Raw genomic sequence first — 57,671 nt, 5'->3', positions numbered from 1 at the left:
CATCGCCCATGCTCGATTCCATCGTCCCGCTGGTCTATTCCGATAAACGTATTCGCAAACCGGCGGTACGCCGCTCCTGGCTGGAAAAACGAGAAAATAGCGATCGTACGCTGCGTGGTAAAGAACCGTTCGTCGAAGTGGACTGGGATCTCGCGCTGGATCTGGTGGCGGAAGAAAACCGCTGGGTACGCGATCGTTACGGCGCTGACGGTCTGTTTGCCGGGTCATATGGCTGGTCGTCCGCCGGGCGCTTTCATCATGCCCGTTCTCAGGTACGACGCTTCTATTTCTCCGGCGGTGGCGCGGTAGACCAGACCGGCAACTACAGCTGGGGAGCGGCACAATTCTTCCTGCCGTATGTGATAGGTACTTTCCACCCGCTCACCGGCAAAGTGACCGAGTGGCGTAGCGTGGCGGATCACTGCGAACTGTTTATTGCCTTCGGCGGGCTGGCGCTGAAAAACGCCCAGGTCGCTTCCGGCGGTGCCGGGCACCACACACTAAAACCGGCGCTGGAGAAACTGGTGGCGCGCGGCATTCCAGTTATCAATATCAGCCCCATGCGAGATGACTGCCCGGCGTTCGTCAACGCGGAGTGGATTCCTATTCGCCCGAATACCGACGTGGCATTGATGCTGGCGCTGGGCTACGAGATACAGCGACGGGAAGCGCAAGACCGTGATTTTCTGGCGCGTCATTGCGTCGGTTACGCACAACTGCGCGACTACCTCAACGGTCACAGCGACGGTATTGCCAAAACACCGGCATGGGCCAGTGCCATCACCGGCATCCCGGCCGAGCGTATCGAAAAACTGGCGCAACAGTTGATCGGTGTACGCAGTTTTATGACCTGTTCTTACTCGGTGCAACGCGCCCACCGTGGCGAACAACCTTACTGGATGATGATCGCACTGTCGGCGATGCTCGGGCAGGTAGGGTTACCGGGTGGCGGTTTCTCGTTTGGTCACGGCTCGATGAACAGCGTCGGTAACGAGCGCATGACATCCCCCGCACCCGCGTCGCCCTCCGTCCCCAATCCCGGCCAGTCGATTCCGGTCGCACGTATCGCCGACATGCTGCTGAATCCCGGCAAGCCCTATACGTTTTGCGGCGAGCAACGTAGTTATCCTGATATCCATCTTATCCACTGGGCCGGTGGTAACCCATTCCACCATCACCAGCAGCTTAACCGGTTGGTTGAAGGCTGGCAGCGTCCGGATACCGTTATCGTGCAGGATATCGTCTGGACTGCCGCTGCGCAGATGGCCGACATTGTACTGCCTGTCACCACCTCACTGGAAAGAAACGACATAGGCGGCTCCTCACGGGATCGTTTCGTGTTCGCCATGCATCAGGCGATTGCGCCACAGCATCAGGCGCGTCATGACTACGACATTTTCAGCGAACTGGCCGAGCGCTTAGGCTATGGCGATGCGTTCACCCAGGGTGGCCGTACCGAGCGGCAATGGCTGGAAACGATGTACCTCAACTGCCGTGAGCGTCAGGGCAGTGTCGGCGAAAGCTGGCCTGACTTCGACGGTTTCTGGCAACAGGGCTACGTGGATATCCCGATGGACGAGCAACCGTTCGTGTTTTTCGAAGAATTCCGCCACGACCCGGTGAAACACCCGCTCAACACGCCCAGCGGCAAAATCGAGCTATTCAGCAGTACCATCGCCGACTACAGCTACCCGGATTTCGCCCCGCATCCGCAGTGGCAGCCGCCGGTAGAATGGCTCGGCGCAGACGCCACACAACGCTGGCCGTTGCATTTTATCTCTATCCAGCCAGCCGATCGGCTGCACAGCCAGTTAGGCAGCACGCCGCAGGTTAGCGCGAACAAAACCGCCGGGCATGAAACCCTGTACATGCACCCGCAGGATGCAGCCGCTCGCGGTATTCGCCACGGAGAACGGGTGGAAGTACGCAACGAGCGAGGACGCATCTACGCTGGGGTGGACGTCACCGATGGCGTCACACCGGGTGTGGTGATCATGTCGACCGGTGCCTGGTTTGAGCCCGGTTTCGGTCAGGCGCAATGGCACGAGGTGGAACAGTCTGGCAATGCCAACGTGCTGACCCGCGATATGGGGTCATCGCCGCTCACACAAGGTCCGAACGCCATGAGTTGCCTGGTGGATGTCATCGCACTCTGAGTGCCATTTCATGTGCGGGCGATAAAAAAACGCCCCCGGTTATCGGGGGCGCTTCCTCTCTATAAATTCTGGCGCTCAATGCTTATCGTGCGCTTTTTCAGCACCGTGATGAGCATGGCGTGACAACCAGTCCAGATACCCCATCACAAAAGCAGACAACACAAAGGTCAGGTGAATAATCACATACCACATCAGCTTGTTGTCCGGCACGTTTTTGGCATCCATAAACACCCGCAGCAGGTGAATAGATGAAATCGCCACAATTGATGCCGCCACTTTGTTTTTCAGCGAGCTGGAGTCCATTTTCCCCAGCCAGTTTAGTTTTTCTTTGTGCTCGTCGATATCCAGCGCCGACACAAAGTTTTCATAGCCGGAAAACATCACCATCACCAGCAGCCCACCTACCAGCGTCATGTCCACCAACGATAACAGCGTCAGAATCAAATCGGATTCCGCAATCGAGAAAATGTTCGGCAGAACCAGCCAGATCTCTTCAAAGAACTTGATGGCCAGCGCCAGTAATCCCAGCGACAACCCCAGATAAACCGGAGCCAGCAGCCACCGTGCAGCGTACATCGTATTTTCAAGAAAACGTTCCATAGCGCCTATCAGGTACAGGTTTGAGAGAAGGGCATGATAGCGAAAAACCGTACCAGAGTGGTATTAAATTACTCCACAATATAACGCATTGATTTTATAAAATTTTCACCCCATTTCACCCCATTTCACTGCATTATATCGCCAATAGCTGACACCAGCGCACGTCGTAGCATAATCAACAACTATGATCCTGATCGTTCCAATCTTCACACGGTTGCCACTGTTGCGTCACACATGGCTATCCGGCAAAGGAGTATCGTCCGCCACTGTGCCAGTCTGTGGGTTTCGGTATCGCTTTCCCTACAACGCACCTCTCATCACAAGATAAATGGACGATGCATCATGATGAAACCTCTACAGACATGGCGTACCTCGTTGTTGACGTTGGCATTTGTACTGCCACTGACGGCGACAGGCGCCGTACAGCTAACGCTGGACGGCATGAACAGCACGTTGGATAACGGGTTGCTGAAAGTTCGCTTTGGCGCAGACGGCAGCGCAAAAGAAGTATGGAAAGGCGGTACCAACCTAATTTCCCACCTCTCCGGCGCGGCGCGCGACCCGGATAAAAATCGCAGCTTTTATCTCGATTACTACTCCGGCGGCGTCAACGAATTCGTACCGGAGCGGTTAAACGTCATCAAACAGACGCCGGACATGGTGCATCTGGCCTATATCGATGACCAGAACGGCAAGCTGCGGCTGGAATATCACCTGATCATGACTAGCGACGTCAGCGGACTTTACAGCTACGTGGTCGTCGCCAACACTGGCGCTGCGCCAGTTACAGTCAGCGAACTGCGCAACGTTTATCGCTTTGACGCCACCCGGCTGGATACCTTGTTCAATAGCATCAGGCGCGGCACGCCGTTGTTGTACGACGAACTGGAGCAGTTACCCAAAGTGCAGGATGAAACCTGGCAGTTGCCTGACGGCAACATCTACTCCAAATACGACTTTGCCGGTTATCAGCGCGAAAGCCGCTACTGGGGGGTGATGGGTAACGGTTACGGCGCATGGATGGTGCCCGCCAGCGGTGAATACTTCTCGGGCGATGCCTTAAAACAGGAACTGCTGGTGCATCAGGATGCGATTCTCCTGAACTACCTGACCGGCTCGCACTTCGGCACGCCGGATATGGTGGCGCAGCCGGGCTTTGAAAAACTCTATGGCCCGTGGCTGCTGTACATCAATCAGGGCAACGACCGGGAACTGGTAGCGGATGTGAGCCGCCGGGCTGAACATGAGCGCGCCAGTTGGCCTTACCGCTGGCTGGATGATTCGCGCTATCCTCGCGTACGCGCTACAGTCAGCGGCCGCCTGCACACCGATGCGCCGCACGCTATGGTGGTACTGAACAACAGTAAAGAAGATTTCGACGTCCAGACCACCGGTTACCTGTACACCACGCGAACCCATCGGGATGGCCGCTTTAGCTTGGACAACGTACCGCCGGGTGAGTACCGGTTGTCGGCTTACGCTGACGGCGGCACACAAATCGGTCTGTTGGCGCAGAAAACCATCCAGGTCGACGGTAAAAAAACCCGGCTCGGCCAGATTGAGGCCCAACGCCCCGCCCCGCTGGTATGGGCCATTGGCCAGGCTGACCGACGGGCCGACGAGTTCCGTTTCGGCGATAAGCTACGTCAATATCACTGGCAAACCGAAGTCCCGGCCAACCTGACTTTCGAAATTGGTAAAAGCCGCGAACGCAAGGACTGGTACTACGCCCAGACTCAACCGGGTAGCTGGCATGTCCAGTTTACTACCCGCACGCCTGAACAGCCCTACACCCTGAATATTGCTCTCGCTGCCGCCAGCAACAGCGGTATGACGACACCTGCCAGCTCGCCACAGTTGGTGGTGAAGCTAAACGATCAGTTGCTTACAACGCTGAAGTACGACAACGACAAGGCGATTTATCGGGGAGCCATGCAAAGTGGCCGTTACCATGAAGCGCATATCCCATTGCCAGCCGGCATACTGCAACCAGGTAGCAACCGGATTACGCTGGAGCTGCAGGGCGGGATGGTGATGTACGATGCCATCACGCTGACGAAAACGCTACCACGCACGCAACCCTGACACGGTTGCCACAGACATCCCTCACTTTATGCCTGATGCCTGTTCCGAATGGATGCCAGTCGGGCATAAAGTGGACGTCGTTTGAGCCACCGCTTATTCTGTCGGTTTTCCAGTAAATACCAGAGTACCAGCCTATGCAGAAAATAACCCTTATCACTGGCGGCTCACGGGGTATCGGCCGGGCAACAGCATTACATCTGGCACGACAAGGGCACTGGATAGCCATCAGTTATCTGCATCAACAGCAACAAGCGCAAGATGTGGTTGAAGACATTACCGCTCTGGGTGGCAAGGCCATCGCACTTCAGGCGGATGTCGCCGACGAACAGCAGATAGTATCGCTATTTGCCAGGATTGATAGCGAACTGGGGCCACTCTCAGGACTGGTCAATAACGCCGGTATCCTGCGCCCTCAGGCACGGATCGAAGAGCTGGATGCAGCACGCCTCAACACGATGTTTGCAGCGAATATTACCGGGTGTTTTTTGTGCGCGCGCGAAGCGGTTAAACGCATGGCTCATCGCCACGGTGGTCAGGGCGGCGCGATTGTTAACGTGTCATCCGCCGCTTCTCGTCTGGGGTCGCCGTATGAGTATGTAGACTATGCTGCTTCCAAAGGCGCTATCGATTCTATGACCAAAGGCCTGTCGCTGGAGGTCGCGGCAGAAGGCATTCGGGTCAACGCCGTACGCCCTGGATTTATTTATACCGACATTCACGCGGACGGCGGCGAACCAGGACGGGTCGATCGTATCCGCCAGGCGATTCCGATGCAACGAGGCGGCCAGCCGGAAGAAGTGGCGAGCGCGATTGCCTGGTTACTGTCGGATGAAGCCAGCTACGTCACCGGAAGTTTTATCGATCTGGCAGGTGGTAAATAAATAGACTCAGCAGGCAGGCCTGACAAAACAAAAACGCTGCACAGTTGTGCAGCGTTCTGAAAGGCGAGAAACGATATATCTCCTGTCACTCCACCGTGGTAAAGCATCCGTCTCGGTTCCCTGGTGTCGGATGCATGACTGTTTGCGTCAGAGACGCCATCAACAATCAATTAGCATATCAGCTATATGTAATTCTTATATTTGGTTATCTGCATGACACAGATTAATTAATTTATCTAAACGTTATAGCAATAAAAACAGACAAGTCAACACATTAATAGACACTTTATGATCTTTAATGTCTATTTTTAATGGCCGCATTACAACAACCACCAATCTATTGAATAAATCCATGCTCTTTCATGCGTTTTCTTCAGTCTGCATCAGGCGTGACAGTCCTGACTAACTGATATTTTTCTGCCTGACAGGGATAGGTGAAACTAACGCGTTATCGTAAGATGAACCTGTCTGAGAACTGACCTGAGAAGGGATGACCATGAAAACAACGAATGCTCAGCGCAAAACTAATATCATTAAAAATATTGAATATCTGATGCGTACCCGAGGTGAAACCAAGGCCTCGTTTTCTAATCGCACCGGGGTAACGCGTACCACTATCTACAAAATTCTTGAAGGTAGGGTCAACAAGGTTCAGCAATCCACCATCAATCGCATTTCCGATTTCTTCGGCGTGTCCTGTGAAGAAATCGAAGATTACGATCTGGAAAAGGTGGAACAGCTGAACAATACCGTTTCATTTGACGGTAACAAAAACCCAGCGGCGATCCCTGTCATCCCGCAGTCACAACTGCTATCGGTTCGACAAAACAAGATTGGTCAGTTAGCGGTCCAGTATCCCTTGACCTGGTTCTTCGGAGAAGAAGCCAACATGGTGGCGGTACAGGTGGAGTCACCGATTGGCGATGCGTTCCACCCCGGCGCTTTGTTGCTTCTGCGCCGACCGCCCGCGCTGATGCCAAATACGCCGATACTCTACCACGCTCCTGATGTGGGATTTTTCGTCGACATCCCCGACCCGGCAACTGTGGCAGATAAAAGACGCCCGGAGGACACCATCCTGCTGGGATATATCATAGAGGAAAGGATATAAATGGATGCAAACAAGAAATTCAAGCTGCTGGGGTTCAACCACAGTGGTGAGTTATCCGCCAATATCATGGTACTGTCGACCGGTAAGATGATCCATATGGATCTCAAGGAACTGGTCGACAGCGAAATTTCCGATGACCTGAGCCGACACGAACTCAATGCATTGTACAAAAAACTCTATGCCGGCAAAGACATTACTACCGCCTACGATCTCAGCGACAGAAATGAACGCTCCTGGTATGCCTATCTTCTGATCACGGTCATGTTGAGCGTTATCTACATTTTTTTCCAATGTTGCCGGTTCCAAACCCATTTTTATTCCTTCGCTGAACATGGTGGTTCCAACCGCAATATTTATCTACCCGTTCACCTTCATACTGGTAGATATTCTCAATGAGTTCTATGGGTTACGTCTCGCACGGCGCACCATTTATGTCGCGTTTTTCTCCAACGTATTCTTCGCCATCAGCCTGTGGTGCACCACCCTCATTCCCAGCTTACCCGAATGGGAATTAGGAAAAACGTACAATGGTATTACCGAAAGCATCATGTCAGTGTTGCTGGCCTCATCACTGGCTTACCTGATTTCCGAAAACATCAACGCCTGGGTGCTGCACAAAATCAAGATAATGACCAAGTCGCGTTATCTGTTTGTCCGCGTGATCACCAGTACCGTTACCGCCTCCGCCGTCGACAGTGTGATTTTCTGCACCATCGCGTTTTATAATGTGCTGAGTTTTGACGTGATCCGCACGATGATTCTGTCGCAATTTCTGGTTAAAGTAGTCTATGCGGTGTTGGGCGTCGGCCCGATTTACGGTACCCGCAGGCTGTTCAGAAAATACATTCATGCCGTACCAGCAAGGAACTGAGCGATATGCATATTACAGAAAACGATAGCATTACCCATTTGGGGGTGCGCTCCAGCTACCCGGACAAATACGACCCGACACTGCTCGAAGCGCTGCCGCGCGCCCGTGGCCGTGATCTGGTAGGCCTGACCGGTTCATCCCTGCCGTTTGACGGCTACGATCTGTGGACAGCCTTTGAGCTGTCGTGGCTCAATCGCAAGGGAAAACCACTGGTGGGTATCGCTGAATTCATTATCCCAGCCAGTTCGGAAAACCTGATCGAATCCAAATCGTTCAAACTGTACCTCAACAGCTTTAACCAGACTCGTTTTCAGGATATCGGCGAAGTACACGCCACCCTGATCAAAGACCTGTCCGCTGCCGCCAATGGCGATGTTAAGGTCACGCTGTACCCGGGGTTGACCGGTTATTCATCACAGATCGATACCCTGCCCGGCATCAACATCGACGAGCTGGACATTGAAGTGAACGATTACGGCTTTAATCCTGATTATTTGCAGCACGCTGTACGTGACAACGCGCCGCACGTCACCGAAACCCTGTGCTCCAATCTGCTGAAATCTAACTGTCTGGTCACGTATCAGCCGGACTGGGGCAGCGTCGTCATCAAATACGAAGGCCGACAAATCGACCGGGAAGCACTGCTGCGTTATCTGATTTCGTTCCGCCAGCACAATGAATTCCACGAACAGTGTGTCGAGCGCATTTTTAATGACCTCAAACGTTACTGCCAACCGGAAAAACTGACCGTGTTCGCCCGTTATACCCGTCGTGGCGGCCTGGACATCAACCCGTTCCGTAGCGACTTTGAAACTGAAGCCACTACCGGTCGTCTGGTTCGTCAGTAATACCGTGCGCCTCTCCACCTTCGGGGAGGCGCTGCCCGCCTTCTTCCCGTTGTGGTAAATACTGTTTCAGCCAGGCGATAAACGCTGAAATGCGTGCCGGTACATGCCGCCGCTGCTGATAAACCGCGTAGATATCCGCTTCCGGCATGATGTAATCCGGTAATAACGCCACCAGCCTCCCGTTACCAAGCCAGGAGCGCACGTCCCACAACGAACGCAAAATAATGCCGTGTCCGTCCAGGGCGTAGCGCATGATCACCTCACCATCGTTGGCAGAAAGATTGCCGAAAGCCCGATGGGTAAACTCGTGTCCATCACGATAAAAACGCCATAAGCCGTAATCGCTCTCGTACTGACGCAGCACCAGACAATTGTGCTCAGCAAGGTCTGCCACGGTTTTCGGTGTACCACAACGCGCCAGATACGCGGGTGAAGCACACAGTACCCGTGGATTTGCCATCAACCGATGTGCGACCAGTCGGGAGTCTGGCGGCGCCCCGAAGCGAATATCAATGTCGACACCGGCATCCAGCATATTGAGCGGTTGGCTGGTGAGCTGCAACTGCACTTCCAGTTCCGGGTGCAAGCGGGCAAATTCGGAAATCAGCGGCGCGATGTGACGTCGCCCAAAACCGAACGAGGCATTCACGGTCAATCGCCCACGCAGCGTAAGCTGATTACGACGAACCTGACTTTCCAGCTCCTCGATTTCATGCAGAATCGGCAAAGCGCCTTCGGCGTATAGCTGGCCTTCCGGCGTCAAATCCAACCGGCGGGTGGTACGTCTGATCAATTGCACGCCCAGACGCTGCTCCAGTTGCGTCAGGCGTTTGCTGACAGCAGGCAGCGACAGCCCACTTTCACGGGCCACTGCCGTCAAACTGCCAAGCGCGGCAATACGGCTAAAGAACAGCAAATCGTCGATTGAGCGCATTATTCTTCTCTTTTATTCAACAATGTCTTTACCGGAAGCGAAATTGTTTACGTCAGGCAAAGTAAATACACTTTCTGTTATCCGAGTGCAATCGTTCAAAAAAACATTCAGGAGTTGCCATGTCTCAACCGCATTACCGTATTGCCGTCATCCCCGGCGACGGCATCGGCAAGGAAGTGATGCCGGAAGGGGTACGCGTTCTTACCCGTACTGCCGAGCTGTTTAATATCCGGCTAGAGTGGGAATGGTTTGATTTTGCCAGCGCTGATTACTACCTCCAGCACGGCAAAATGCTGCCGGATAACTGGTTTACGCTGCTCAAAGGCTTCGATGCCATCTACTTTGGTGCGGTAGGCTGGCCGGATGTGGTACCGGACCATGTATCGCTGTGGCAGTCGCTATTATTATTCCGCCGTGAGTTCGATCAGTACGTCAACCTGCGGCCCTGCCGCCTGATGCCGGGGGTGAAAGCGCCGCTGGCTGGTCGCGAGCCTGGTGATATCGACTTTTATATCGTGCGTGAAAATACCGAAGGCGAGTATTCCAGCGTCGGTGGCACCATGTTCGCTGGAACCGAGCGTGAGGTGGTGATTCAGGAAACGGTGATGACCCGCGTTGGTGTCGATCGCATCCTCAAATTTGCCTATGACCTGGCGATGAAGCGCCCGAAAAAGCACCTGACCTCCGCCACCAAATCTAACGGTATCGCCATCACCATGCCGTACTGGGACAGCCGCGTCGCCGAAATGGGCACCCGCTATCCCGAGGTGAAGGTCGACAAATACCACATTGATATCCTCACCGCCAACTTCGTGCTACACCCGGATTGGTTTGACGTAGTGGTCGCCAGTAATCTGTTTGGCGATATATTGTCCGACCTTGGCCCTGCCTGTACCGGCACCATCGGCATTGCGCCTTCGGCCAATATCAACCCGGAACGCACCTTCCCCAGCCTGTTTGAGCCAGTACATGGCTCAGCGCCGGATATCGCCGGTAAAGGTATCGCCAACCCCATCGGCCAAATCTGGTGCGGGGCGATGATGCTGGAGCATCTGGGACATGACGACGCCGGGGCTGCGGTGCTCAGCGCCATTGAGCGTGTGCTGGAACAAGGCCCGGGCAACGCACCGTTAACGAAAGACCTCGGCGGTAACGGTAATACCGCAGCACTGGGTGAGGCGATTGCGCAGGCTGTGCGCCGCTAACCGCATCAGCATGCAGTAACAACCCGCTCGAAAAACAAGAAGGCCGCTATCATAGCGGCCTTCTTATTAGTATCTTGGTCTGCTTAGGCAATTAATGCATGGCACCCGGCGGGATGTCTTTGTAAGCATTGACATAAGCGATCAGCAGTCTTCTCAGAAATTTACGCACGTTCATCACCTTGGTTAACGACTTATTTGTGAACTTTCTGGTAAAAGATTGTACGTTTTGTTGAATTCAGACGCAATACTTTTGTGATGGCTATCACAAAAAAATCAGACTCACGTTTTAGTTTCCCCACTTAACCCGGTCATGCCGCCTGCTCATTCTCTCCCTATGGCAGCGCTTTTTTGCAACCAAAAACACCTCACTATCCGGGTTTGGATTATTCTTTGATCTATAAAATTATTTCCCGGCTAAGACAAAAGCAGCCATACTAACGGGGCTGCGTAATTCAGCGCGGCACTGGCGCGCTTGCCCCGGCCTTTTACTGACGATGTAAACCTGCCCTATGGAAACCTGGAAACTCAACCTCTTCGCCGCCTGGCTGGGATGCTTTTTTACCGGCATGGCAATGAGCCAGATACTGCCGTTTCTGCCGCTCTATATCGAACACCTTGGGGTCAGTGACCACACTGCCTTGAATCTGTGGTCCGGTCTGGTGTTCAGTTCCTCGTTTTTGGTTTCTGCCATCGTCGCGCCGCTATGGGGCAGTCTGGCTGATCGCAAAGGCCGTAAGCTGATGCTGCTGCGTGCTGCGCTCGGCATGTCTATCGTCATGGCGCTGCAAGGCATGGCGACCAACGTCTGGCACCTGTTTATTCTGCGCACCCTGATGGGGCTGACTTCCGGCTACATTCCTAACGCCATGGCGCTGATTGCCTCGCAAGTACCGCGCAACCGCAGCGGTTGGGCGCTAGGCACGCTGTCGACCGGGCAAGTCGCCGGGGTGTTGATTGGGCCGTTGCTTGGCGGCTTTATGGCCGATACCATCGGTTTGCGCATGGTGTTTTTCATCACCTCCGCCCTGCTGTTTATCTGCTTTCTGATTACGTTGTTCGCGGTTCGCGAAAGCGCGATTACCGTCAGTAAAAAGGCGCAGCTCAGCGGCCGGGCGGTATTTGCCTCGCTGCCTTATCCGCTGTTGATTATCAGTCTGTGCGTCACCACCATGATGATTCAGATGGCGAATGGCTCTATCAGCCCTATTCTGACGCTGTTTATCCGCGACTTGTCCCCTAACATTGATAACATTGCCTTTATCAGCGGGATTATCGCCGCCGTACCGGGTGTGTCGGCGCTGCTGTCCGCTCCCCGCCTCGGCAAACTGGGGGATCGCATCGGTTCTCAGCGGGTGTTGATCGTCGCGCTATTCCTGTGCGCACTGCTGTTTTTCCTGATGTCGGCGGTGCAAAGCTCTGTCCAGCTTGGGATTTTACGTTTTGCGTTAGGGTTCGCCGACGGTGCGCTGATGCCCGCCGTGCAGGCGCTGCTGGTCAAATACAGCAGCCAGCAGGTCACCGGACGCATTTTCGGTTATAACCAGTCCTGTATGTATTTGGGCAACGTGGTCGGCCCGCTGCTGGGTTCCACAGTCTCCGCTACGTTGGGCTACCGTTGGGTCTTTCTGGTGACTGCACTGCTGGTGCTGATTAACGGTGTCCAACTGATGGTGAGTTTCGCCCGCCTGCCGAAAAAAGTCTGACCTCGTCAGGGGAGCCGTGTCGTCGGCTTCCCTTCACCGCGGCCGGATCTCCGATTGTTCATCCTGCTTTCATGTTTTTGTCATCCTTGTCGCCAAAGATAGCGCCTGTGCAAACGTATGCACTCCTGACAAAAGGCGCTCACTATGTTTGGCAAGAATATGTTTGGCAAAAATATGTCTGGCAACACCACTCACTCACACAGTAAGACTTCCCTTTCCCGTCTGTTGCTCGCCGTGGGTCTGGCATGCAGCATGACATCGCAGGCCGCTGATCTGGTCATCGCCGGACGCGATGACGTTTACGGCAAAGCACTCGACAGTACGCTGGCTCGTTTCCAGCAGCAGCACCCTGGCAAGCAGATTGAACTGCTGAAACTGCCCTACGCCAACCTGTATGAAAAACTGGTGATCTCCCTGCGGGAAAACGCCTCGGCCTACGACCTGATGCTGATGGACGACAGCTGGAGCCCGGAGTTCGCCGGTAATGGCTGGCTACAACCACTGCCGGAAAGCCTGCAAAGCAGCGATTTTATTCCGGCGGTACTGAATGTCTCACGCGTGCCGGAAAACAGCGGCCCGGCGTACAGCCTGCCGGTGGTCGGTAACGTGGCAATGTTTGCTTATCGCCAGGATCTGTTCGATAAACACCAGCTCAAAGCCCCCGCCAGTTGGGACGAAGTATTAAGCGATGCCAAAACCCTGCAACAGCAGGAACCGGGGGTTTCCGGCGTGGTGTTCCGTGGCATGAAGGGCAACCCGATTGTGTCCGGCTTTATGCCAATGCTGTGGGCCTACGGCGGCAACGTCATCACCAACGGCAAAGCCTCGCTAGACTCGCCGCAAGCACTTCAGGCACTCAATACCCTCAAGGCGCTGAAAGCCTTCGCGCCGACCGGGGTTGAGGTGTACAACGCCGCCGATGTCCGTCAGGCGATGGAGCAAGGTAAAGCGGCGATGGCGATCGAAGTCTGGCCTGCCTGGGCGGCAACACTGGACGACGCTGACAAATCTAAAGTGGTCGGCAAAATGACGTTGCAACCGGCACCGGGGCAAAACGTCGGCCCATCACCGATGCTGGGTATCTGGCAGATGGCTATTGCCAAAAATAGCCAGCACAGCGAACTGGCGCAGCAATTCCTGAGCTACCTCACCAGCGCGGAAAACCAGAAAGCGCTGGCGCTGGAGCTGGGACTGCCGCCGACTCGCCGCAGCGTCTATCAGGATGCACAAGTGGTGCAGAAATACCGCTGGTATCCGGCACAGTTAGCAGCACTGGAAGCGGGCAAGGCGCGTCCGCGTATCCGCAACTGGCAGGAAGTGGAAAGCATCCTCGGCGACTACCTGCAACTGGCGCTGATGGATCAAATGCCAGCGAAGGTCGCGTTAGAACAGGCTAATCAAAAGATCGCACAGGTCCTGAAGTAATACGGACTGAAGTAACACGCATCAACATGACTGTTTTCGGGCGGGCCACGGTCCGCCCACGCAAGGACACCCCATGCATTTTGACTCCCGCTGGCAACGCTGGCTGCTGCTCCTGCCCGCCGCCACGTTACTGCTACTGCTGACGCTCTACCCCATCGGCCAGATGCTGCTTTACTCCTTCAGCAAGGTCGATTATGCCGCCGCCAGCCGCAGTTGGGTCGGGTTGGACAACTATCGCCAATTGTTCGCCGACTGGTTTTTTACCACCAGCCTGAAAAACACCCTGCTGTTTTCAGTCGGCAGTTCACTGTTGCAAGTGCTGCTGGGGCTGGTATTAGCGTTATTACTGTACCGCCATTTCCCCGGTCGCCAGTGGGTGTTGAGCCTGCTGATTTACCCCATGATGATCTCCACGCTGGTGTGTTCAGCCATCTGGCGCGTGTGGTTTCATTACGATTTTGGCCTGCTGAATAATTGCCTGACCGCGCTGGGGCTGATGCCGCAACCGTGGCTATCCAGCCCGCATCTGGCGCTGTGGTCGCTGATGTTGGTGGATATCTGGCAGTGGACGCCGATGGCCTGTCTTATCATTCTCGCCGGGTTACAGGTAATCCCCAAAGACATACTGGAAGCGGCGCAAAGCGACGGCGCCAATGGCTGGAAACGGCTGTGGTACGTCACGCTGCCACTTATCCGCCAACCTCTCATGCTGGCGCTGCTGCTGCGCTCCATCGACACCTTCAAGCTGTTCGACAAAGTGTACGCCCTGACCGGCGGCGGCCCCGGTTATGCGACCGAAACCCTGTCGCTGTACATCTATCAGCAAGGCTTTAAGTTTTTTAATCTGGGGCTCGCCAGCGCCGGGGCAGTCATTATGCTGCTGTTCGCCGCCGCCATGAGCCTGGTCTACGCCTGGCAGTTACTGCGTGGAGGGAAAAGCGCATGAGACTCCCCTTCTGGCTGACGGCACTACGTGCCCTGGCGCTGGCTATCGCGTTGCTGTTTTTCACCTTACCGATCCTGTGGATGGTGGCAGCGGCGTTTAAGTCCACCGCGGAATTCTCTAGCCTTTCCAGTCCGTTCTGGCCGCAACAGTGGACACTCACTCACCTCAAGAGCCTGCTGGATAATGGCGTTGGCGCACGGCTGCTTAATACCCTCTGGGTCGCGGCGGGTGCCACCGCGTTATCGCTGATAACCGGTTTTATGGCTGCCTATACGCTGGCACGCCACCGCTTCCCGGCACGACTGGATAGCCTGTTCCTGCTGTTGGTGCTGTTGATCAAGATGATGCCGCCGATGGTGGTGGCCATCCCGCTGTATTCGTTGCTCAAATCGCTGCACCTGCTCAACAGTCTGGCCGGGCTGATGCTGGCGTATCAGGTCTACACCCTGCCGTTTTGTATCTGGATGCTGCTCAGCTTTATCCGCGATGTGCCGCTGTCGCTGGAAGAAGCCGCCGCGATGGACGGTGCCGGGCTGTGGCGACGGCTGCGTTACATCGTGCTGCCGGTGTGTGCTCCCGGTCTGGTCGCCACGGCGATCTTCACCCTGATCATGGCCTGGAACGAATTCCTGTTTGCCCTGCTGTATCTGCAAACCCCACAGCAATTCACGCTGCCGCTGTTTATCGCCAACTTCATGACTGAAAACCAGATCTATTGGGGAGAACTGATGAGCATCGGGTTGCTGTCTTCGCTGCCGGTGTTGCTGGTGGCGGGCTTTGTTCAACGTTATTTGCTGCGCGGCTTCGCCGTCAGCCAGAAATAGGATTCGCGGATGAGTGAATTACGATTACATCAGGTCACCAAGCACTACGGTCGCCAGACGGTGCTGCACGGCATCGATTTGCATATCCGTCAGGGAGAATTGGTGGTGTTCGTCGGCCCATCCGGCTGTGGCAAATCAACCCTATTGCGGACCATCGCCGGGCTGGAAGAACAAGACAGCGGCCAGATTCTGCTGGGTGACGACGATATCTCGCGCCAGCCGCCAGGCCTGCGGGAAATGGCGATGGTGTTTCAATCTTATGCGCTTTACCCGCACATGACCGTGGCGGAAAACATGGGGTTCGCGCTCAAGATGGCCGGTGAACGACGCCCTGTGATTGCCGAGAAAGTGGCACAGGTCGCAGAGATGCTACAACTCACACCGCTACTGGAGCGTAAACCCGGTGCGCTTTCCGGCGGGCAACGCCAACGGGTAGCGATTGGTCGCGCCATCGTGCGTAAACCGCGCCTGTTTTTGTTCGACGAACCACTGTCTAATCTGGATGCGAAACTGCGCACCCATACCCGGGTGCAGTTAAAAGCCCTGCACCAGCAGTTAGCTGCCACCATGATTTACGTCACCCACGACCAGGTCGAGGCGATGACGCTGGCTGATCGCATCGTGGTATTGCACGAAGGACGTATCGCGCAAATCGGCACACCGGAAGAGCTGTATCACCAGCCCGCCACGACCTTTGTCGCCGGGTTTATCGGCACGCCGGAAATGAACTTTTTTCAGTTATCGTCCGGTCAAACATTATCGCCGTGGCTGCAACGACTGGCGCGCGACGAACGCGCGGTGACCCTCGGCGTTCGCCCGGACGCCTTTGAGATAACCAGCAGTATTCCAACCTTTCAGGTGGATCTGGTGGAAAACCTGGGGGCGCAATATCACCTGCACGGCCATATCATCCATGAACCTGGCATCAAACTGGTGGTGGAAAGCCGTAGCGCGGCGCGTATCGGTCAGGAGCTGGCGTTGCAGGTGGTAGCGGAACGCTGCCACTGGTTTGATATCGATGGACAGCGTTTACCCTCACCCGCGCATACCGGGAAACAGGAGACTGTGCATGGAGCTTGATATTCTTGGCAGCGGTGAAGCCTACGACAGCCAACGGGTTAACGCCGCAATACGGGTCAGCGAAAACGGGTTTCAATTGCTGGTGGATTGCGGTCCGACAGTTCCGCAGGCACTGTGGCAACGCCAGACCGCACCGGACGACCTCAACGCCATCTATATTACCCACGCCCATCCCGACCATGTCCTCGGCCTGACGACCTGGCTTAACTGGTGCGAATCTTGCGGGCGTACCGCACCGTTGACGATCATCGCACCACGTCAGCAACTCCCGCAGTTACAGCGTCTGGCGGATTTCGCCTTTTGGCCGGCCGGTCGACCGCTGTTTACCCTTCACTGGCAGGATAGTGAAAGCCTGAGCGAACTGGGGCCATGGCATTGCCAGACGGCACCGACCCGCCACTCGGTACCTAACCGGGCGTTGTATCTGAGCGCTAAGCAGGGGTCATTGTTCTACAGCGGTGACGGTCAGTTGACGCCCGCCGCGGCCACACTGCTGGCGCAAGCGGACCTGGCGCTGGTGGAGTGTTTTTCACCGCAGGCAACCGGCAACGCCTGGCACGGCAACTGGCCGCAGGTACAGACGCTGGCGCGTAAACCAGGTGCACAACTGGGGTTGTACCATGTGCAACAGTCGCAAAAAGCGGCACTGCAACAAGCTATCGCCGCCTCATCCGCTATTTTTCTCCCCGAACAGGGCGACCGGGCGCACTGTCATGACGGCCACTGGCACATCATCAGAGGGTCTGGACATGAATAAGAAGCGCATTACCTCGATTGATGTTGCCCGTAGCGCCGGCGTTTCCCCCTCGGCGGTGTCGCGCACTTATTCTGCGCCGGGAAAAGTCAGCCAGGCAACCCGCTCACGGGTACTGGCGGCCGCCGATGCACTCGGCTATCGCCCCAACGCACTGGCGCGCGCGCTGGTCAATTCCGGGCGGCAAGGCTCCGGCATCGTGGCGGTGGTGATGGGGGAATTCGATAACCCGTTCCAGCCCTGGTTGTTTAATCTGCTAACGCAGGCGCTGCAACAACATGGGCTGGTGCCGATGCTGGTCAGCGTCACCGAACACTGTGACATCCGCGCCCGACTGCAACAGGCGTTGTCGTGGCAGGTGGAAGCGGCGATTATTTCTGCCGGTAGCTTATCGCAAGAAACCACCGAACGCTGTCTGGAACTGTCACTGCCGATGGTGCTGATGGGACGTGAAGATAAGCGTGAAACCGTCACCGCCGTGCTGTCTGATAACCGGCTGGCCGGTGAACTGGCGGCTGATCACCTGATGTCACAGGGGCTGACCCGGTTAGCCTACATCGCCGGTCGTCATGATGGACAAGCCTCGCTGGAACGACTGGCGGGCTTTCGTCAGCGCCTGATCAGCCGTGGCTTGCCGGAGCCGATCGTCGCCGATAACCCGGATTACGCCTACCACAGTGGCTACCGCGCTATGTGCCAGTTACAGCAACAATACCCCTCGGTGGAAGGCGTATTCTGCGCCTGCGATGCGCTGGCTTTTGGCGCGCTGGACGCCCTGCGGCTCAACGGCGACGCGAACTGTAAAGTGATCGGTTGCGACGACACCCCGCAGGCCGCCTGGGAAGGCTACCGGTTGACCACGGTGCGTCAGCCGGTTGAGTTGCTGGTAGAGCACGTGATACGTCATCTGCAACAGGTGTTACGCGGTGAGGCACAACACGGTGACACCGTTCGTATTGCACCCACACTGGTCGTGCGCTAAACCCGCTCGGGCGCTCATCGCGCCTGATAACGGATAAGCCAGCCGTTACCCACGTAGCGTCGGGTGATGGCGCTCCATGAAATCCAGAAAACGGCGCACCATCGGAATGCCCGCGCTACGCTTGAGATAGCTGACAGCAAACGTACGGATGATCGGCGTAGCGACCGGGCGAATAGCGATATCGTACCCCTTCAGGCTCCCCGCCACCGAGGTGCACAGAAAGACTACGCCGCCGTGGTGCATCACCAGATCCATAATGATGTCGAGATTGCTGCACTCACGAAAGCAGGTCTCCTCCAGCCCGGCACGATTGAACGCCGCCGACACCGCCGCATGCTCGCCGGTACCTTTTTGCGGCACAATCGGCCGCTCCTGCGCCAGTTGCTCCAGCGTCAGGCTGTCTTGCCCTGCCAGCGGGTGATCGGCGGCCATCACCGCCACCAGATTGTCATCCAGAAAGATGGTGTGATTAAACAGTGGGTCCTGCAAATAATCATCGAATGGCGTGGAGAGCGACACATGAATCTCGGCATTTCTGACCTTTTCCAGCAAGTCGCTGCTGACGCCATCAATAAACGATAACTCGATATTCGGGTGCTGCTTCTGAAATGACGTAAAGACATCGTAGTATTTCAGCCGGTTGAAGATAGGAATCACCCCGACCATCAGGGCACCATCCTGACTTTCTTCGTACGATTGCACAAATTGTTCTACGTCGTAATACTCGCGAATCAGTGGTTTGATTTTTTCATCAAACGCTTCGCCGAATGGCGTTAACGCAAACTGGCGGGTGGTGCGATTAATCAGTTTTCGTTCTAACTCCTGTTCCAGTCGGGATATTTCCTGAGAAAGAAAGGCCTGAGAGATATTGAGAGATTTGGCGGCACGGGTAAAACTCCCTTTGCGGACCAACTCATGGTAATAAAGTGCTCGCTTGATACTTATCATGATTATTTTTATTTATAACCTTATCGAATATTAATTATATGAATTTGTTAAAATACTAATGTGAGATTAAGCACAATTGTATTAATCATCACCATGTTAGCCTGCACCCTGACTGTACCTTATGCTCATCCGTCTGCTTGCATATTGATTCAAAAACAATGATCAGAAAATAATTTTTTTAAGGAATAATTCATGCGTACCCCACCCCTCAAAATGATACTGTTATCTTCCATTATCATTACCGCAGCCGCTCAGGTTCCCCATACGATGGCAGCAGACAACACACATGAACTGACGCTGACCCCGCGTCAGCCGTCGGTTAAACTGATTTCCGACGTGGTTTACGCGCAGGTGCCGATGCGCGGCTATGCTAACGTCGCGTTAAAGATGGATATTCTCCAGCCGGAAGCCAAATCACCGCAGCCCGCCGTGTTGTTCATCACCGGCGGCGGCTTCATCAACGCCAATAAAGACAACTATATCCAGCAACGGCTGAAAATGGCGGAAGCGGGTTACGTGGTCGCCAGCATGGAGTACCGCGTGGCACCCACCGTACTGTTCCCCGCCCCGCTGGAGGACGTGAAATCCGCCATTCGCTATCTGCGCGCCAATGCGAGCAAATTCGGCATTGATACGAATCATGTGGCCGTGTTCGGTGCCTCAGCCGGTGGCTATCTGGCGGCATTCGCCGGTACCAGCAACGGCGACAAGCAATTTGACCGTGGTGAACACCTGGACCAAAGCAGTCAGGTACAAGCGGTGATCGATTTCTATGGCCTGTCAGACCTGACCCGCGTCGGTGAAGGCTTCCCGGATGCAGTGGTACAGAAACACGCGTCGGCGTCCTCAACCGAAGCTATCTGGGTCAACGGCACTTCGGTGTTCAATGAAGGCGGCCCGATTACCCGCTTCCCGGAAAAAACCGCCGCCGCCAACCCGATCAACTATATCAGCAAGAACACACCGCCTTTTTTAATCATGCACGGTAGCGCCGATACGGTAGTTTCCCCTCATCAGACCGACATGCTGCACAAGGCGCTGATAGCCCATGGCATCAACAGCACCTATTACGTGGTGAAAGGCGCGGAGCATGGCGGCATTTACTGGGTACAGCCAGAAATCATGCAGAAAGTGCTTCAGTTTCTGGACCGTCAGTTGAAGCCATCATCGGTTGGCAGTCATTAACCGGTAGATAGTCATTAATCAGTCGATAACCATTAATCAGTTGTTCGCCATTGCGCTGAAACGCCTCCTTCGAGGCGTTTTTTATTTTTCGCTTTTTATGTATCGACACAAATAACGTCCCGCGCTATCAAATCATTGCGCCACATCATTTTTATTCATTTTAACTAAAGAGATATTTTCCGCATAAATCAAAAAAGACACATTGATAACAAAAACAAACAACAAAAATAACATTAACAATAAAACTCACGACAATAATAGCAGTTTTCTCGCCAGTTATCGTATTTTGCAATTATTTTTATCCGGATATACAAAAAATTAAATGTGAAGCGTGACACATATCCCGCCAGGTGCACATGCTCCAATTATTCCCATCAAGATGTCTGACTTTTTAACACTCATTATTTTTAAAACATCTTCTTATTTCTAATAAACGAGCATTGTTGTTATTCACTGCGTGTATTCATGCCCAGTGAAAAGAAAATAAAAACGATTTATTGCCGCGCAGAGCGTGATAGCTGCAAACCGATATTTGCTTTCTGAAAGGTTATTTTATGGAAAATTATACCCGACGCCGTTTTATTGCCATTATGGGCAGCGCGCTGGCCGTTTCCGGCAGTGGCCTGCCAGTGGCCGCACAGGAAACGGCATTACCGACCACTGGGGTGCGACCGGTAAAATACGGCATTTTGCACAACGAGCTGCGCTGCATCGGCTGCAAAGCCTGCATGACCGCCTGCCGTAAAACTAATCAGGTACCGGAGGGCGTCACCCGGCTGAATATCATACAAACCGTCGATATCCCCGCCACCGATACCACTAAACCCATTAAACAGTTCTTCCGTCAGTCCTGCCAGCACTGCGATAACCCGCCTTGTGTGTCTGTCTGCCCAACCGGGGCCTCATTCAAAGATGCGCTGACCGGCATTGTCGATGTCAACGACAAACGCTGCGTCGGTTGTCGCTACTGCATCGCCGCCTGCCCATACCACGTGCGCTTTATCAACCCGGTAACCAACACCGCAGATAAGTGCAATTTCTGTCGGGAAACCAATCTGGCGGCAGGCAAAAAACCGGCCTGCGTCGAAATTTGCCCGACCAAAGCGCTGGTGTTTGGTGATCTCAACGATCCGGACAGCGATATTTCGAAAATGATCAAAAGCAACCCTATCTACCGCAGCAAAGTCTACCTGGGTACCGGCCCTAACCTTTACCGCATACCGGGTAAATACGGAGAAAGCGATCATGCATAACGCCTTTCACTTTCCTTCGCTGGTATGGGACTGGCCCATCGCCGTTTACCTGCTGCTGGTAGGAATTTCCTCGGGAATGATGGTGCTGACGTTACTGTTTCGCCGCTATCTGCCCGCAGAAAATCAACACACTAATCCGTTGATAGCCGCCACGGCGATCATCGCGCCGCTGTCGGTCATCGTCGGATTGGTGATCCTGATTTTCCACCTCGCCCGCCCCATTACCTTCTGGTATTTGATGGTGTTCTATAATCCCCATTCCATCATGTCGCTGGGGGTGATGCTGTTTCAGGTGTACATGCTGGTGATGTTCCTGTGGATTGCCAGCCTGTACCGCCAACCGCTGCTGGCCTGGAGTGAACGCCGGTTGCCGGGCGCGTTACACGCGGTGCTCAACCGGGTTATCGCCTGGGTGACTCGCTACCTGCGTCCGGTAGAAAATGTCTTGCTGGTGCTGGCGTTGTTGCTCGGTTGCTATACCGGCTTTCTGCTCTCGGCGTTGAAATCCTTTCCACTGCTGAACAATCCAGTACTGCCGGTGCTGTTTCTGGTGTCCGGCGTCACCTCCGGCGTCGCGGTACTGATGATGGTCGGTGCCTCGGCGAGCAGCCAGCAATACTGCCCGCACACCCTGCATCTGCTGCACAAACTGGAAAAGCCGATCGCGCTGGTTGAACTGTTTTTGCTCTTTGCCTTTTTTACTGGCCTGTTATTAGGCGGTGGGCAGAAATTGGTCGCGGCACAGGTAGCGTTGAGCGGATTCTGGGGCGGCGTGTTCTGGATCGGTATTATCGTCATCGGCATGCTGGTGCCGCTGGCGGCAGGCAGTGTACCGGCGATGCAACGCCGTATCGCGTTCCTGCCGCGCCTTACCGCCAGCCTGACGCTGCTGGGTGTCTTCCTGCTGCGGCTGTTCGTGCTGTACGCCGGTCAGATGACGGTAGCCTGACTATGACGGGCCCACGCGCACTCTTCTGGCTGGCTTCGGCGGCGTTCTTCATGCAATCGCTGGACACCACCATGCTGTACGTCGCCGTACCAGCGATAGCCCGTGCGCTGCACCAGCCCGTCTTGCGTATGGAACCGATCGTCATGGCTTACGTCATCACCGTCGTGGCCTTTACCCCGATTAACAGTTGGCTGAGCCAGCATCTGGGAGAGCGGCGTACGTGTCTCGCCGCCCTGACCATCTTCACCGGCGGCGCACTGCTGTGCTTTCATGCTGATTCCGCGCTCCAACTGGGTTTGGGGCGGTTTATTCAGGGAACCGGCGGCGCGCTACTGTTGCCGGTGATCCGCACACAAGTGCTGCGATACACCCCCGCCGATACCCGGTTGTCCTTCCTTAACCGTATGACGCTGCTCGGCATGTTCGGCACCCTGACGGGCCCGCTGTTGGGTAGCCTGCTGACCGACGGGTTATCCTGGCGGGCTATTTTTATCGCGCCAGTCCCCCTGGCGCTGCTGTGCCTGTGGCTGGCGTGGCGCATTCTGCCGACGGATACGAGCACCCGCGTCAGCACCTGCCGGGTGTCGATGCGTCACCTGCTGCCACTGGTCGGCATTCTGTTAACGGTAACCTTGTTATTGGCCGCGGCACCGCGGCACCTGCTGTCGCTGCCAGTCATCGTGCTGTTGGGTCTGGCCTGTACCCTTTGCACGTTATTTTACCTGCGCAGTGACCTGCCGGGGCGCGAAGCGCTGCTGCCGGTGTCCCTGTTCAGCATCCGTTCTTTTTATGTCGGGGTATGGGGTGGTGTGCTCACCCGCTTACTGCTGGCCTCGCTGCCGGTAGTGATATCACTGGTGGTTCAGACCTCGCTCGGGCTGCCGCCCGCGACCGCCGGTCTCATCATGTTGCTGTTTTCCCTCGGCGCGCTGCTGGCCAAGCTGGTGTTCGAACCGCTGATTCGCTGGCTGGGTTACCGCAATGTGCTGATGTACGGCACGCTGCTGGCCTCAGCCCTCGTGCTGCTGCTCGGCCTCGCCATTCAGCACCGCTTACTGCCGGTGATTGGCGTCTGCGCTGTCGCTATCGGCCTGATGACCGCGTTGTTGCACTCAGCGGAAAGCACGCTGGCCTGCTGCCACCTGTGCAGCGACACCTACAACAGCGGCAATAACATCATGATCCTCAGTCAGTTGATTGCCGTCATGCTCAGCATGGCGCTGACCTTCCCGGCGTTGCGGCTGTTTTCCCAATGGGAACCACTACTGAACATCAACCATTTCAGCCTGCTGTTGCTACTGCTCGGCACCGGATTACCGCTGAGTTGCCTGTTGTTTCGCCATCTCAGCCACGAAGAAGGGAAAACGCTGCTGACCCCTTAGCCCGGCGCGGGTTCCCGTTTATTGATGATATTAACCATACAGAGTGAATGTTCGTTATGAAAAAAAGTTCCATCACATTATTGGGTTGCCTGTTGCTGATAGCTGGCGTGGCCGTCGCTGAAGACCAATTCAAAGCCGGTACCTACTCAGCGACCGGACAAGGTATCGGTGGTGACGTCACCGTCACTCTGGATATCGATGCCAAAGGCGTCGTGCAAAAAGCCACTATCGATGCCCCAGACGAAACCCCGGAAGTCGGCGGCGAAGCGGCCAAAGAGCTGGCCAAAACCATGACCGAGAAAAAGACCATCAATGTCGATGGGGTTTCCGGCGCCACCATGACCAGTGGCGCGGTGCATGACGCCTCGCAGGCGGCTTACGCCAAAGCCAAGGCGAACTGAATACCGGACGATGCGCCAGTCTTTGGCGCGTTATTCCACGCGTAAAATAAAAGGAAAATAATATGGTTCAATACCGAAAAAAACTCCTTGCGGCTTTGTGCCTCTCGGTGCTGGGAATCACCTCTGCTCAGGCATCAGGACAACCCGAGCCCGCGGCAGAACCGGCGAAAAGCGCTGAACCGGCCAAAACGGTCGACATCCCGAAAAGCGCGGATGTGGTGGTGATTGGTGCGGGTGCCGCCGGTACTGCCGCTACCATGGCGGCCGCCGAGAAAGGCGCTAGCGTCGTCTTACTGGAAAAACAGCCCGCCGTCGGCGGCACAGGCAATTTCGCGGAAGGTATCTTCGCGGCCAACAGTTCGATGCAAAAACGCCAAGGGATCGTCGTCACGCCGGATATGGCCTTTAAAACCATCATGGAATACAGCCACTGGATGGCCAACCCGTATGTGGTGCGTACCTTCGTCAATCGTTCCGCCGACACCATCGAGTGGGTGAAATCCAAAGGCATCAAGTTTGAATACATCGGCCCCGGCGGGCCGGGCGGGATGCTGACCTGGCACGTTATCGATGGCCCCGGCCACGGTCGCTACCTGATCAAAACCTTCCATGAGCAGTTTAAGAACATGAAGGTCACCACACTGGTGAAAACCGCCGGTAAAGACCTGGTGATGAAGGACGGCAAAATTACCGGCGTGATCGCGGAAGGCAGCGACGGTAAACCGTTCCAGATCGACACCAAAGCGGTGATCGTCGCCACCGGTGGTTACGCCAACAACAAAGAGATGCTGCAAAAATACGTCGCTATGCCCGACACCATCATGGTCGGTAACATCGGTAAAGACGGCGACGGCATCAAAATGGCGTGGAAAGCCGGTGCCAAAGAAGAAGGCATGGGCGTAGTGCAGTCTTACCGCCCCGGTCTGCCGGAGTATGCCCCTAACTCCCAGATGCTGGCCGCCGCTCGCCAGCCGTACCTGTGGGTAGACAAAACCGGACGCCGCTTCACCGATGAGTCCATCGTTATCATTTGGCCGCACGCCGGTAACGCGCTGGCGAAAGCAGGTGGCGTTATGTACTCCGTCTTCGACGAGGAAACCCGCAAGCACGTGGTCAACGACGGTATTGATGTGCCGATCGGTGAATGGGTTATCGCCAATACCAAACTGGTGAAATTCGACGACGAGTTTGCCAAAGAGCTCCAGAAAAACCGCGGTTTTGTCTTCAAAAGCAACAGTATCGACGACCTGGCCAAACAAATGGCCATCGACCCGGCCGTGCTGAAACGCACCATTGAAGACAACAATCGCTATGCTACCCAGAAACGCGACGAGATCTTCAACAAGAACATGGATTATCTGCGCCCGGTGAAAACCGGCCCGTTCTATGCGGTGAAGATGATGCCAGCAGCACTCGGTACGCTCGGCGGTGTGAAAATTAACGAGAAAATGGAAGCAGTCAGCCCCAACGGCAGCGCGGTACCGGGCCTGTACGTGACCGGCAACGATGCCGCCGGTATGTACGGCGACACCTATGACTTGCTGTTGGGCGGCGGGACGTTCGGTTTTGCCCTCAACTCAGGCCGTATAGCGGGTGAAAACGCGCTGGAGTACATGCACTTCTCTGCGAAGTAATCATACAACGTCATGATGAGTGTCCCCCACACCGTGGGGGACACTCATACGCAGCGAAACGTCAGATTCAGGCGTACCTCATCGGACATTCCCATCGGCAACGGCCCGCGTTTTAGCGGCAAAATAGCGTGGTAACACAATCGGGACGGCCCCCCCCACACCACCACATCACCGTGCGTCAACGTCAGCCGCTGGCAAGGGTCGCTGCGTTTCATGCCACCGAACAAGAACACCGCGCTCAACCCTAACGACACGGACACAATCGGCTGGCGTAAATCCAGCTCGTCTTTGTCCTGATGTAACGACAGTTTGGCACCAACGGCGTAGCGGTTAATCAGGCAGGCATCGGGCGCAAAGTCGTGATATCCCGCCTCGCGTGCCGCGGCCTGAGACAACTGCAAGAAACAAGCGGGCATAGCAGGCCAGGGCTGACCGCTGAGCGGGTCCTGCGCGCTGTAGCGATAGCCGTGCTCGTCGCTCACCCAACCCAGTGTCCCGCAATTACTCATCGCCACCGACATGGTATACCCGCCCGGCGTCACCAGGTGCCGAAACGGCGCTCGTTGCGTCACGGTCTTGAGAGCTGCCAGCAACGCATCGGCCTGCGGCCAGGCAAAACCGCGCAACACCACCGCACCGGGTGCCAACGTTTCATTCCGGCGCTCCGGCGGCTCATCGGCAAACAGTTCAAAATTCATGCGCAAACCTGTTCAAATAACCAGTATAATTGAGTATATCTCTCTTAGCGGAACATTGCCTGCTGGAATACATCGCCAACCATAAGGAGCCACCCTATGACGCCATCACCCCTCCCGTTCGACGAAACTCAGGCTCTTGCCCATTTGTCCGCCATTGATGTGCACTGGGCGCGCTTGATAGACGGCGTCGGTCATATCCGCTTTGAAAGCCGACCGGCACGGGAACCTTACGAGGCGCTGATCCGGGCGGTCTCCAGCCAGCAACTCAGTAACCGTGCCGCCGCCGCGATCATCGGCAAGCTACAGCAACGTTTTGACGTGGGAGAGAGCGGTTTTCCATCTGCTGAACAACTGGTGGCGTGCGAACCCGAGGTGTTACGCCAGTGCGGTTTTTCCGCCCGTAAAATCGACACGGTGAAAGGCATTGCGCAGGGCGTAATGAGTGGATTGGTACCCGCCAGAACGGCAGCCGAACATCTGGATGACGATACGCTGATCGAGCGCCTTTGCACTTTGAAAGGCATCGGCCGCTGGACGGTAGAAATGCTATTGATCTCCACACTGGAGCGGATGGATATCATGCCGGTGGACGATCTCGGCATCAAACAGGGGTTTCGTTACCTGTATCGCCTGCCACAAGACCCCACGCGCAAAGCGATGCTGGAGATGAGCGAGCCTTGTCGCCCCTATCGCACGCTGGCAGCCTGGTATCTGTGGCGCATTCCTCACATGCCGGATTACGCCGAATACCGGGCGTCACTGCGTCAGTCGACCGACGGATGAAAACGGACCCGAAGCAAGGAGAAAGCAAACGCTCACTCTTCTGCCTCGGGTGCCGACTAGCGTCCCTGTACCGCTGGGGTTAGCAGACGCTCACGCAACAGGTCGTACAGCCAGTTGTAGGCCATGGTGTACGGCAGGAAAAACAGGAAGAAGCCGATTTCCACCATCAGTGCCTGCCACAACGTAATATTCAGCATCCAGGCGGCCAGCGGCAAACCAAACAGGATAAAACCACCTTCAAAGCCCAACGCATGTCCTGCACGCACCCATACGCCACGTCTCACGCGGCTGACCGGCCACAGGCGATCAAACACGCTGTTGTACACCACGTTCCAGACCATTGCCACGCTGGATAGCATGATAGATAGCACCCCGACCTGCAGGATGGATCGCTCCAGTACCCATGCCCCTATCGGCGCGCAAATCAATAACGCCATCACTTCAAAACCCACGGCATGCACTATCCGTTCACGCCAGGATTTTGACGGATGATGTCCTGTTTGCTGAGTGTTCTGTTGCATATATTCCTCCTACTGATCGCGCAGTAGCGCTGATGGATTGCTATTTTCATCGAAATAACCAATAGTGATAAATTAGAATCCATCTAAAAAATCGATAGAGGCAGCGATGCGTTATTCTCCTGAATCACTGCTGGCGTTCATCGCCACGGTGAATACCGGCTCGTTTTCCGCCGCAGCACGTCACCTGCAAAAAAGCCAGTCCACCGTCAGTACGGCGGTGGCGAATCTGGAAGCCGACCTGGGATTGCAGCTGTTCGACAGACGTGGTCATCAGCCAGTGCTGACGGATGAAGGACGCAAGGTGCTCAGTCATGTGAAAGCGATTCTGTCCGCCAGCGAAGCGCTGGATGAACTGTCAATCCGGCTGGCAGATAAAGTCGAGCCACGGCTCACCTTCGTGTTATCGGACACCTGGCAGTGCCGTTACTATCACCCGATACTGCAACGCTTCGCCGTGCGGTTTCCCGACGTGGAATTCGAATGCCTGATTGCGGAAGACGAAGACGTGGTGGAACTGCTGCAATCTCAACGCGCCCATGTTGGCGTATTACAAGCGCAGGCACATTACCCGATCGACATTGCGGTATCCCGGTTGCAGGTGAAAACCGAAATGGCGGTCTATGTCGCCCGCACGCATCCGCTGGCGCAGCAGACTCAGGTAACACAGGAACAACTCGCCACGGTACGCCAGTTATGTCTGCATACTTACAGCCAGCGGGAACGCCCACAAACGGAAAGCGCCAGCTGGTCAACGCCGTCGTACCTGATGCTGTTAGAAATGGCGCAACAAGGATTTGGCTGGAGCACCCTGCCGCGCTGGCTGGTAAACGAATACGCGCAGAATCAGTTGGTGGAGCTACCACTGCCGGGCTGGCCGCGGCAAATTGAAGTGGATATCGCCTGGTCCCGCCCCTCGCCCCCCGGCCCGGCGGGACTGTGGCTCATCGATACCTTGCTCGAACAACGCGAATAATAAAATCAACATATCGGCAAGGTGATGTGTACCCTTATTTATTCAATGGGTATTTATCACCCCGACACATTGCACTTAATTAATTTAAATAAATGACTTAATATGGCGCCCGTCATGTCACGATTATCAATATCAACATCCTGTTTCTGTCTGCGATATATTTTCGACGAAAACATGACGAAGATAAAAATAATGTGACTTGTCAGCGTGGTACTCCCCGCCATAAAGCCATAGTATGTGAGGTGGTATCCCTCAATAGGCGCACAACTGGCGCAAGTTAAGGAATATCAACCACGTTTATTGCTTTTGTCGTCGTGCCAAAGACGACGGACACAACAATAAGACCGGCACAAAAGCCTTAGGCGGAAATAAGACCCGATAAATCACTCAATTATGCGGCTGCAAGTGAGAAGAAAATGTCGAATAAACCGTTTTATTACCAAGATCCGTTTCCATTAGCGAAAGATAAAACCGAATACCGTTTGATCAGCAGCGACTTTGTTTCCGTTAGCCAGTTTGAAGGCCAGGATATTCTCAAAGTTGACCCGCAGGGGCTGACCTTGCTGGCACAACAGGCATTCCACGACGCCTCTTTCATGCTGCGTCCTTCCCACCAGCAGCAGGTCACCGATATTCTGCACGACCCGGAAGCCAGCGAAAACGACCGTTATGTCGCCCTGCAGTTCCTGCGTAACTCCGAAATCGCTGCCAAAGGCATCCTGCCGACCTGTCAGGATACCGGGACCGCCATTATCGTCGGTAAAAAAGGCCAGCGCGTGTGGACCAACGGCAACGACGCCGAAGCACTGTCGCGCGGTGTATACAACACCTTTATCGAAGATAACCTGCGCTACTCCCAGAATGCGGCGCTAGACATGTACAAAGAGGTCAACACCGGCACCAACCTGCCAGCGCAGATAGACCTCTACAGCACCGAAGGGGATGAGTATAAATTCCTGTTCGTCACCAAAGGCGGCGGTTCCGCCAACAAAACCTATCTGTATCAGGAAACCAAAGCGCTGCTGTCACCGGGTAAACTGAAAAACTATCTGGTAGAAAAAATGCGCACGTTGGGTACCGCGGCTTGCCCGCCGTACCACATTGCCTTTGTCATCGGCGGCACTTCAGCAGAAACCAACCTGAAAACCGTGAAACTGGCCTCCACCCGCTACTACGATGAATTACCGACCGAGGGTAACGAACACGGTCAGGCGTTCCGCGATGTAGCACTGGAGCAGGAACTGCTGGAAGAAGCCCGTAATCTGGGGCTCGGTGCCCAGTTCGGCGGCAAATACTTCGCGCACGATGTGCGGGTGATCCGTCTGCCGCGTCACGGTGCCTCCTGCCCGGTGGGGATGGGCGTGTCCTGCTCGGCGGACCGTAACATCAAAGCCAAAATCAACCGCCAAGGTATCTGGCTGGAACAGTTGGAAACCAACCCCGGTAAATACATTCCGGAACACCTGCGTCAGGCTGGCGAAGGTGAAGTGGTGCGTATCGACCTGAACCGCCCGATGGCAGACATCCTCAAAACGCTGTCGCAATACCCGGTTTCCACTCGCCTGTCGCTGAACGGCACCATCATCGTGGCGCGCGACATTGCGCACGCCAAGCTGAAGGAACTGCTGGATAACGGCGGTGAACTGCCGCAATACGTGAAAGATCACCCGATCTACTACGCAGGCCCGGCGAAAACTCCGGAAGGCTATGCGTCTGGTTCACTCGGCCCAACAACCGCTGGCCGTATGGATTCTTACGTTGATTTGCTGCAATCCCACGGCGGCAGCATGATCATGCTGGCCAAAGGCAACCGCAGCCAGCAGGTCACCGACGCATGTCATAAACACGGTGGCTTCTATCTCGGCAGCATCGGCGGCCCGGCAGCTATTCTGGCGCAGAACAGCATCAAGAGCCTGGAGTGTGTGGAATACCCGGAACTGGGTATGGAAGCTATATGGAAAATCGAAGTGGAAGACTTCCCGGCCTTCATTCTGGTGGATGACAAGGGCAACGACTTCTTCCAGGTGATCCAGTCACAGAAATGCATCCGCTGCGGCTGATGATTCGCTAAGCCTGTGCTTCAAACCCCGGCCATGCCGGGGTTTGTTATTTTATCCCCAGCCGTTTTGCCATACGGTGTAAATTACCGCTGTCTACCGCCAGCTCGCGGGCACAGGACGACCAGTTACCCTGATGCCGCGCCAGCGTATCGCTAATCACCTGTCGTTGATAATGCTCCGTGGCATCCCGCAGGCTGACGCCACGCCACGACGGCGCGGTATTTTCTGCGTTAGCGGGATGAGGCTCATCGGGCAGTACACCATCCAGATTCAAGTGTTCCGGCCGTAAGACAAGATCGCCGCTCGTGTTCCCCACCGTGTTCCCCGCCCGCGCCACAATCGTCGCCCGATAGATGACATGTTCCAGCTCGCGCACGTTCCCCGGCCACGGATAACGCACCAGCAGCTGGGTCGCTTGCGGCGATAATGACAAGCGTTGCAACCCGAGTCTGGCCCGGCTGCGCTCACAGAAAAAACCGGCCAGCAGCGCAATATCCTGACCACGCGCGCGCAGCGGCGGCACCGATAGCGGAAACACGCTCAGCCGGTGGAACAAGTCGGCGCGGAACGTCCCCTCCTGCACCGACTGCTTTAAATCCCGGTTGGTCGCCGCCAGCACACGCACATTCACTTTCAGGCTGCTGTCGTCACCCACGCGCTGCAGATCGCCGTACTGCAATACCCGCAGCAGTTTGGCCTGTAAGGTCAACGACAGCTCGCCGATTTCATCCAGAAACAGCGTACCGTTATCCGCCAGTTCAAACTTACCAGTACGATGATGGATCGCGCCGGTAAACGCCCCTTTCACGTGGCCGAACAGTTCGCTTTCCGCCACTGACTCCGGCAGCGCGGCACAATTCAGATACACCAGCGGGCGATCAGCACGTCGCGATCCCTGATGGATGGCCCGCGCCACCAGTTCCTTGCCGACCCCGGTTTCCCCCATGATCAGCACGTTAAGGTCGCTATCGGCCACAATCGCCACTTCTTTTTTCAGTTGCTGCATGGGCGCAGACAACCCCACTATCTCATCGGCATTCTCTTCCGCCATCGGGGCGACATCCGGCAGTGGAGCCACGGTCTGGCGTTCCAGTTGCTCCATCAGTAACGCATTACTCAGGGCTACCGACGCCATCGCGCCAATCAACCGTAGCTCTTCATCACTAAAATGATCGAACTGGTGTGGATCCATCCCGTCAATGGTCAATACACCAATCAGCGAATGGTGAGCAAACAGTGGCAGACCGACGCAGGCATGTACTTTCAACGCTTCCTGACCGGGGATCAGGCCATCGTAAGGGTCGGGAAGCTGGCTGTCAGCGGGGAACCGCACCACATCACCGGCACGGGCTATCGCCTCCAGACGCGGGTGTTCGGAGAGCCGAAAACGCCGCCCCAGCACGTCCGGTGCCAGCCCATCGGTTGCCAGCGGGCGCAGCAACTGACTTTCATAACGCAGCAACGCGGCGGCATCGCAGCAGAGTAATTGGCGCAGGCTGTTGAGCAGGCGTTGAAAACGGTCGCGGGTTGAAAGCCCTTGCTGCAACTCAATAGCAATGTGCGCAAAGGCATCTATCGATAGCGTCATGGTGTGTCTTTTTCACAAATGAGTGTCAAAAAGACATTATCCGGTTATTGTCATAATGACAAAGGCTATTTTTAAAATCATTAAAAATCAACAATATAAAACATGGCACGGCCTGTGCAATGACATGGCATCGACCTTTATTACGTTCACTGGAGTATGACGATGTCTATTCATGTTAAAAATAACATTCACTGGGTTGGCCAACGGGATTGGGAAGTTCGCGACTTCCACGGCACTGAATACAAAACGCTGAAAGGCAGCAGCTATAACAGCTACCTGATCCGGGAAGAAAAAACGGTGTTGATCGACACCGTTGACCACAAGTTCAGCCGTGATTTTGTCCAGAACCTGATGGCGGAGATCGATCTGGCGCAGATCGACTATATCGTCATCAACCATGCCGAGGAAGATCACGCCGGGGCGCTGAGCGAGCTGATGGCCTATATCCCCAATACGCCGATTTACTGCACCCATAACGCTATCGACTCGATTACCGGTCATCACCATCATCCTGAATGGAACTTCCACACCGTCAAAACCGGCGATTCACTAAACATCGGCAACGGCAAGCAATTGGTGTTCATCGAAACGCCGATGCTGCACTGGCCAGACAGCATGATGACCTATATGAGCGGTGATGCGGTCCTGTTCAGTAATGACGCATTTGGGCAGCACTACTGCGATGAACACCTGTTTAATGATGAAGTCGATCAGGGTGAACTGTTCGAGCAGTGCCAACGCTACTTCGCCAATATCCTGACGCCGTTCAGCCGTCTGGTCACCGCCAAAATCAACGAAGTGCTGGCGTTTAACCTGCCATTATCGATGATTGCCACCTCCCACGGCGTGGTATGGCGCGATGACCCGGCGCAGATTATTCACCACTATTTGCGCTGGGCGGATAGCTATCAGGAAGATCGCATCACGCTGTTCTACGACACCATGTCCAACAATACCCGCATGATGGCGGATGCCATCGCCCAGGGGATCCATGATGTCGATCCGGGTGTCGCCGTCAAAATCTACAATGTGGCCCGCCATGACAAAAATGAAATTCTGACGCAGGTATTCCGCTCTAAAGGTGTGCTGGTGGGTTCTTCCACCATGAATAACGTGATAATGCCGAAAGTGGCCGCCATGTTAGAAGAGATCACCGGCCTGCGTTTTCAGAACAAGAAAGCCTCTGCCTTTGGTAGTTATGGCTGGAACGGCGGCGCGGTTGATCGTATCCAGACCCGGCTGATGGACGCGGGTTTCGAGACCACGCTGTCGCTGAAAACCAAATGGCGTCCGGATGGGTCTGCGCTGGCAATTTGCCGGGAACATGGTCGAGAAATTGCCCGCCAATGGGCGCTGCATCCGTTAACCGTATCACCGGTCGCCACGGACATCAGCCCCACGCCCGTGGCGACCGACACCGGCATATCCGCAGAGATAACCGCCGCCTCCCCCTGCGCCTGTAGCAACACCTCTGAGCCGCAGTATAGCGGGCGCATGCAGTGCAGCGTATGCCAGTGGATTTACGACCCGGCTATCGGCGAACCGATGCAGGACGTGGCACCGGGTACCACCTGGTCTGATGTACCGGACACCTTCTTATGCCCCGAATGCAGCTTAGGCAAAGACGTGTTTAACCCCATCAACTAAGGAACGGCCATGTCTGATGAAATCATTTCTGATGAAACAATCGTTGTCGGGGCAGGCTTTGCTGCCCGGCAATTGATTAAAAGCCTGCGTAAACAGCATGCTCACTGCCCTATTCGCCTGATCACCGCCGACAGCGGTGACGACTACAGCAAGCCGGAGCTCAGCCATGTGTTAAGCCAGCAACGCCGAGCCGACGACCTGACACGCATGAGTGCCGCGCACTTTGCTGAAGAACAGCGGATTACCCTGTTGGCGCATACCGCCGTCACCGCGATTGACGCCAGTCGACGCCACGTCATCTGTGGTAACCGTCAGTATGATTACCACACACTGGTGCTGGCTACCGGTGCCAGCGCCGTGCTCCCCCCCATTCCCGGTCGTGAATGGATGCTGACGCTCAATAGCCAGCAGGAGTATCGTCAGGCGGAAACTCGCCTGATGCAGGCAACACGTATTCTGGTAGTCGGCGCGGGGTTGATCGGTAGTGAACTGGCGATGGATATGGCGCAAGCCGGTAAACAGGTCATGGTGGCGGATCGGGCATCGCATCTTCTTTCCGGTCTTCTGCCTGTCGAACTCAGCGCCCGCCTGCAAACCACATTGCTGCAACAAGGGGTGGAACTGCTACTCGACACCGAGCTCCAGCAGGTGGAAAAAACCGAGACAGGCCTGCGCGTAACGCTGGTATCCGGCCGCACACTGATGGTAGACGAAGTCATCTCCGCCATCGGACTGCGTGCCAATACCGGTCTGGCCGCAGCGGCAGGCCTGTCGGTAAACCGTGGTATCGTCACCGACAGCCAGTTACGCACCTCTGATCCGCATATTTATGCGTTGGGAGATTGCGCTGAAATTAACGGTAAACTGCTGCCCTTTTTACAACCGATCCAGTTGACCGCCAGCATCGCGGCTCACAGTATTGTCGCACGCCTTCCCCCGGAAACTCATCACCCTCAAGGGGAGCAGCCACTCACCCTGCCTGCGATGTTGATTAAAGTAAAAACGCCGTTGTTTCCGTTGCAACTGGCGGGGGAAACACAAAACCCGGCACTCACCTGGCACCTCATCGCCGATCATGGCGGCATCGTGGCAAAGGGAATGGCAGGGGAACAGTTACGGGCCTTCGTGGTCGGCGGCGACCGCATGAAAGAGGCCTTCCCACTGCTACGACAACTGTCATTATGATGGTGTATCCAGCGACCGCCCGGCGGTCGCCTTGCCATTTCATGCATTTATAATACATATTTCTGGTAACACCATCGCGTGATTAATAGAATAGCCATAGACGCGAACGTACGAGGTCCCAATGCAAGAACTGATTTGTTATAAACAGATGCCGGTATGGAACAGCAATATGCTGCCTGCGGCGTTCCAGGAAAAGCACAACACCAAAGAAGGCACCTGGGCAAAACTGGAAATACTGCAGGGCGAACTGACGTTCGAACTGTTGACGGAACAAGGCGAAGTCACAGAGCGCTTGCTGTTTTCACCACAGCAACAGCCGCCTTATATTGAGCCGCAGCGCTGGCACCGCATTGCCGCGTTTTCCGACGACCTGCAATGCCAGCTCAGTTTCTATTGCACGGCGGAAGATTACTACCACAAAAAATATGAGCTGACACGCACCCACTCAGAAGTTGTCAACGCCCTGCGTTATATCCAGCCGGGAAAAGCGCTGGATCTGGGCTGTGGCGGCGGACGTAACGCACTCTACCTGAACCTGAAAGGCTTTGAAGTTACAGCTTGTGACAAGAACGCCATGAGTATTGATAAGCTCAACCAGATAATCGCGGATGAGTCACTCAGTGGGATCGACGCGTTCGTCCACAACATCAATCAGGCCGATATTCGCCATCAGTACGATTTCATCCTGTCGACAGTGGTATTCATGTTTCTGGATCGTTCCTGCGTCCCGGCTATTATCAGCAATATGCAGGAACACACGGTCGCCGGAGGCTATAACCTGATTGTCGCCGCTATGTCCACCGACGACTTCCCCTGCCCGCTGCCATTCTCGTTCACTTTCGGGCACAACGAATTGCACGACTATTATCGTGACTGGGAAATAGTGAAATACAACGAGGATGTGGGGGAACTGCACAAAACCGACGCCGACGGCAATCGCATCAAACTGCGTTTTGCCACACTACTGACTCGCAAACCAGCCTAAACCCGGCATCTGAAAAAGCCTACGCCTGAAAAAGCATCTGCCTAAAAATACATATCTGAAAAACAATTATCTAAAAAACAGGGCCGGAAAACCGGCCCTGTTTCAAAGACGTGATAGTGTCTGGCAACAATCAGCTGGCTTTACGCTCAGCCGCCTGACGGTAAGCCACCAGATCTTCGATAGTCAGCACCGGCATATTGTGCTGTTTTGCGAAGGTGATCACTTCCGGCGCATGCGCCATGGAACCATCATCATTGGTCAGTTCGCACAGCACGCCGAACGGTTTAAACCCAGCCAGACGCATTAAATCCACCGTGGCTTCAGTATGACCACCACGCGCCAGCACGCCACCCGGCTGCGCACGCAGTGGGAACACATGACCAGGGCGATTCAGATCGCTCGCACGGGCATCATCGGCAATCGCGGTACGAATGGTTGTCAGGCGATCGGCGGCAGAAACACCTGTGGTGACGCCTTCAGCCGCTTCGATAGTCACGGTGAACGCCGTCTGATAATGGCTGGAGTTATTTTCCACCATCATCGGCAGTTCCAGCTTCTGGCGGCGTTCTTCAGTAAGACACAGACATACGATACCGCTGCCGTGGCGAATGGTCAGCGCCATTTGCTCAACGGTCATGGTTTCGGCGGGGAAAATCATATCACCTTCATTTTCCCTGTCTTCATCATCCAACACCATGACGCCACGGCCTTGACGCAATGCATCCAGCGCACGTTCAACGCGTTCGACAGGTGTACCGAATTCGGAAAGTAAAGTCTGATTCATGGTAAAAAAACCTCATTGTTAGTATGGATTACCAGAATCAGGGCGAACTTGAGGAGTCGTTTTTGCACTGAGAAAACAGACAAAAACGCAAAAAATAACGCGGGCAGGCGCTAGCCTGTCAGAAACCGTTACTCTCTCCCATCCGGACTATAACCGTCGGCCCCGGAATTACACCGGATCTGCTGACCTCAAACCATGCAGTCTGAGCGCTCGCGGGCTTCCAGCTGACCTTAAGGCCACACACTGGTTTACCGCCGGTGGGGAATTACACCCCGCCCTGAGAATAAGCAGGGTTACTATAGCGCTAACCGAAGGGAGGGGCAATCACTAACCCCGCTTATGGATCGCAAAATTTATCGAATGAAAATGACTTTTTGTTTATACCGTGCGGGTCAGGCATTACACTTGATGTATATCCACCCTTTCGTCAAACAGTTCAGGAAAGTGTCATGATTGACCCGAAGAAATTAGAGCAGATTGCCCGTCAGGTGCAGGAATCCATGCCAAAAGGCATCCGGGAATTTGGCGAAGACATGGAGAAGAAAATCCGTCAGATCTTACAATCGCAGTTAGGCAAACTGGATTTAGTCAGCCGTGAAGAATTCGACTTACAAACCCAGGTATTGCTGCGTACCCGCGAAAAACTGGCGCTGTTGGAACAGCGGATGAGCGAGCTGGAAGCGAAAGTCGCAGGCCGCGAAGCCACGGAACAACTGCCGCCTGGCGACGACGCTCAGTAACACAGCGGCACGATGCCAGACAGGGCCTGCGCTCCTGTCTGGTTTTATTCAGTAGCGATAACAGCACGTCTTACCGGCAGCACCAGCCATAGCACCGTCAGCATCCCTAACGCATACAGCGATTTCCAGCCGAGCGTCAGCAGCAACGCCACGCATAGTACACTCCCGATGCTTGCCATCACACGGGAACGGCCATGCAACAGCCGCCACCCCGCCAGCATACACAGCAGATAAATCAAAATAAAAATGCCGTTGGCGTAAACGATCAGCTCAGATAACGGCAGTTGCAGCCAGTAAATCAACAGGCAACAGAGCAGGCAGCAGGCCACCACCAGCGATAACGCGTTCACCGGCGCGCGCGCAGTGGATAAACGCGCTAGTCGGCTCCCTTCCGGGGCCTGCGACCACACCAGACGGGCAAAACCCTGGGTATAAATATTCACGCTGGCGAAACAGGCGAGATAGCCGACAATGCAAGCCAGCCACAAGGCATGCTCGCCAAACAATCGCACCACTATGCCCGGCAGCGATGCGGTGGCAGCCTGATGGGGACCGTAAGCCCCGAAATGCAAAACGGCGACAGTACATCCCCAATAAACGGCACCGGCTAGCAACATGCCTATCAGCAGCGCCCGCGGGAAATCACGCTCGGGTGATTTGAATTCCGTTGCCAGATGCGCAAAGGCTTCCAGCCCGACGAAACACCAGAACATCACTGCCAGCGCATCCAGCATCTGTGCGCCGTGAACCTGCGTAAGCGCAGGCCACGGAATCTGGGACGGCGCAATCTGCCCTTTCCACCAGATTGCCGCCACCAACAGCACCACCAGTAAGGCAATCAGCGTCTGGATGGTGGCGCTGGAACCGGCACTGCGTATTCCCAGTAGCCAAATCGCCGCCAGCGTCAGCAATTGCACCAGCAGTAACCCGTCGGCACTCAACCCAAAGGCAGCCTGCCAGAACCCGGCGGCAATCTGCATCGCCGCTGGCAACCCCACCGGGATCACCGACAGGAACAACCATCCGGTCACCCGCGCCAGGCGCGGCCCAAACGCCAGCTTCACAAAATGCGCCGCCCCACCGGCATTCGGGAAGTGCCTTCCCAACGAGGCAAAGGCAATCGCAATCGGAAACACCAGGGCAATCAGTAGCGGCCAGGCCCACAAGCTATCACCTTGCGACTGCTCAGCCACCAGAGCAGGCACAGCAAACACGCCGGTTCCTAACAGCGAGGTCGATAACAACCCAATCCCCTGAACCAGTCCCAACTCCTGTTTTAACGTATTATTGCCACTCACTGTCTGCACCTTATTGCCAACCGGTAGATTCACCGGCCGACACTACCACACGAAATGCGCTCGTTACGGAAACGACGCGATGGAGATAGCACGGAAAAACCGCGCGATGAACGTAATTACTCGATGAAAGTCATACCCCGATGGACGTAACACGCGATAAAAGCAAGAAGCCCCCGTAAACGGAGGCTTCTGAAAGCGGTGATATCACAACGCACTGCCGTTATTCGCTCTGAGCGCTGTTTGCTTTGAGCACATCGCGAATACGGGCTTTATAGGCTTCCACTTTCTGCGGCGTCATCAGACGACGCTCATCATCCAGTACCACACCGCCCACATCGTCAGCGATACGCTGAGCGGACTGCAGCATCAGCTTGAAGTTCTGGCTGGCATCGCCATAAGACGGCACCATCATGAAAATCGACACGCCCGGCGTGGTAAATTCAGACATCGCGTCCACATTGAACGAACCGGGTTTGACCATGTTAGCCAGGCTGAATAACACCGGCCCACTGCCTGCCGGGTTAACATGCCGATGAAAGATGTTCATTTCGCCAAACTGGAAACCTGACTGCAACACGCTTTGCAACAGCACTTCACCACCAATCACACCGCCCTGATGAGCCGCTACGTGCAAAACCAGCACCACTTCTTGTTGTGGCATCGGCTGTGAAGACAACGACGCTTCAGACACCGGTTCAGCATGAGGGTGATGGTTAACGTCAGGTGCCGACTCTTCCGCTCTCTGCTCCGCAACGCGTTGCACCGGTTCTGCCGGCTGGGGGTGGGAAGCGGGTTGCTGATAGCGAGGCTGCGGTTCAGCATACGGGGTAGCAGGCTGAACAGGCTGATGCGACGGCGCTGGCGGCTCAACCTCATCCAGCAGCGGATCGTAGACGGTCGGCTCCTGGCGGAAGGTCGCCTCAAAACGATCACCCGCAGCGCTGCCGGACGGCGTATTTTGCTGACGGCGAGAAGACGTTACCCGCACTTCACCCACCCCATCGTCAATGTCTTCCAAGGGGGCATCATCACGCTTTGGCTTCAGGCGTTTTACCGGACGATCGCGGAAAAGGGACGAGCGCTCCTTACGGCTTGTCCAAAGACCATGCAGTAACAGTGCTATAATTGCGATCGCGCCAACGACAATCAAGATCAGACGCAGGTCCTGCATCATTGCTATCCCAGTTATTCCAATACATTGCCACTACGGCAAATACACATACCTCTAACTGTATTTGCCTGTGTACTCAAGTGCAAGTCTGTACACTAGTTTATGATAATAAAGATCGACTGCGGGCATTTTTTTGCCGTTTTTTCAGGCAAATCGCAGCTAGCCAGCCGAAATTCATCCCGATATGATGCCGTAACCTGCCTACCATAAGGTGAGAACCGCCCCATGTCCTACACGCAACACCTTGATCCCAAACACAGCGGCCTGCATTATTTTCTGAAAGGCTGGCAACTGCTTTCTCTGCCCGGTATCCGTCGTTTTGTCATTCTTCCCATGCTGGTGAATATCCTGCTGATGGGTGGTGCTTTTTGGTGGCTGTTTCGCCAGCTTGGCACCTGGATCCCGCAGCTAATGACCCATGTGCCGGAGTGGCTACAGTGGCTCAGCTACCTGCTCTGGCCGCTGGTGACACTTTCCGTCTTGCTGGTTTTCAGCTATTTCTTTAGCACCCTGACCAACCTGATCGCCGCGCCATTCAACGGCCTGCTGGCGGAGCAACTGGAAGCCCGGCTGACCGGCCAGCCGTTGCCTTCCAACGGCATGCTCGATATTGCCAAAGACGTGCCGCGCATCATGCGACGCGAACTGCAAAAATTGGCCTATTATTTACCCCGTCTGCTGGTGTTACTGCTGCTGTATTTCGTACCGGGCGTCGGCCAGACGGTCGTTCCTGTGCTGTGGTTTTTGTTTGGTGCCTGGATGCTGGCAATCCAATATTGCGATTATCCGTTCGATAACCACAAAGTCAGCTTTGCCACCATGCGTAAGGCGTTGCGGCAAAACAAGCTGGCGAATCTGCAATTTGGCGCGCTGGTCAGCCTGTTCACCATGGTGCCGGTGCTGAACTTGTTGATCATGCCGGTTGCTGTCTGCGGCGCGACCGCCTTGTGGGTCGACCGTTACCGCCATCTTTCCAGCACACGGCCCCGGCACTGACACGAACACCGAAAGGAGAGCCAGTGACGCTACGATGTTCTATAACTGGATATTAATGAAAATATATTTCCTCAGAACATATCGATATAGCGATTCTTTACTTCACTGGTTTTCGCGAACGAGTATTCTCTCTGAGGTTCGCAAAAATTTCATACAGTTATTAAGGACGGGCTATGAGTAAGATCTACGAAGACAATTCTTTCACTATCGGCCATACGCCGCTGGTTCGTCTGAATCGCATTGGTAATGGGCGTATTCTGGCTAAGGTGGAGTCACGTAACCCGAGCTTCAGCGTCAAATGCCGTATCGGTGCCAACCTGATTTGGGATGCCGAAAAACGCGGCGTATTGAAGCCCGGTGTCGAACTCGTAGAGCCGACCAGCGGTAACACCGGTATCGCACTGGCGTATGTGGCGGCAGCGCGCGGCTACAAACTGACACTGACCATGCCGGAAACCATGAGTCTGGAGCGTCGCAAACTGCTTAAAGCGCTGGGCGCCAATCTGGTGCTGACCGAAGGTGCCAAAGGCATGAAAGGCGCTATCGCCAAAGCCGAAGAGATTGTGGCTAGCGACCCGGAACATTACCTGTTGTTGCAGCAGTTCAGCAACCCGGCCAACCCGGAAATTCATGAGAAAACCACCGGGCCGGAAATCTGGGAAGACACCGACGGCGAAGTGGACGTATTCATTGCTGGTGTCGGTACAGGTGGTACGCTGACGGGCGTCAGCCGCTATATCAAGCAAACCAAAGGCAAAGCGATCATTTCTGTGGCCGTTGAACCGACAGACTCCCCGGTTATCACCCAGGCGCTGGCGGGCGAAGAGATCAAACCTGGCCCGCATAAGATTCAGGGGATCGGCGCTGGTTTCATTCCTGCCAACCTGGACCTGAAACTGGTCGACCGCGTTGAACGCATCACCAACGAAGAAGCCATCACCACGGCCCGTCGTTTGATGGAAGAAGAAGGCATTCTGGCCGGGATTTCTTCCGGTGCGGCGGTAGCGGCTGCGCTTAACCTGTTAAAAGAAGAAGAATTCGCCAACAAAACCATCGTGGTGATTCTGCCATCCTCCGGCGAGCGTTACCTCAGTACTGCGTTATTTGCCGATTTGTTCACCGAACAGGAATTGCAGCAGTAATTCCGGCACTCACAAATGTGATTTAAAAGTTAAAAAAGCACCCTGCGGGGTGCTTTTTTGTGGCAGAGTTCAAACTTTCTGTTACTTGCACATTGCTTTTCACCGTCAGGTTTAGTATTTAACCGGACAATTATTTTGATGCGTGAAATTAATATCTGTCGACGCTCCGCATACGGATATCACTCTTGTGACATGAAGCAGCAAGGCCGGACGCTTCATCAACATAAGAACAAGGAGCATTGTCGACTTAAGCCAGGGGTAAGCGCATTCCGTTTCCCTCAACCGCATCCCGGCCTGCCCTGACCCATTCAGGGCAACCAAACAGGCTAAAGTTCAGTAGATACACTAAACTTTAGTTCCACAACATGAACCTAATCCAACAAGTTGGGGAAAACAGAATGTTCAAGCAAGAAGTAACGATTACCGCACCGAATGGCCTGCACACTCGTCCTGCCGCACAGTTTGTGAAAGAAGCTAAAGGTTTTACCTCTGAAATCAACGTCACCTCTAACGGCAAAAGCGCCAGCGCGAAAAGCCTGTTCAAGTTGCAGACCTTGGGTCTGACGCAAGGTACTGTTGTTACGATTTCAGCTGAAGGCGAAGACGAACAGCAAGCCGTTGAACATCTGGTTAAACTGATGGCTGAGCTTGAGTAAACGGCCCGCTCTCTTTAGTGAACATCAGGATCAAGTAAGGTAGGGTTATGATTTCAGGCATATTAGTATCACCGGGTATCGCTTTTGGTAAGGCGCTGCTACTGAAAGATGATGAGATTGTCATCAACCGGAAAAAAATCTCCGCAGACCAGGTCGAGAAGGAAATCGAACTCTTCCTGACTGGTCGCGCCAAAGCGTCACAGCAGTTGGAGGCAATCAAGCAAAAAGCCGCCGAGACGCTGGGGCCAGAGAAAGAAGCCATCTTCGAAGGGCATATCATGCTGCTGGAAGATGAAGAGTTCGAGCAGGAAATCATTTCCCTGATTAAAGACGAGCATGCGTCTGCGGACGCGGCGGCGTTTTCCGTTATCGAAACCCAGGCGAAAGCGCTGGAAGAACTCGATGACGAATACCTGAAAGAGCGCGCAGCAGACATGCGCGATATCGGCAAGCGCCTGCTGAAAAATATCCTGGGCATGCATATCGTTGATCTGGGTGACATTCAGGACGAAGTTATCCTGATCGCTAAAGATCTGACCCCGTCTGAAACCGCACAGTTGAACCTGAACAAAGTGCTGGGTTTCATTACCGATATCGGCGGCCGTACCTCCCACACCTCCATCATGGCGCGTTCGCTGGAACTGCCTGCCATCGTAGGGACTACCGACGCTACCCAGAAAATCAAGAATGGCGATTTCGTTATTCTGGATGGGGTAAACAACAAGATTTACCTGAATCCTGATCAGGCTACGATTGAGCAGCTCAAAGCGGTTCAGGAGCAGTACAACACCGAAAAATACGAACTCGCTAAACTCAAAGATCTGCCGGCCATCACGCTGGATGGTCATGAGGTTGAAGTGTGCGCGAACATCGGTACCGTGCGCGACATCGCCGGTGCTGAACGTAACGGCGCCGAAGGCGTGGGCCTGTATCGCACCGAATTCCTGTTTATGGACCGCGATGCCCTGCCGACCGAAGAAGAGCAGTTCCAGGCGTACAAAGCCGTCGCGGAAGCGATGGGCGCTCAGGCGGTGATCGTGCGTACCATGGATATCGGTGGTGACAAAGACCTGCCGTACATGGACCTGCCGAAAGAAGAGAACCCGTTCCTCGGCTGGCGTGCAATTCGTATCTGTCTTGATCGCAAGGAGATCCTGCATTCTCAGCTGCGCGCCATTCTGCGTGCTTCCGCATTTGGTAAATTGCGCATCATGTTCCCGATGATCATTTCGGTAGAAGAAGTGCGTACCCTGAAAGCCGAACTGGAGATGCTCAAAGCCCAGTTGCGTGCTGAAAACAAAGTATTTGATGAAACCATCGAAGTCGGTGTGATGGTGGAAACCCCGGCCGCGGCGGCCATCGCCCATCATCTGGCGAAGGAAGTTGACTTCTTTAGTATTGGGACAAATGACTTAACCCAGTATACTCTGGCGGTAGATCGTGGGAACGAGCTGATTTCTCATCTCTATAACCCGATGTCTCCGGCCGTGTTGACCCTGATTAAGCAGGTAATCGACGCTTCCCATGCCGAAGGCAAGTGGACTGGCATGTGCGGTGAACTAGCAGGTGACGAACGTGCTACACTACTGCTGCTGGGAATGGGTCTGGATGAGTTCAGCATGAGTGCCATCTCGATTCCTCGCATCAAGAAAATTATTCGCAATGCCAACTACGAAGATGCGAAAGCGCTGGCGGAGCAGGCATTAGCCCAGCCGACAGCAGAAGAGTTAAGCAGTCTGGTAAGCCGGTTCATTAAAGAAAAGACGCTTTGCTGATACCGCTGTGCTGACCCAATATTAATGCTTAGGAGAAAATCATGGGTTTGTTCGATAAACTGAAATCTCTGGTTTCTGATGACAAGAAAGAAACCGGCAGCATCGAAATCATTGCCCCGTTATCCGGTGAAATCGTCAATATCGAAGACGTGCCTGATGTTGTCTTCGCTGAGAAGATCGTCGGCGATGGTATCGCTATCAAACCTAGCGGTAACAAGATGGTTGCGCCGGTCGATGGCACCATCGGTAAAATCTTCGAAACCAACCATGCTTTTTCTATTGAATCAGACACGGGTATCGAACTGTTCGTTCACTTCGGTATTGATACCGTTGAACTGAAAGGCGAAGGCTTTAAACGCATCGCCGAAGAAGGACAGCGTGTCAAAAAAGGCGACGTGGTGATCGAATTTGATCTGCCGTTGCTGGAAGAGAAAGCCAAGTCCACTCTGACGCCAGTTGTTATCTCTAACATGGATGAGATTAAAGAACTGACTAAGCTGAGCGGCACCGTGGTTGTGGGGGAAACCCCGGTTATTCGTATCAAGAAATAACCGACCCTCATGCGCCTGTAGGTGCAATGCATCACGCATTGATCCTTTAAGAACGCCGCAACAAATAAATGTTGCGGCGTTTTTTTGCTTATTTGGCGGCTTCTTTTATAGCTGTATCCTGCTCATTTAGTCTTAGGCTCAGAGACTAAGTCGTCCTCCAAGAGCGTCGTGGTATCACTTTCATAGCGGCGATTGGTGTGAGAAAGTCGCCAGCGCACCAAATCATCCGCCCCTGGCCCTTCTTCAAAGGCAATATCCTCACCGCTCAGCAGCTCACCGGTGTTCTGATCGATGAAGCTCCAGCGCACATCGGCACCGGTTTTCCGATTCACAAATTTTAACGGCGGCGCTGAAGCGCCGGATAGACCTAAGCGATCGCCAATCTGAGAGAGCATCACCATGATCGGCGCAAGTTGCCAACCATGGGGAGTTAGAAGGTATTCAAATCGTTCAGGATTGACTTGATAGCGCCGCCGCTCAATCAGACCATGGGCCTCGAGGTGCTTGAGTCGATCGCTCAATGTCGCATTGGTGACGCCGGATGATTGACGTAGCTCGTCATATCGGCTAATGCCAAAGATAAGATCACGCAGGATTAACAGCCCCCAGCGATCGCCAATTGCGGCCATAACGCCAGCAATTGAACACACCATTCCATCAAAACCTTTCGAACGCATAAGCCCTATCCCCAATCCGACACCTTGCATAAAACGCTAATTATAGAAATCACCCTATCAACAGCAAAACCTTATTTAGACCGCGCCAGCCTGCAATCTCAGGCCATTCCAGGAGTGATCACCGCAGACTCAATATTCTGGCAGGTGCTTGCGTGACCAGTAACTCTTATTATAAGATTAACTATGTGTACTGATGCTTCGGCGGGTTGATGTCATAAAGTGATCCTATCTCACCACCATGATCACGGCAGCGCCCCAGACAGAGGCGCTGACACTTGCTGTCGCACAAGACAACCAACGTCATTCCCCCACCAGCACCAGTCTCAGGACTGCCTGGTGATTCTTTGCCATACACCAGGGCTTTTTAATATTCGGGTTTATCTGTAAGCGTCAACGACGCGTCGACCGTCTAATGATGCTCACCGGACATGGCAGGCAACCCAAACTGGAGCGTAATAAGTGGAAGAAAAACTTGATTTAACGCGCCGTACATTGATTAAGGCAACAGCTACCCTCGCCGCCGCCGTACCGACAATGGCAATGGCGACATCTGCACTTGGTGCGGAACAGACGCCCTCCCCCACAACAGAAACAGCGACGCAACCAACAACCCTTGCTGAAGTTCCACCAGAACCAAACACCAAATTATCGATCGAACGCCGGGGGCAAATCGTGTTATTGGGGCTCAATCGCCCTGCCGTCCACAACCGTATCGATCCTGCAACATTTCAGGCACTGGCAAGAGCCATATACGACTACGATCATGATTCTTCTCTGCGGGTAGCGATCTTATTCGGTCACGGGGACCATTTTTCCCGGGGTATCGATGTGGATGCCTACAAAGCCACCGTCAATAGCAACGGAAATATTCTGGCCGGCCTGACTCACGTCATCAGTCCACTTAATTACGGCCCGACCCGGCGCGCCAAACCGCTCATCGCTGCCGTGCACGGCGACACATGGAATATGGCCCACGAGCTCTTCTTGTCAGCAGACATCCGGGTTGCGGCAGCCGATACGAGGTTTGGTCAGGATGAAAACTCCCACGGACGTTTTCCTGGGGGCGGCTCCACCGTTCGATTCGTACGCGAAGCTGGCTGGGGCAATGCCATGCGATTCATGCTGACAGGGGAGCATTGGGGAGCGGAAGATGCCTATCGTATGGGAATATTACAAGAGATCGCCAAGACGCCTCAGGCTACGCTAGACAGAGCCATTGCTATCGCCAACAAAATCGCGACATGCGGCCCCATCGGCATACAAACTACGCTGGCATCGGCGCATCTGGCCATTGATTCCAGTGAGGCCATCGCCTTCGCCCAACTCGGTGCACAGTACAGTGCGCTTTATCGCACCAAGGATTTTATTGAAGGCATGGCTGCACAAGCCGAAGGCCGTCCCCCCTTATTTCATGGTAATTAACCACGCGCTGAGTGGTGAGCCTCACCGCCGACAAACGACTCAGGACGCCAAATCACCACAGGGCAGCGACTGTTTTGGCGTCAATTCGCTACAAGGATCAGTAAGCCACTACTGCCAGCATGGAATGCAGATATGAATCTGTAATCCGCCCTGCTGACGATTCTCCGCCTCAATCCGGCCGCCATGCGCCACCACCGCCTTGCGGGCGATCGCCAGCCCCAGCCCATACCCTTTGCCCGACTGCGGCGAATCGATACGCATAAACGGGTCGAAAATGCTGGAGAGCTTACTCTCATCCACTCCCGGGCCACTATCGGCCACGCCGATGCACCACTCTTTCTCATCCCGGGACAAGGTCACCAGCACCTGTTGGCCGCGTGAAGAGAAGCGCAGTGCATTACGGATGATGTTGTCCAGGGCATGCCGCATCAATTCCGCCGAACCCTTAACGGTATAATCGTCATAATCGCCGGGGCTTAACGCAATATCGACTCCCGGCACCTGCGCTTCATAGCGGGCATCGTTGACCACCGCGTTCACTAACCCGAGCAGGTCAAAATACTCGTCACTATTGACGGCATGACTGTTGGCCATATGGTTCTCAGCACGGGAGAGCGTCAACACCTCGCCTATCATCTTATCCATGCGTTCGGCTTCACGCTCAATACGCTGTAAGGCGTTTTCTACGTTGTCGGGGTTCTGGCGCGCCAGCCCTATCGCCAGTTGTAGCCGGGCCAGCGGCGATCGTAACTCATGGGAGACGTCGTGCAGCAGTTGCTCGCGCGCACTCACCAGTATCGACAAACGGCCGACCATCGCGTCAAAATCCCGGGCCACATCGCCAATCTCATCATGACGACGCCGCATCGACGGATAAAGCCGTACCGACAGGTCGCCTTGCGCCACCTGTTCGAAACTCGCCCGCAACCGCCCAAGCGGGCGTGCCAGATTCCATGCCAACATAGCGCTAAACAGTAATCCGCCCAGCGCGCCAATCCAGATCATCGGCGGCGGCAAATGCAGGAAAAACGGTAGCGACGCCGGGGGCTCCTTCGGCATCACATCATGCCGCCAGCGCTCGATATCAAAACTCACCCGATAACGCTGCCCGTCAGGGCCGTCCACAGCCTGCTGCAACGCGCGATCCGCTCGGTCGGAGAACCTTCCTGGCTCTGGCGGAGGCCCGAAGCCCTCTCTGCCGGGGTGGGGTGGCTCATCCGGCATTCCCATGCCCGGCAATGGCTCGGGAGTACCAGTCGGCTCGTCGTTATCACCGACCACCGACACATTGATATAAACACGCTCGTTCTTCGGCCAGTCGGCCAGCGTGCGCCCGAGCTCAGCCATTCCCCCCTGACGCAACGCCTGTACCGCCAATGCCATTTGAAAGGACGCGGTGTATTTGACCTGACGCATTTCCGGCGGCTCGGGGCGCTCGCCGTAAAATGAGAAACCCACCCACAATAGCTGCGAAATGACGAAAAACGTCAGCCACAGCCCCAGCAGAATCTTCCAGAACAACCTTCCATGCATCATTAACGGATCCGATAACCAACGCTGCGCACGGTCTCGATGGTCAGGTTACACTCATCCAACGCGGCCAGTTTCTGACGAATATTACTGATGTGGACATCCACGCTGCGGTCATAGGCCTCACGGCGCCGCCCCAGACATTTCTCCGACAGTTCATCCTTGGTCACGACCCGGCTCGACGAGCGCATCAGCAGCTCCAGCAGATTGAATTCCGACGCAGTGAGATCAAACACCTTGCCACGCCACTCGCTGCTGCGGGTAGACGGGCACACCACCAGGTCGCCATAACTGACTGTCCCGGCGTCTTCACTTTTTTCCGACTTGTCTTCATAACGGCGTAGCACCGCGCGCAAACGCGCTACCAGCTCCCGTGGATAACAGGGTTTCGGCACATAATCATCCGCCCCCATTTCCAGCCCAATGACGCGATCGATATTGTCGCCTTTGGCCGTCAGCATAATGATGGGAATCGCGTGATTCCGACGTACTTGCCGCAGCACGTCAATCCCGCTCATGTCAGGCAACATGATGTCCAAAATCATCGCGGTATACTGACTGGACATGGCGCCGTCGATCCCTTCCTTGCCGGTCATGACCTGTGAAGTACTAAATCCCTCCGCCGTGAGGTATTCACACAACATGTTCCCCAGTTCAGCGTCATCGTCTACCAGTAAAATTTTCATACGTTCTTCCCATGCATTATTACCGCCCTTATTGTCAGGGCTGGTCGCAATCTGCGCAGCAGTATTTACGGAATCCTTACCTTTTGCCGTTCAAAACATAACGCCGGTAAAGCTGAAGGACAGGTAAATTATACCCAGCCCTGATTTCACTCGTCAGTGATACGCCACGTGTACTGCCCACGTTCGTTGTATCGGCAATTTATTCAGTCAAGGATGCGTTCGTTTTGATGAAATCTCCTCTTGGTACCGGTCGCCGGGTCTGGTGGCTGCTATTGTTACCTGTCGCCATCGCTGTCTTCGCCGCCATACTTCTTTCCCGACCTGCGCCCGCACGAAATTATATTACGGCCGCGGTGGATATTCGTGACCTGCAACAAACGGTTCTGGCCGACGGTACGGTGAATGCCCGCAAGCTGGTTAGCGTCGGCGCGCAGGTTTCCGGGCAAATTAAAGCCCTGCACGTTGCGCTGGGCGATAAGGTAAAACAGGGCCAGTTGCTGGCCGACATCGACGATCTGACGCAACAAAACACCCTGCAAGACAGCAAAGCGGCGCTGGATAATATTCAGGCGCAGTTGGCCTCCAAACTGGCAACGCTACGCAACAACCAGCGTAACTGGCAACGCCAGCAACGCCTGATGCAAACCGGCGTTGGGGTACAGGCCGATTACGACAGCGCCCAAACGACGCTCGAAGCAACCCAGGCTGATATCCACGCGCTGGAGGCGCAAATTGTGCGGGCGAATATCGCCGTGAATACCGCACAGGTTAATCTGGCCTACACCAAGATCGTCTCGCCGATAGCGGGCACGGTAGTGGCGCTGCCGGTCGAGCAAGGGCAGACCGTTAACGCGGTGCAAAGCGCGCCGACCATCGCCAAAATAGCCAGCCTCGACACCATGACTATCGAGGCCAAAATATCAGAAGCCGACGTTATCAACGTCAAAACCGGTATGCCGGTCTGGTTCACGATTCTCGGCAATCCGCGTCAGCGTTATCAGGCGGTGCTACGCGCGATTGAACCCGCGCCAGAATCCATCAGCAGCGACAGCAGCAGTACCAGCAGTAGCCGAACCAGCAGCAGTAGCACCAGCAGCAGTTCCTCCAGTTCCGCCATCTACTACAACGGGTTATTCGATGTCGCCAATCCGGATGAAACCTTGCGTATTTCCATGACTGCACAAGTCTACATTCTCTTGTCCGAAGCGAAACACGCCACGGTGGTGCCGATCAGTGCGTTGCAACATCGTCAGGATAAATGGTTTGTTCAGGTCGTTCGGCCACAAAGCCCACCACAATGGCGCGAAGTCACGCCCGGCATCAGCGACAGCGCGTATATCCAGTTGCTGTCCGGCGTACAACCCGGTGAAGAGGTCGTGATAAGCCAGCAATTAGCCAGCGACAGTAACCGTAGCTCGTCACCGCCGCCACCGATGGGGTTTTAAGTCATGAGCACACCGCTGCTAATACTCCGTCAGGTTCACCGCCGCTTTACCCACGGCGAACTTGGCGTCGATGTACTGAAAAACATCAATTTGACGATTAACGCCGGTGAAATGGTGGCGATCGTCGGCGCATCCGGGTCTGGAAAATCCACGTTGATGAATATCCTCGGGTGTCTGGATAAACCCACCCAAGGGGACTATCAGGTCGCGGGAGTATCGACCCTGACGCGAAATGACGACCAGCTTGCCGCATTACGCCGCGAGCACTTTGGGTTCATCTTCCAACGTTATCACCTGCTAAATGATTTAAACGTCGGCGACAATGTAGAAATGCCAGCGGTCTATGCCGGTCAACCCCACCACGAACGCCGGGCGCGCGCCGCCGCCCTGCTGGCAAGACTGGGTCTGGCCGGGCGTTTGCAGGACACGCCCAACCAACTGTCAGGCGGTCAGCAACAACGTGTCAGTATCGCCCGGGCGCTTATCAACGGCGGTCAGGTGATTCTGGCTGATGAACCCACTGGCGCGCTCGACAGCGCCAGCGGCGAAGACGTCTTATCCATCCTGCGCGAGCTACATCAGCAAGGTCATACTATCGTGCTGGTGACGCACGACATACGCATCGCCCAACAGGCCGAGCGCATCATCGAGATTCACGACGGCGAAATCGTGGCCGACCACCACACCGCCGCCGCAGGAGTACGGCTCAGTCCGACTGCCCCTCCCCCCTCGCAACCGGGCAGAACACTGACCCGCAGGATGCTGACCCGAGAATATGATCGGTTACAGAATGCATTCAGAATGGCGTTACGCGCCATGAACGCACAGCGGATGCGTACTTTCCTGACGATGCTGGGGATCATCATCGGCATTGCCTCGGTCGTCTCGGTGGTCGCACTCGGCAAAGGGTCGCAACAACAGGTGCTGGAACACATCAATGCGATGGGGACCAGCACGCTGGAGATTTTTCCCGGCAAAGATTTTGGTGACATGCGCTCTGCCGCTATCCAAACGCTACGCAGTCACGATCTACCGCCACTGGAGCAACAGCCTTATATTCACAGCGTTACCCCCACGGTGTCGACCTCGGCCACATTGCGTTATGCCAATAACGCCGTCTCGGTCAGTGTTAATGGCGTAGGCGAGCAATTTTTCACGGTACGCGGCTATACCCTGTCACAAGGGCGTGGGTTTTCACCGCTCAGCGTCGAGCGCCTGACGCAAGAGGCGGTTATCGACCAGAATACCCGCGACACACTGTTCCCTCATGGTGAGAACCCACTGGGACAAGTGATTTTTCTCGACCAGTTGCCCTGTCGCATTATTGGTGTCGCCACCCGCAAACAGTCCGGCTTCGGCAGCGATGAAAACCTGAACATCTGGGTGCCTTATACTACCGTCATGCGCCGTATGGTCGGTCAGTCGTACCTGCGCAGCATTACCGTTCGGGTCAAAGACAACATTGATCTGAGTGTGGCACAACAAGGCATCACCCAAACCCTGACGCGTCAGCACGGCAGCAAAGACTTCTTCGTCATGAATACCGATACCATTCGCCAGACGATTCAGCAGACGACCGCCACCATGACGTTACTGGTATCGGCTATCGCGCTGATCTCACTGATTGTGGGTGGCATTGGTGTCATGAATATCATGCTGGTGTCTGTCACCGAGCGCACGCGGGAGATCGGTGTGCGCATGGCTGTCGGCGCACGCACCGGCGATATTATGCAGCAATTTCTAATCGAAGCAGTGCTGGTATGCCTGTGCGGCGGCGTGTTGGGTATGCTGCTGTCGGTACTGGCTGGCGCAATCGCCAGCCACGTCAGCGGTGTGACTTTCGTTTATTCAGCCACCGCCATGGTGGCGGCGTTTCTATGTTCCAGCCTGATTGGCGTGATTTTTGGCTTCTTCCCGGCCAGACGGGCGGCACGGCTGCAACCGATCCACGCGCTGGAGCGCGAGTAGCACGTCAGCCAAACACACCGGTCGATAAATAGCGATCGCCGCGATCGCACACCACGGTCACCACCAGACTGCCGGGGTGTTCGGCGGCGATACGCAACGCCCCGGCTACCGCCCCACCGGAGCTGACGCCGCAGAAAACGCCTTCCACCCGCGCCAGTTGCTGCATGGTGCTTTCCGCCTCCTGCTGCGACATATCCATAATTCGGTCAACTAACTGTGGCTGAAAGATGCCCGGCATGTAGTCCGGCGACCAGCGGCGGATCCCCGGAATCTGGCTGCCGTCTTGTGGTTGCAGGCCCACAGTGCAAACCGTATCGCTCTGGCTTTTCAGGTAACGGCTAACGCCGGTGATAGTCCCGGTGGTCCCCATGCAGGACACAAAATGGGTGAGTCGTCCTTGCGTTTGCTGCCAGATTTCCGGGCCGGTGGTGGTGAAATGCGCCAACGGATTATCCGGATTATTGAACTGATCGAGCAACGTTCCCTCGCCAGCCTGTGCCATTTGCCGGGCCAGGTCTCGTGCGCCCTCCATCCCCTGCTCACGGCTGACCAACAGTAGCTCCGCCCCGTAGGCACGCATCGCATCCTGACGTTCCCGGCTCATGTTTTCCGGCATCAGCAACCGCAGTCGGTAACCTTTCATCGCCGCCACCATCGCCAGCGCAATGCCGGTATTCCCGCTGGTCGCCTCAATCAACGTGTCTCCGGGGGCTATCTCACCCCGGCGTTCCGCCTGCTGAATCATCGACAACGCCGCCCTGTCTTTTACCGACCCGGCCGGGTTATTGCCCTCCAGCTTCAACCAGATTTCGCTGCCGGTATGCGCCGCCAGACGTTGTAATTTGATCAACGGCGTATTGCCGACGCAGTGTTCAAGCGTACTCACGTTCTCTCTCCGCACGACGCCAGGCGTCGCCAAAAAAACAGGCACCGCGATGCAGTGCCTGTTTGTCACTCGTAGCAAAACCGGATTCTGTTATAGCGATAGCAAACGATCAAGAGAAGGCGCGAAGAAGTAGCTACCGCTGACTGCGCGGGTAAAACGCAGCATCTCGTCACGTTTGCCGTCACGGTCGCCGAACATGCTCAACAGTTGCTGTTCAATATTGTGAAGACGGGCGCAGTACGCCGCGAAATACAAGCCGTGCTTACCGCTGGCGGTACCATAGGGCAGGCTCTGGCGCAGAATTTTCAACCCCTTGCCGTCTTCTTTCAGATCGACACGGCTCAGGTGTGAGGTTATCGGCCGCGCCTCGGACGACAATTCTTCATTGTCTTGCTTCGTGCGACCGATCATCTGTTCCTGCTGTTCGACGCTCATGCGGTTCAACTGGCGCAGGTTGTGTTCCCAGCGCTGGACAAACACATAGCTGCCGCCCTCGCCTGCCCGACCGTCCGGAACAATGGCGACATCGCGACGCGTATCGCCTTGCGGGTTCTCGGTACCATCAACAAAACCGCTCAGATCACGGTCTTCCACCCAACGGAAACCGTGGGTTTCTTCTTCGATGTTGATAGTGTTACCGAACGCGGCCAGCACTGCCTGCGCCAGTGAAAAATTGACGTCATGACGCAGCGACTGGATGTGAATCAGCATATCGCGCTGGGTCGCGGGAGCCAGCCCGTTACCCAACGGCGTGAAAGATTTTAGCTCCTGCGCGCTGTTATCGCAGTCCAGCTCACGCCAGACATCGTAGCCAAAAGCGATCACCGCGCCGAGCCCCGCGTCAGGAAAGCGCTGCTGTAACTCGGCCAGCGCCTGACAAAACTTCTTGCAACCCTGGCGGATGGCATCAAATTCGCCCTGTACCATAGCTTCCATGAAGATGGCAAAACGGCGATGCTCCAGCAAAATACCGCTTTGAATTTGTGTCATCTATTGCTTCCTCACTCGGTGCAGTTTCTTTTACGCCGACAAAACTATTACGCTGACAAAACTATGCCGGACGGCTATCTCAATGCTGCGTCAAAAAATACGAGGCGCGACCCGCACGCCCCAATCGGATTCACATCATATCAAACGATGTTGACGATAACAGGATAACCTTACCAATAAAGGTAGAAATCGCAGGTGACTGTTTTGCAAGGATGATCATCACAGACTAGCGATTACTCGGCGTAAATGGGTTTCGGTGCCGGGGCGACTACCTTGATAGCCCAATACACGACACTGGCTGCCAGCAGCGAGTTCAGGGCCGGAACACCCCATTCGGTGAACAACCCAACGGCGCTCCCCGCCAGACTGGCCATCATCGCCGCCCAGCCGATAGGTGGCGTACTGGCGGCATCCGGCAACTCACCACGTTGGCGGCTTTCGTCCAGCACGCTCCGACTGGTACGCAAAATATAGTAATCCACCAGCATGACACCAATTACCGGTGGGAAGAACACCCCCAGCAAGGTCAGGAAATCCACGAACCGGTCCAGGATACCGATCACCGACAGGAAGGTACCGATAAAACCTATCAGTAACGTGATGGATTTATAGCTCAGCTTTCTGCCAGTGATGCCCTCAACCGCATTCGCAATCCCCAGCGATGAGGAATACAAATTGATATCGTTGATGCGCAACGTGGAGAAAATGACGGTAATCAACCCGATACCGCCCGCAGTTTGCGACATGATGGTCACAATGTCGGCGGTATTCAGCGCTCGGGCAATCAGTATTGCCAGCCCGTTAACGATAAACTCGCCGATAATAATAGACAGCATGGTAATCCAGAACACATGCCGCCCACGACGGGAGTAACGGGTCATGTCGGGGGTGATCAGGCTCGCCACGATGCAACCACCGACTACCATGGTCGCCCCGGCGCTCACGGAGATGGCCTCGCCAGATACACCTTTTTGCAGCAGTTCGGTAATATTGTGGCCGGTGAGCGTCATAAACGAAATATAACCGACGACCATGATAAACAGCGGCACTGCAACTCTGGCGGTATACCGCAGCGCGCTAAAACCAAACGTGACCAGCAGCGTCAACGCGCAACCAGAAAGTGCGGCCGACCAGCCGAACCCCAGTCTGTCGCCCAATGCAAAATTGAGCGATTTGGCAAACACGGCGTTTTGCACACCAAACCAACCCAACAGGCTGACAGCGATAATAGCGCCGATAAATACCGCACCGATGCGGCCAAACCCACACCAGCGCGCCAGCAAACTCCCGGACAACCCTTCCTTCATGCCCGCGTAACCCAACCCCAACGTAACAACACCAAATATCGCACTGCCGATGGCAATAGCCAGAAACGCATCGCTGAGTGTCATCGAATGCCCCAGCACCGCCCCCAACATAAATTGATCCAGTGCGGTCAGCATCCCTATATGCACCAACGCCACATTGAAAAACGGCAGTCGAACAGACACGGGAACCCGGCTTACCGGGTAGTCATCAATATTTTCCATTACCGCAATCCTTGCTAGATAAATAGGATCCCTTTCGTCAACAAGGAGTGAGGTATAAAGCTTTCCAGACCTTGTTGATAGCAAAACTCTTCAAACTGATTAAACGAATGCACGCCAGCTTTTTGATACATACTTTGTATTCTGTTCTCGATAGTTCTATTGGACAGGTTGAACTGTTTCGCAATTTCTTTGCTGGAAAAGCGCCGCAAGACCAGGAAAAGCGTATCCAGCTCAGCACGGGTAAAAAGATCGGTGGTTATTTCGGTTTTCAGTACGGTTGGCTTACGCCGATCAATGTGAATCAGAGGCGATAGTGTGGTCATCGGCCGGGCATTCCATAAAATGCCCACACACTCTTTGGCTGGATTAAAGAGCGGGATTTTTTCACTAATGAATGGTGACAGTTCAGCCTTGCCAAACCAATAGTGGGTTTCAATAACGGTAACCCGCTCAGCGCGACTCTCCGTTCGACGGTCGTGCTCAATAAAATCGTCCGATAGTTCCGCCCAGGCTATCGGAAATTCTTCGTCGGATTTTCCCTCAATATCAAAATTCACCGGCGTATTTGTATAACTGTACGCCGACGTATTCATATACACATGGCGAGAAGCCAGATCCTTGATTCCCCACGGTTCACTCAAGCTATCCAGTAAGGGAATAAACGAGCGAAGATAATCCGCTGATGCATCTATCATAAAAAATATCTCGCACACAAATACATTTATTAAAAATATAATAACTAATTGGAATTAGTTTTATATGTAATTCTTTGATTGAAGGGGTTGAATAAAAATCCCAACACAGCCCAAATAAAACCACAAATTATTA

Annotated in this window: 51 protein-coding genes, 1 pseudogene and 1 riboswitch (1 of these 53 running past the window's edge); of the genes and pseudogenes, 35 read left to right on the top strand and 17 right to left on the bottom strand. The window is 54.8% G+C overall.

Annotation, left to right across the window (positions count from 1 at the left end):
- A protein-coding gene (locus DZE2538_RS04055) for a molybdopterin-dependent oxidoreductase (protein ID WP_038915652.1) crosses the window boundary here: on the top strand, nucleotides 1-2,156 show its 3' portion. The gene continues 106 nt to the left of window position 1, outside the view; the window shows 2,156 of its 2,262 coding nt (coding positions 107-2,262); the start codon falls outside the window, past its left edge; the stop codon is at nucleotides 2,154-2,156.
- Between the two features lie 75 nt (nucleotides 2,157-2,231).
- On the opposite strand, the gene DZE2538_RS04050 is transcribed toward DZE2538_RS04055, so the two are convergent.
- A complete protein-coding gene (locus DZE2538_RS04050; protein ID WP_019844402.1) occupies nucleotides 2,232-2,756 on the bottom strand; it encodes a TIGR00645 family protein in 525 nt (174 codons plus the stop codon).
- Between the two features lie 342 nt (nucleotides 2,757-3,098).
- Here DZE2538_RS04050 and DZE2538_RS04045 point away from each other — a divergent pair, with 342 nt between their 5' ends.
- From DZE2538_RS04045 to queF, 5 genes and pseudogenes are all read left to right on the top strand, one after another.
- On the top strand, nucleotides 3,099-4,841 hold the full coding sequence (locus DZE2538_RS04045; RefSeq protein WP_038915651.1) for a polysaccharide lyase family protein: 1,743 nt from the start codon (nucleotides 3,099-3,101) through the stop codon (nucleotides 4,839-4,841).
- Nucleotides 4,842-4,975: 134 nt separating this feature from the next.
- On the top strand, nucleotides 4,976-5,722 hold the full coding sequence (locus tag DZE2538_RS04040; protein ID WP_023639033.1) for an SDR family oxidoreductase: 747 nt from the start codon (nucleotides 4,976-4,978) through the stop codon (nucleotides 5,720-5,722).
- Between the two features lie 496 nt (nucleotides 5,723-6,218).
- Entirely contained in the window at nucleotides 6,219-6,833 is a 615-nt protein-coding gene (locus tag DZE2538_RS04035) for a helix-turn-helix domain-containing protein (RefSeq protein WP_023639032.1), read from the top strand.
- Nucleotides 6,834-7,704: pseudogene (locus DZE2538_RS04030) on the top strand (queuosine precursor transporter).
- A 5-nt stretch (nucleotides 7,705-7,709) separates the two neighbouring features.
- Nucleotides 7,710-8,552 (top strand): NADPH-dependent 7-cyano-7-deazaguanine reductase QueF, encoded by an 843-nt coding sequence (queF, locus tag DZE2538_RS04025; protein WP_019844407.1) that lies wholly within the window; start codon nucleotides 7,710-7,712, stop codon nucleotides 8,550-8,552.
- On the opposite strand, the gene DZE2538_RS04020 is transcribed toward queF, so the two are convergent.
- Complete coding sequence (locus DZE2538_RS04020; protein ID WP_038915650.1) at nucleotides 8,527-9,486, bottom strand: LysR family transcriptional regulator; 960 nt, start codon at nucleotides 9,484-9,486, stop codon at nucleotides 8,527-8,529. The genes queF and DZE2538_RS04020 overlap by 26 nt on opposite strands.
- 119 nt (nucleotides 9,487-9,605) lie before the next feature.
- Between DZE2538_RS04020 and DZE2538_RS04015 the strand changes: the two genes are divergently transcribed.
- Nucleotides 9,606-10,691, top strand: coding sequence for a tartrate dehydrogenase (locus DZE2538_RS04015; RefSeq protein WP_012883583.1), 1,086 nt, complete (start codon nucleotides 9,606-9,608; stop codon nucleotides 10,689-10,691).
- A 91-nt stretch (nucleotides 10,692-10,782) separates the two neighbouring features.
- Here the strand turns inward: DZE2538_RS04015 and azuC are convergent, their stop codons facing one another.
- The gene (gene azuC / locus DZE2538_RS21430) at nucleotides 10,783-10,866 is read right to left on the bottom strand and encodes a stress response protein AzuC (protein WP_146214194.1); all 84 of its coding nucleotides are present in this window, start codon (nucleotides 10,864-10,866) and stop codon (nucleotides 10,783-10,785) included.
- A 334-nt stretch (nucleotides 10,867-11,200) separates the two neighbouring features.
- Between azuC and DZE2538_RS04010 the strand changes: the two genes are divergently transcribed.
- From DZE2538_RS04010 to DZE2538_RS03980, 7 genes are all read left to right on the top strand, one after another.
- Nucleotides 11,201-12,394, top strand: coding sequence for a multidrug efflux MFS transporter (locus DZE2538_RS04010; protein WP_038915648.1), 1,194 nt, complete (start codon nucleotides 11,201-11,203; stop codon nucleotides 12,392-12,394).
- 144 nt (nucleotides 12,395-12,538) lie between these two features.
- Complete coding sequence (locus tag DZE2538_RS04005) at nucleotides 12,539-13,819, top strand: ABC transporter substrate-binding protein (RefSeq protein WP_080638948.1); 1,281 nt, start codon at nucleotides 12,539-12,541, stop codon at nucleotides 13,817-13,819.
- A gap of 73 nt (nucleotides 13,820-13,892) precedes the next feature.
- Nucleotides 13,893-14,765, top strand: coding sequence for a carbohydrate ABC transporter permease (locus tag DZE2538_RS04000; protein ID WP_038915647.1), 873 nt, complete (start codon nucleotides 13,893-13,895; stop codon nucleotides 14,763-14,765).
- The gene (locus tag DZE2538_RS03995; RefSeq protein WP_038915646.1) at nucleotides 14,762-15,589 is read left to right on the top strand and encodes a carbohydrate ABC transporter permease; all 828 of its coding nucleotides are present in this window, start codon (nucleotides 14,762-14,764) and stop codon (nucleotides 15,587-15,589) included. Before DZE2538_RS04000 ends, DZE2538_RS03995 begins: the two co-directional genes overlap by 4 nt.
- A gap of 9 nt (nucleotides 15,590-15,598) precedes the next feature.
- A complete protein-coding gene (locus DZE2538_RS03990; RefSeq protein ID WP_038915644.1) occupies nucleotides 15,599-16,669 on the top strand; it encodes an ABC transporter ATP-binding protein in 1,071 nt (356 codons plus the stop codon).
- Nucleotides 16,659-17,426 (top strand): MBL fold metallo-hydrolase, encoded by a 768-nt coding sequence (locus tag DZE2538_RS03985; protein ID WP_038915643.1) that lies wholly within the window; start codon nucleotides 16,659-16,661, stop codon nucleotides 17,424-17,426. Before DZE2538_RS03990 ends, DZE2538_RS03985 begins: the two co-directional genes overlap by 11 nt.
- Nucleotides 17,419-18,405: a LacI family DNA-binding transcriptional regulator gene (locus DZE2538_RS03980; protein WP_038915642.1), complete on the top strand. Its 987-nt coding sequence runs from the start codon at nucleotides 17,419-17,421 to the stop codon at nucleotides 18,403-18,405. The genes DZE2538_RS03985 and DZE2538_RS03980 overlap by 8 nt, the downstream gene beginning before the upstream one ends.
- 45 nt (nucleotides 18,406-18,450) lie before the next feature.
- Here the strand turns inward: DZE2538_RS03980 and DZE2538_RS03975 are convergent, their stop codons facing one another.
- Nucleotides 18,451-19,353, bottom strand: a complete 903-nt coding sequence (locus DZE2538_RS03975; RefSeq protein ID WP_019844417.1) for a LysR family transcriptional regulator — start codon at nucleotides 19,351-19,353, stop codon at nucleotides 18,451-18,453.
- 192 nt (nucleotides 19,354-19,545) lie between these two features.
- On the opposite strand from DZE2538_RS03975, the gene DZE2538_RS03970 reads away from it, so the two are divergent.
- The 6 genes from DZE2538_RS03970 (at nucleotide 19,546) to DZE2538_RS03945 (ending at nucleotide 26,157) form a co-directional block, all read left to right on the top strand.
- A complete protein-coding gene (locus DZE2538_RS03970) occupies nucleotides 19,546-20,538 on the top strand; it encodes an alpha/beta hydrolase (protein WP_019844418.1) in 993 nt (330 codons plus the stop codon).
- A 554-nt stretch (nucleotides 20,539-21,092) separates the two neighbouring features.
- The gene (locus DZE2538_RS03965; protein ID WP_019844420.1) at nucleotides 21,093-21,791 is read left to right on the top strand and encodes a 4Fe-4S dicluster domain-containing protein; all 699 of its coding nucleotides are present in this window, start codon (nucleotides 21,093-21,095) and stop codon (nucleotides 21,789-21,791) included.
- Entirely contained in the window at nucleotides 21,784-22,740 is a 957-nt protein-coding gene (gene nrfD, locus DZE2538_RS03960) for a cytochrome c nitrite reductase subunit NrfD (protein WP_038915641.1), read from the top strand. Before DZE2538_RS03965 ends, nrfD begins: the two co-directional genes overlap by 8 nt.
- Before the next feature lie 2 nt (nucleotides 22,741-22,742).
- Nucleotides 22,743-24,122, top strand: coding sequence for an MFS transporter (locus tag DZE2538_RS03955; protein ID WP_038915640.1), 1,380 nt, complete (start codon nucleotides 22,743-22,745; stop codon nucleotides 24,120-24,122).
- 56 nt (nucleotides 24,123-24,178) lie between these two features.
- Complete coding sequence (locus tag DZE2538_RS03950) at nucleotides 24,179-24,523, top strand: FMN-binding protein (protein ID WP_012883567.1); 345 nt, start codon at nucleotides 24,179-24,181, stop codon at nucleotides 24,521-24,523.
- Nucleotides 24,524-24,585: 62 nt separating this feature from the next.
- Complete coding sequence (locus tag DZE2538_RS03945; protein ID WP_038915639.1) at nucleotides 24,586-26,157, top strand: FAD-dependent oxidoreductase; 1,572 nt, start codon at nucleotides 24,586-24,588, stop codon at nucleotides 26,155-26,157.
- Nucleotides 26,158-26,201: 44 nt separating this feature from the next.
- Here DZE2538_RS03945 and alkB read toward each other — a convergent pair whose 3' ends face one another.
- Entirely contained in the window at nucleotides 26,202-26,855 is a 654-nt protein-coding gene (gene alkB / locus DZE2538_RS03940; RefSeq protein WP_038915637.1) for a DNA oxidative demethylase AlkB, read from the bottom strand.
- A gap of 96 nt (nucleotides 26,856-26,951) precedes the next feature.
- On the opposite strand from alkB, the gene DZE2538_RS03935 reads away from it, so the two are divergent.
- Nucleotides 26,952-27,638 carry a DNA-3-methyladenine glycosylase family protein gene (locus DZE2538_RS03935; RefSeq protein WP_080638947.1) on the top strand — a complete coding sequence of 229 codons (687 nt, stop codon included), beginning with the start codon at nucleotides 26,952-26,954 and terminating at the stop codon, nucleotides 27,636-27,638.
- A 56-nt stretch (nucleotides 27,639-27,694) separates the two neighbouring features.
- Here the strand turns inward: DZE2538_RS03935 and DZE2538_RS03930 are convergent, their stop codons facing one another.
- Nucleotides 27,695-28,159: a multidrug/biocide efflux PACE transporter gene (locus DZE2538_RS03930; RefSeq protein WP_012883563.1), complete on the bottom strand. Its 465-nt coding sequence runs from the start codon at nucleotides 28,157-28,159 to the stop codon at nucleotides 27,695-27,697.
- 106 nt (nucleotides 28,160-28,265) lie between these two features.
- Here DZE2538_RS03930 and DZE2538_RS03925 point away from each other — a divergent pair, with 106 nt between their 5' ends.
- Together DZE2538_RS03925 and fumA are read left to right on the top strand one after the other, a co-directional pair.
- A complete protein-coding gene (locus DZE2538_RS03925) occupies nucleotides 28,266-29,132 on the top strand; it encodes a LysR family transcriptional regulator (protein ID WP_023639017.1) in 867 nt (288 codons plus the stop codon).
- 416 nt (nucleotides 29,133-29,548) lie between these two features.
- Nucleotides 29,549-31,192: a class I fumarate hydratase FumA gene (gene fumA / locus DZE2538_RS03920; RefSeq protein ID WP_038915635.1), complete on the top strand. Its 1,644-nt coding sequence runs from the start codon at nucleotides 29,549-29,551 to the stop codon at nucleotides 31,190-31,192.
- A gap of 46 nt (nucleotides 31,193-31,238) precedes the next feature.
- Here the strand turns inward: fumA and norR are convergent, their stop codons facing one another.
- Entirely contained in the window at nucleotides 31,239-32,780 is a 1,542-nt protein-coding gene (gene norR, locus DZE2538_RS03915; protein ID WP_038915634.1) for a nitric oxide reductase transcriptional regulator NorR, read from the bottom strand.
- Between the two features lie 162 nt (nucleotides 32,781-32,942).
- On the opposite strand from norR, the gene norV reads away from it, so the two are divergent.
- The 3 genes from norV (at nucleotide 32,943) to tehB (ending at nucleotide 36,597) form a co-directional block, all read left to right on the top strand.
- Nucleotides 32,943-34,427: an anaerobic nitric oxide reductase flavorubredoxin gene (norV, locus tag DZE2538_RS03910; RefSeq protein WP_038915633.1), complete on the top strand. Its 1,485-nt coding sequence runs from the start codon at nucleotides 32,943-32,945 to the stop codon at nucleotides 34,425-34,427.
- A 24-nt stretch (nucleotides 34,428-34,451) separates the two neighbouring features.
- Nucleotides 34,452-35,612 carry an NADH:flavorubredoxin reductase NorW gene (gene norW, locus DZE2538_RS03905; RefSeq protein WP_038917100.1) on the top strand — a complete coding sequence of 387 codons (1,161 nt, stop codon included), beginning with the start codon at nucleotides 34,452-34,454 and terminating at the stop codon, nucleotides 35,610-35,612.
- Between the two features lie 121 nt (nucleotides 35,613-35,733).
- Nucleotides 35,734-36,597, top strand: a complete 864-nt coding sequence (gene tehB, locus DZE2538_RS03900; RefSeq protein WP_038915632.1) for an SAM-dependent methyltransferase TehB — start codon at nucleotides 35,734-35,736, stop codon at nucleotides 36,595-36,597.
- A 130-nt stretch (nucleotides 36,598-36,727) separates the two neighbouring features.
- Here the strand turns inward: tehB and ribB are convergent, their stop codons facing one another.
- Nucleotides 36,728-37,381 (bottom strand): 3,4-dihydroxy-2-butanone-4-phosphate synthase, encoded by a 654-nt coding sequence (gene ribB / locus DZE2538_RS03895; RefSeq protein ID WP_012883556.1) that lies wholly within the window; start codon nucleotides 37,379-37,381, stop codon nucleotides 36,728-36,730.
- 126 nt (nucleotides 37,382-37,507) lie between these two features.
- Nucleotides 37,508-37,670, bottom strand: a riboswitch (FMN riboswitch).
- A 160-nt stretch (nucleotides 37,671-37,830) separates the two neighbouring features.
- On the opposite strand from ribB, the gene ubiK reads away from it, so the two are divergent.
- Entirely contained in the window at nucleotides 37,831-38,121 is a 291-nt protein-coding gene (gene ubiK / locus DZE2538_RS03890; protein ID WP_019844432.1) for a ubiquinone biosynthesis accessory factor UbiK, read from the top strand.
- A 44-nt stretch (nucleotides 38,122-38,165) separates the two neighbouring features.
- On the opposite strand, the gene yjeH is transcribed toward ubiK, so the two are convergent.
- The gene (gene yjeH / locus DZE2538_RS03885; RefSeq protein WP_019844433.1) at nucleotides 38,166-39,419 is read right to left on the bottom strand and encodes an L-methionine/branched-chain amino acid transporter; all 1,254 of its coding nucleotides are present in this window, start codon (nucleotides 39,417-39,419) and stop codon (nucleotides 38,166-38,168) included.
- A gap of 220 nt (nucleotides 39,420-39,639) precedes the next feature.
- A complete protein-coding gene (zipA, locus tag DZE2538_RS03880) occupies nucleotides 39,640-40,593 on the bottom strand; it encodes a cell division protein ZipA (RefSeq protein WP_038915631.1) in 954 nt (317 codons plus the stop codon).
- 222 nt (nucleotides 40,594-40,815) lie between these two features.
- On the opposite strand from zipA, the gene cysZ reads away from it, so the two are divergent.
- From cysZ to crr, 5 genes are all read left to right on the top strand, one after another.
- A complete protein-coding gene (gene cysZ / locus DZE2538_RS03875; protein ID WP_038915630.1) occupies nucleotides 40,816-41,586 on the top strand; it encodes a sulfate transporter CysZ in 771 nt (256 codons plus the stop codon).
- 173 nt (nucleotides 41,587-41,759) lie between these two features.
- Nucleotides 41,760-42,728 (top strand): cysteine synthase A, encoded by a 969-nt coding sequence (gene cysK, locus DZE2538_RS03870; RefSeq protein ID WP_012883550.1) that lies wholly within the window; start codon nucleotides 41,760-41,762, stop codon nucleotides 42,726-42,728.
- Between the two features lie 398 nt (nucleotides 42,729-43,126).
- Entirely contained in the window at nucleotides 43,127-43,384 is a 258-nt protein-coding gene (gene ptsH, locus DZE2538_RS03865) for a phosphocarrier protein Hpr (RefSeq protein WP_012883549.1), read from the top strand.
- A gap of 47 nt (nucleotides 43,385-43,431) precedes the next feature.
- Nucleotides 43,432-45,159 carry a phosphoenolpyruvate-protein phosphotransferase PtsI gene (gene ptsI / locus DZE2538_RS03860; RefSeq protein ID WP_038913246.1) on the top strand — a complete coding sequence of 576 codons (1,728 nt, stop codon included), beginning with the start codon at nucleotides 43,432-43,434 and terminating at the stop codon, nucleotides 45,157-45,159.
- 41 nt (nucleotides 45,160-45,200) lie between these two features.
- Nucleotides 45,201-45,710, top strand: a complete 510-nt coding sequence (gene crr, locus DZE2538_RS03855) for a PTS glucose transporter subunit IIA (RefSeq protein WP_012883547.1) — start codon at nucleotides 45,201-45,203, stop codon at nucleotides 45,708-45,710.
- 122 nt (nucleotides 45,711-45,832) lie between these two features.
- Here crr and DZE2538_RS03850 read toward each other — a convergent pair whose 3' ends face one another.
- Complete coding sequence (locus DZE2538_RS03850) at nucleotides 45,833-46,387, bottom strand: winged helix-turn-helix transcriptional regulator (protein ID WP_023639010.1); 555 nt, start codon at nucleotides 46,385-46,387, stop codon at nucleotides 45,833-45,835.
- 459 nt (nucleotides 46,388-46,846) lie between these two features.
- Between DZE2538_RS03850 and DZE2538_RS03845 the strand changes: the two genes are divergently transcribed.
- Nucleotides 46,847-47,809, top strand: coding sequence for an enoyl-CoA hydratase-related protein (locus tag DZE2538_RS03845; protein ID WP_038915629.1), 963 nt, complete (start codon nucleotides 46,847-46,849; stop codon nucleotides 47,807-47,809).
- Nucleotides 47,810-47,917: 108 nt separating this feature from the next.
- On the opposite strand, the gene DZE2538_RS03840 is transcribed toward DZE2538_RS03845, so the two are convergent.
- Both DZE2538_RS03840 and DZE2538_RS03835 read right to left on the bottom strand, forming a co-directional pair.
- A complete protein-coding gene (locus tag DZE2538_RS03840) occupies nucleotides 47,918-49,342 on the bottom strand; it encodes an ATP-binding protein (RefSeq protein WP_038917099.1) in 1,425 nt (474 codons plus the stop codon).
- A 2-nt stretch (nucleotides 49,343-49,344) separates the two neighbouring features.
- Nucleotides 49,345-50,025, bottom strand: a complete 681-nt coding sequence (locus DZE2538_RS03835; RefSeq protein WP_038907166.1) for a response regulator transcription factor — start codon at nucleotides 50,023-50,025, stop codon at nucleotides 49,345-49,347.
- Nucleotides 50,026-50,252: 227 nt separating this feature from the next.
- On the opposite strand from DZE2538_RS03835, the gene DZE2538_RS03830 reads away from it, so the two are divergent.
- Complete coding sequence (locus tag DZE2538_RS03830) at nucleotides 50,253-51,470, top strand: efflux RND transporter periplasmic adaptor subunit (protein ID WP_019844440.1); 1,218 nt, start codon at nucleotides 50,253-50,255, stop codon at nucleotides 51,468-51,470.
- A 3-nt stretch (nucleotides 51,471-51,473) separates the two neighbouring features.
- Nucleotides 51,474-53,438: a MacB family efflux pump subunit gene (locus tag DZE2538_RS03825; RefSeq protein WP_038915628.1), complete on the top strand. Its 1,965-nt coding sequence runs from the start codon at nucleotides 51,474-51,476 to the stop codon at nucleotides 53,436-53,438.
- Nucleotides 53,439-53,442: 4 nt separating this feature from the next.
- Here the strand turns inward: DZE2538_RS03825 and cysM are convergent, their stop codons facing one another.
- The 4 genes from cysM to DZE2538_RS03805 form a co-directional block, all read right to left on the bottom strand.
- Entirely contained in the window at nucleotides 53,443-54,324 is an 882-nt protein-coding gene (cysM, locus tag DZE2538_RS03820) for a cysteine synthase CysM (protein ID WP_038915627.1), read from the bottom strand.
- A gap of 90 nt (nucleotides 54,325-54,414) precedes the next feature.
- Entirely contained in the window at nucleotides 54,415-55,314 is a 900-nt protein-coding gene (locus DZE2538_RS03815) for a Dyp-type peroxidase (protein ID WP_023639005.1), read from the bottom strand.
- Between the two features lie 233 nt (nucleotides 55,315-55,547).
- Entirely contained in the window at nucleotides 55,548-56,843 is a 1,296-nt protein-coding gene (locus tag DZE2538_RS03810; protein WP_023639004.1) for a cytosine permease, read from the bottom strand.
- A gap of 14 nt (nucleotides 56,844-56,857) precedes the next feature.
- Nucleotides 56,858-57,538: a helix-turn-helix transcriptional regulator gene (locus tag DZE2538_RS03805; protein WP_019844445.1), complete on the bottom strand. Its 681-nt coding sequence runs from the start codon at nucleotides 57,536-57,538 to the stop codon at nucleotides 56,858-56,860.
- Between the last annotated feature and the right edge of the window lie 133 nt (nucleotides 57,539-57,671).

This window comes from Dickeya zeae NCPPB 2538 (genome assembly GCF_000406165.1).
In the GTDB taxonomy this organism is placed as follows: domain Bacteria; phylum Pseudomonadota; class Gammaproteobacteria; order Enterobacterales; family Enterobacteriaceae; genus Dickeya; species Dickeya zeae.
This window is presented reverse-complemented; position numbering and strand designations above follow the sequence as displayed.

What these genes read in the sequence shown, in the direction of transcription:
- DZE2538_RS03805 (WP_019844445.1), bottom strand. Translation starts at nt 57,538, where the DNA reads ATGATAGATGCATCAGCGGATTATCTTCGCTCGTTTATTCCCTTACTG.
- DZE2538_RS03825 (WP_038915628.1), top strand. Translation starts at nt 51,474, where the DNA reads ATGAGCACACCGCTGCTAATACTCCGTCAGGTTCACCGCCGCTTTACC.
- DZE2538_RS04035 (WP_023639032.1), top strand. Translation starts at nt 6,219, where the DNA reads ATGAAAACAACGAATGCTCAGCGCAAAACTAATATCATTAAAAATATT.
- DZE2538_RS03945 (WP_038915639.1), top strand. Translation starts at nt 24,586, where the DNA reads ATGGTTCAATACCGAAAAAAACTCCTTGCGGCTTTGTGCCTCTCGGTG.
- ptsH (WP_012883549.1), top strand. Translation starts at nt 43,127, where the DNA reads ATGTTCAAGCAAGAAGTAACGATTACCGCACCGAATGGCCTGCACACT.
- DZE2538_RS03850 (WP_023639010.1), bottom strand. Translation starts at nt 46,387, where the DNA reads ATGCGTTCGAAAGGTTTTGATGGAATGGTGTGTTCAATTGCTGGCGTT.
- DZE2538_RS03925 (WP_023639017.1), top strand. Translation starts at nt 28,266, where the DNA reads ATGCGTTATTCTCCTGAATCACTGCTGGCGTTCATCGCCACGGTGAAT.
- azuC (WP_146214194.1), bottom strand. Translation starts at nt 10,866, where the DNA reads ATGAACGTGCGTAAATTTCTGAGAAGACTGCTGATCGCTTATGTCAAT.
- DZE2538_RS03935 (WP_080638947.1), top strand. Translation starts at nt 26,952, where the DNA reads ATGACGCCATCACCCCTCCCGTTCGACGAAACTCAGGCTCTTGCCCAT.
- ubiK (WP_019844432.1), top strand. Translation starts at nt 37,831, where the DNA reads ATGATTGACCCGAAGAAATTAGAGCAGATTGCCCGTCAGGTGCAGGAA.
- DZE2538_RS03835 (WP_038907166.1), bottom strand. Translation starts at nt 50,025, where the DNA reads ATGAAAATTTTACTGGTAGACGATGACGCTGAACTGGGGAACATGTTG.
- DZE2538_RS03990 (WP_038915644.1), top strand. Translation starts at nt 15,599, where the DNA reads ATGAGTGAATTACGATTACATCAGGTCACCAAGCACTACGGTCGCCAG.
- ribB (WP_012883556.1), bottom strand. Translation starts at nt 37,381, where the DNA reads ATGAATCAGACTTTACTTTCCGAATTCGGTACACCTGTCGAACGCGTT.
- alkB (WP_038915637.1), bottom strand. Translation starts at nt 26,855, where the DNA reads ATGAATTTTGAACTGTTTGCCGATGAGCCGCCGGAGCGCCGGAATGAA.
- cysZ (WP_038915630.1), top strand. Translation starts at nt 40,816, where the DNA reads ATGTCCTACACGCAACACCTTGATCCCAAACACAGCGGCCTGCATTAT.
- DZE2538_RS03985 (WP_038915643.1), top strand. Translation starts at nt 16,659, where the DNA reads ATGGAGCTTGATATTCTTGGCAGCGGTGAAGCCTACGACAGCCAACGG.
- DZE2538_RS03980 (WP_038915642.1), top strand. Translation starts at nt 17,419, where the DNA reads ATGAATAAGAAGCGCATTACCTCGATTGATGTTGCCCGTAGCGCCGGC.
- DZE2538_RS04015 (WP_012883583.1), top strand. Translation starts at nt 9,606, where the DNA reads ATGTCTCAACCGCATTACCGTATTGCCGTCATCCCCGGCGACGGCATC.
- DZE2538_RS04005 (WP_080638948.1), top strand. Translation starts at nt 12,539, where the DNA reads ATGTTTGGCAAGAATATGTTTGGCAAAAATATGTCTGGCAACACCACT.
- DZE2538_RS04020 (WP_038915650.1), bottom strand. Translation starts at nt 9,486, where the DNA reads ATGCGCTCAATCGACGATTTGCTGTTCTTTAGCCGTATTGCCGCGCTT.
- ptsI (WP_038913246.1), top strand. Translation starts at nt 43,432, where the DNA reads ATGATTTCAGGCATATTAGTATCACCGGGTATCGCTTTTGGTAAGGCG.
- queF (WP_019844407.1), top strand. Translation starts at nt 7,710, where the DNA reads ATGCATATTACAGAAAACGATAGCATTACCCATTTGGGGGTGCGCTCC.
- DZE2538_RS04040 (WP_023639033.1), top strand. Translation starts at nt 4,976, where the DNA reads ATGCAGAAAATAACCCTTATCACTGGCGGCTCACGGGGTATCGGCCGG.
- tehB (WP_038915632.1), top strand. Translation starts at nt 35,734, where the DNA reads ATGCAAGAACTGATTTGTTATAAACAGATGCCGGTATGGAACAGCAAT.
- DZE2538_RS04050 (WP_019844402.1), bottom strand. Translation starts at nt 2,756, where the DNA reads ATGGAACGTTTTCTTGAAAATACGATGTACGCTGCACGGTGGCTGCTG.
- DZE2538_RS04045 (WP_038915651.1), top strand. Translation starts at nt 3,099, where the DNA reads ATGATGAAACCTCTACAGACATGGCGTACCTCGTTGTTGACGTTGGCA.
- DZE2538_RS03810 (WP_023639004.1), bottom strand. Translation starts at nt 56,843, where the DNA reads ATGGAAAATATTGATGACTACCCGGTAAGCCGGGTTCCCGTGTCTGTT.
- zipA (WP_038915631.1), bottom strand. Translation starts at nt 40,593, where the DNA reads ATGATGCAGGACCTGCGTCTGATCTTGATTGTCGTTGGCGCGATCGCA.
- cysK (WP_012883550.1), top strand. Translation starts at nt 41,760, where the DNA reads ATGAGTAAGATCTACGAAGACAATTCTTTCACTATCGGCCATACGCCG.
- DZE2538_RS03965 (WP_019844420.1), top strand. Translation starts at nt 21,093, where the DNA reads ATGGAAAATTATACCCGACGCCGTTTTATTGCCATTATGGGCAGCGCG.
- DZE2538_RS04000 (WP_038915647.1), top strand. Translation starts at nt 13,893, where the DNA reads ATGCATTTTGACTCCCGCTGGCAACGCTGGCTGCTGCTCCTGCCCGCC.
- crr (WP_012883547.1), top strand. Translation starts at nt 45,201, where the DNA reads ATGGGTTTGTTCGATAAACTGAAATCTCTGGTTTCTGATGACAAGAAA.
- DZE2538_RS03995 (WP_038915646.1), top strand. Translation starts at nt 14,762, where the DNA reads ATGAGACTCCCCTTCTGGCTGACGGCACTACGTGCCCTGGCGCTGGCT.
- DZE2538_RS03840 (WP_038917099.1), bottom strand. Translation starts at nt 49,342, where the DNA reads ATGCATGGAAGGTTGTTCTGGAAGATTCTGCTGGGGCTGTGGCTGACG.
- norV (WP_038915633.1), top strand. Translation starts at nt 32,943, where the DNA reads ATGTCTATTCATGTTAAAAATAACATTCACTGGGTTGGCCAACGGGAT.
- DZE2538_RS03950 (WP_012883567.1), top strand. Translation starts at nt 24,179, where the DNA reads ATGAAAAAAAGTTCCATCACATTATTGGGTTGCCTGTTGCTGATAGCT.
- DZE2538_RS03955 (WP_038915640.1), top strand. Translation starts at nt 22,743, where the DNA reads ATGACGGGCCCACGCGCACTCTTCTGGCTGGCTTCGGCGGCGTTCTTC.
- norR (WP_038915634.1), bottom strand. Translation starts at nt 32,780, where the DNA reads ATGACGCTATCGATAGATGCCTTTGCGCACATTGCTATTGAGTTGCAG.
- DZE2538_RS03975 (WP_019844417.1), bottom strand. Translation starts at nt 19,353, where the DNA reads ATGATAAGTATCAAGCGAGCACTTTATTACCATGAGTTGGTCCGCAAA.
- DZE2538_RS03970 (WP_019844418.1), top strand. Translation starts at nt 19,546, where the DNA reads ATGCGTACCCCACCCCTCAAAATGATACTGTTATCTTCCATTATCATT.
- DZE2538_RS03930 (WP_012883563.1), bottom strand. Translation starts at nt 28,159, where the DNA reads ATGCAACAGAACACTCAGCAAACAGGACATCATCCGTCAAAATCCTGG.
- DZE2538_RS03830 (WP_019844440.1), top strand. Translation starts at nt 50,253, where the DNA reads ATGAAATCTCCTCTTGGTACCGGTCGCCGGGTCTGGTGGCTGCTATTG.
- DZE2538_RS03815 (WP_023639005.1), bottom strand. Translation starts at nt 55,314, where the DNA reads ATGACACAAATTCAAAGCGGTATTTTGCTGGAGCATCGCCGTTTTGCC.
- DZE2538_RS04010 (WP_038915648.1), top strand. Translation starts at nt 11,201, where the DNA reads ATGGAAACCTGGAAACTCAACCTCTTCGCCGCCTGGCTGGGATGCTTT.
- fumA (WP_038915635.1), top strand. Translation starts at nt 29,549, where the DNA reads ATGTCGAATAAACCGTTTTATTACCAAGATCCGTTTCCATTAGCGAAA.
- nrfD (WP_038915641.1), top strand. Translation starts at nt 21,784, where the DNA reads ATGCATAACGCCTTTCACTTTCCTTCGCTGGTATGGGACTGGCCCATC.